Source organism: Kitasatospora sp. NPDC030952 (genome assembly GCF_055571335.1).
Genome location: NZ_JBVIFM010000008.1, coordinates 57,672 through 115,342 on the forward strand (window position 1 = coordinate 57,672; position 57,671 = coordinate 115,342).

Below are 57,671 nucleotides of genomic sequence, written 5' to 3' on the forward strand. Positions count from 1 at the left end.
CGAGCACCGGGTGCCCGAGGCGCCGCGCGTCCGAGAGCCGCTCCAGCACCAGGACACCCGCGCCCTCCGACCACCCCGTCCCGTCGGCGCCGTCGGCGAACGCCTTGCAGCGCCCGTCCGGGGCCAGCCCGCCCTGCCGGGTGAAACCGGGGAAGCCGAGCGAGGACGACATCACGGTGACGCCGCCCGCCAGGGCCAGCGTGCACTCACCGGTGCGCAGCGACTGGGCGGCCAGGTGCATCGCCACCAGCGACGAGGAGCACGCCGTGTCGACGGTGACCGCCGGGCCCTCCAAGCCGAAGGTGTAGGAGATCCGGCCGGAGACCACGCTCGCGGCCAGGCCGGTGCTCGCGTGGCCCTCGATGTCCTCCCGGGCGTTCATGACGAGCGTCAGGTAGTCCTGGCCGCCCGTGCCGACGAAGACGCCGGTCCGGCTGCCGCGCAGCGCCGTCGGGTCGATGCCCGCCCGCTCGACGGCCTCCCAGGAGGTCTCCAGCAGGAGCCGCTGCTGCGGGTCCATCGCGAGGGCCTCGCGCGGCGAGATCCCGAAGAAGGCCGCGTCGAAGTCGGCCACCCCGTGCAGGAAGCCGCCCTTCGCGGTGGCGCTGCGCCCCCGGTCGCCGGGGCCGCCGCCGAGCAGGGTGTCGAGGTCCCAGCCGCGGTCGGTCGGGAAGTCGGAGATGCCTTCGCGGCCCTCGGCGACCAGCGCCCACAGCTCCTCGGGCGTGCCGATCCCGCCGGGCAGGCGGCAGGCCATGCCGACGATCGCGATCGGGTCGTCGGTGGCGACGGCGTCCGCCGCGGCCGGGGCGATCGGCTCGTCGTACTGCCCGAGCACCTCCGCGAGCACGAGGTCGGCGATCGCGGCGGGGGTCGGGTGGTCGAAGACCAGGGTGGCCGGGAGGCGCAGGCCGGTGACGGCGGTCAGGCGGTTGCGCAGTTCCAGTGCCGTCAGGGAGTCGATGCCGAGGTCGTGGAAGTCCCGTTCGGCGGCGACGGCCTGCGGCGAGGCGTGGCCCAGGACGGCCGCCGCCTCAGCGCGGACCAGGTCGACCACGTGGCGCAGCCGGTCGGCCTCGCGCAACTGGTGCAGACGGGCGGCGAGGGCCGTCATGGTGGCGGCACCGGTGCCGGTGGCGGAGGCGGTGCGGCGCCCGGCGGGCAGCAGGGCCCGGAACATCGTCGGCACCTCGCCGCGCGGGCGGGCGCCGGCAGCCAGCCGGCCGGTCGCGACCAGGTACGGCTCGTCGACGGCCATGGCGGCGTCCAGCAGGGCGAGACCGTCCTCCTCGGCCAGCGGCGGGACACCGGAGGAGCGGATGCGGTGCAGGTCGGCTTCGGAGAGCGTCCCCGTCATACCGGCGGTCGGCACCCAGGCACCCCAGCCCAGCGACTGGGCGGGCAGGCCCCGCTGGCGGCGCCAGATCGCCAACGCGTCCAAGTAGACGTTCGCCGCCGCGTAGTTGCCCTGACCGGCGCTGCCCATCACACCCGAGATGGAGGAGAACAGGACGAAGGCCTTGAGGTCCTGGTCCTCGGTCAGCTCGTGCAGGTTCCACGCCGCGTCCACCTTCGGGCGCAGGACGGCCGACAGCCGCTCGGGCGTCAGCGCGCTCACCACGCCGTCGTCCAGCACACCGGCCGCGTGCACGACACCGCTGATCGCCCGGCCGTCCAACGCCTGGGCGAGCGCCTCGCGGTCGGCCGCGTCACACGCCACCACCTCGGCCCGGGCCCCCAGCCCGGCCAGCTCGTCCACCAGCTCGGACGCGCCCCCGCGACGGCTCAGCAACAACAGCTCACGCACACCATGCTCGGCCACCAGATGCCGAGCGACCACACGACCCAGACCACCGGTACCACCCGTGATCACCACCGTGCCCGCGCCCCAACCCTGCGAGGGTTCGTCGGCGAGGTCGGCGCGAAGCAGGCGACCCACCCGGACGACGCCGTCGCGGACCAGCACCTGCGGCTCGCCCACGGCCAGCACCGCACCCAACGGCAGGTCGGCATCCGCATCCACGAGCACGAACCGGCCCGGATTCTCCGACTCCGCCGCCCGCACCAGACCCCAGACCGCTCCACAGGCCAGGTCCGACACCCCGTCGACCGCGCCCCGGGTGACGAACACCAACCGCGCGTCGGCGAAGCGCGGCTCGGCCAGCCACTCCTGCACCAGACCCAGCACCCACGCCGTCACCTCGTGCACGGCCTCCGGCGCCGAACCACCCGCCACCGGAACCACCACCGCACCCGGAACCGACTCCGGCAACTCCGCCAGTGACGCCACATCCGTGCCCAGCGTCACCGCCGTCACCTGCCCACCCGCGCGCGACGGCGCGGGCACCCACTCCAGCCGCAGCAGCGACCCGTTCGCGGCCGCTCCCTGCGCCACGGCGGCCGGCTCGGCCATCGTCAGGGCCTCGGCCGACAGCACCGGCTCCCCGGCGGCGTCAACGAGGGCGAGCGTGAGCGTCTCCCCGCCGGTGCGCACGAGCCGGGCCCGCACCACGGACGCGCCCGAGGCGTGCAGCGACACCCCGGACCACGTCACCGGCACCAGCCCCCGGCCGTCCGCCCGCAGGACGGCGGCCAGCAGCGCCGGGTGCACGCCGAACGCCCCGGCGTCATCGGCCGCGTCGCCCGGCAGGACCGCCTCGACGAAGGTCTCCTCGCCGCGCCGCCACACCGACCGCAGCCCGTCGAAGGCCGGGCCGAGGTCCGCCTCCTCCTGGAGCCCGGTCAGCTCAGCCACGACCGCGCCCTTCGGCGGCCAGACCGAGGCATCGAACTCGGCCGTGCGCTCGCCGCGGACGAGCTCGCCCGAGGCGTGCTCCGTCCACGCGCCGTCGGCATCGGCGTCCGGGCGGGAGAAGATCCGCACCGGGCGGGCACCGGAGGCCGCCGGAGCGTCCACCTGGATCTGGACGAGGACCGCGCCGTCCTCGGGCAGCACCAGCGGCTCGGCGAGCGCCAGCCGCTCGACCCGGTCGCAGGCCACCTGGTCACCGGCGCGCACGGCCAGCTCCAGGAACCCGGTCGCCGGGAACACGGCCACGCCGCCCACCCGGTGGTCACCCAACCACGGCTGCGCCTTCAGCGACAGCCGGCCGGTCAGCAGCGTGCCCTCGGCGTTCGCGAGCGCGACGGTCGCGCCCAGCAGCGGGTGCTCGGCGGGCGACAGCCCGGCACCGGTCACGTCGCCGATGCGGCGGGCCGGGCGCGGCCAGTAGCGCTCGTGCTGGAACGGGTAGGTGGGCAGGTCGACGCGCCGGGCGCCGGTGCCGTCGAACAGCCGGGCCCAGTCGACCGGGACGCCGGTGACGTGCAGAGCGGCGAGGGCCGTGACGAGGGCCTGCTCCTCTGGCCGGTCGCGGCGCAGCAGCGGGACTGCGGGGGCGTCGGAGTCCGGGGCGTCCTGCTGGACGAGGGCGGCGAGCACGCCGTCCGGGCCGAGCTCCAGGAAGGCGGTGGCACCCGCCGCACGCAGCGCGCGGACGCCGTCGGCGAAGCGGACGGCCTCGCGGACGTGGCGCACCCAGTACTCGGGAGTGGTGACCTCTGCGCCGAGGGCGCCGGTGAGGTTGGAGACCAACGGGATCGAAGGGGCCCGGTACGTCAGCCCGTTGAGCACCTCACGGAAGTCCGCCAGCATCGGATCCATCAACGGCGAATGGAACGCGTGCGAGACCCGCAACCGCGTCGTCTTGCGGTCGGCGAAGTGCTGGTGAACCGCCTCGACGGCCTCCTCCGTACCCGAGACGACGATCGAGCGCGGGCCGTTGACGGCGGCGATCGATGCGAACTCGCCCAACAGCGGGAGGACTTCGTCCTCCGTCGCCTGCACGGCGAGCATCGCACCACCCGACGGCAGCGCCTGCATCAACCGACCACGAGCGGCGACCAGCGCGCAGGCGTCCTCCAACGAGAACACCCCCGCCACATGCGCCGCCGCGATCTCACCGATCGAGTGGCCCGCGACGAACTCGGCGCGGACGCCCAGCGATTCGACCAGCCGGAACAGCGCCACCTCGACCGCGAACAACCCCGCCTGCGCATACTCCGTACGATTCAGCAGCTCCGCATCCGAACCCCACACCACCTCCCGCAACGGCACGTCCATCGCGGCACACACAGCATCGAAGGCCTCCGCGAACACCGGGAACCGGGCATGCAACTCCCGCCCCATCCCCAGCCGTTGCGACCCCTGCCCCGAGAAGAGGAACGCCGTCGACCGCTCCCCCGCCACGCCCCGCGCAACCTCGGCACCATCCAACAGCACCGCCCGGTACCCGAGCCGCGCGCGACCCGCCAGCGCGAGGGCGACGTCCACGGGAGAACCGTCGACCTCGGCGAGCCGCTCCAGCTGCGCGTCCAGCGCCGCCTCCGACTTCGCCGAGACCACCCACGGCACCGCACCGGGTACGACAGACGGATCGGCCGCGGAATCCTCCTCCTCCACAGCCTCCTCGACGATCACGTGCGCGTTGGTGCCGCTGATCCCGAAGGCGGATACCCCCGCGCGGTGCGGCCGGTCCACCTCCGGCCAGGGCCGGGCCTCGGTGAGCAGCTCGACGGCCCCCTCCGACCAGTCCACCTCGGCCGACGGCGCGTCCACGTGCAGCGTCTTCGGCAGCACGCCGTGCCGCAACGCCATCACCGTCTTGATCACGCCGGCCGCACCGGCGGCGGCCTGGGTGTGGCCGATGTTGGACTTCAACGAGCCCAGCAGCAGCGGGCGTTCACGCTCCTGGCCGTAGGTGGCGAGCAGCGCCTGCGCCTCGATCGGGTCACCCAGCGGCGTGCCCGTCCCGTGGCCCTCGACGGCGTCGACCTCGGCGGCCGACAGCCCGGCGGCGGCCAGCGCCTGCCGGATCACCCGCTGCTGGGACGGCCCGTTGGGCGCCGTCAGCCCGTTGGACGCACCGTCCTGGTTGACGGCCGAGCCGCGCAGGACGGCCAACACCGGGTGCCCGAGACGCCGCGCGTCCGAGAGCCGCTCCAGCACCAGCACGCCCGCGCCCTCGGCCCAGCCCGTCCCGTCCGCCGCGTCCGCGAACGCCTTGCAGCGCCCGTCCGGGGCCAGCCCGCCCTGCCGGGAGAACCCGGAGAAACTCATCGGCGTCGACAGCACCGTGACGCCGCCCGCCAGGGCGAGCGTGCACTCGCCGGCCCGCAGGGCCTGCGACGCCAGGTGCATCGCCACCAGCGACGACGAGCACGCCGTGTCCACGGTGACCGCCGGGCCCTCCAGGCCGAAGGTGTACGACAGCCGGCCGGACAGCACGCTCGCCGTCAGGCCGGTGGTCGCGTGGCCCTCCATGTCCTCGTCGGAGTTCATCACCACGCCGACGTAGTCGACGCCCGCCGTACCGACGAACACGCCGGTGCGGGTGCCGCGCAGGCCGCTGGGGTCGATGCCCGCCCGCTCGAACGCCTCCCACGAGGTCTCCAGCAGCAGCCGCTGCTGGGGGTCCATCGCGAGGGCCTCGCGCGGCGAGATGCCGAAGAAGCCCGCGTCGAACTCGCCGGCCGCGACGAACCCGCCCTCGATCGAGGCGCTGCTGCCGCTGCCCTCGCCGAGCAATGCCGCGATGTCCCACCCGCGGTCGGCGGGGAACCCGGTGATGCCGTCCCGCCCGTCCGCGACCAGCCGCCAGAGCTCCTCGGGGCTGGTCACCCCGCCCGGGAGGCGGCAGGCCATGCCGACGATGGCGATCGGCTCGTGCCGGCCGGACTCGGCCTCCAGCAGTCGTTGGCGTGTCTGATGCAGGTCGGCCGTGACCCACTTGAGGTAGTCAACGAGCTTGCTGTCGTTCGACATGGGGGATGGTGCCTTCCTGTGATGAGGCGGGGTCGGTCAGCGGTCGCTCAGACGGCCGAGCTCGTTGTCGATGAAGGCCAGGACCTCGTCCGCGCTCGCTGCTTCGAGCCGCTCCGCAATGGCGTCCTCGGCATTCTGCGCGTCCTGGTTTCGCAATTTCTCCAGCATTCGGCGCAGCCGGAGCGAAACCGCGTTGCGGGTCGCCTCGTCGGTGTCCGGGTCGGCCAGCGCCGCGTCCAGCCGGTCGAGTTGGCCGAACAGCGCGGCACCGTCCGCGGCGTCCTGCTCGTCCAGGAGCACGCCCAGCAGGTGTGCGCCGAGGACGGCGGACGTCGGGTGGTCGAAGACCAGGGTGGCCGGGAGGCGCAGGCCGGTGACGGCGGTCAGGCGGTTGCGCAGTTCCAGTGCCGTCAGGGAGTCGATGCCGAGGTCGTGGAAGTCCCGTTCGGCGGCGACGGCCTGCGGCGAGGCGTGGCCCAGGACGGCCGCCGCCTCGGCTCGGACCAGGTCGACCACGTGGCGCAGCCGGTCGGCCTCGCGCAGCTCGCTGAGACGGGCGGCGAGCGCGGCCACCGCGCCGGTGCGGCCGCCGGTGGACTCGGCCGTGCGGCGGGCGCCCCGGACGAGGCCGCGCAGCAGCGCGGGTACGGTGCCGGGCATCCGGGCCGGGCCGGCGGCGCGGCCGATGGGGACGAGGTAGGGCTCGTCGAGGCCCATGGCGGCGTCCAGCAGGGCCAGGCCCTGTTCCTCGGTGAGGGGCGGGACGCCGGTGGAGTGGATGCGGTGCAGGTCGGCCTCGGAGAGGGTGCCGGTCATGCCGGCGGTGGGCATCCAGGCACCCCAGCCCAGCGACTGGGCGGGCAGGCCCTGCTGGTGGCGCCAGTGCGCGAGGGAGTCCAGGTAGACGTTGGCCGCGGCGTAGTTGCCCTGACCGGCGCTGCCCATCACACCCGAGATGGAGGAGAACAGGACGAAGGCCTTGAGGTCCTGATCCTCGGTCAGCTCGTGCAGGTTCCAGGCGGCATCGACCTTCGGGCGGAGGACAGCCGACAGCCGCTCCGGGGTGAGCGCCGTGACGACGCCGTCGTCCAGCACACCGGCCGCGTGCACGACACCGCTGATCGTCCGGCCGTCCAACGCCTGGGCGAGCGCCTCGCGGTCGGCCGCGTCACACGCCACCACCTCGGCCCGGGCCCCCAGCCCCGCCAGCTCGGTCACCAGCTCGGACGCGCCCCCGCGACGGCTCAGCAACAGCAGCTCACGCACACCGTGCTCGGCCACCAGATGCCGGGCGACCACACGACCCAGACCACCGGTACCACCCGTGATCACCACCGTGCCCGTGCCCCAGCCCTGCGAGGGTGAGCCGGGGGCCACTCGGGCCAGCCGGCCCACCCGGACGGCTCCGGCCCGGGCGGTGAACTGGAAGTCTCCGCCGTCCAGTTGCGTGGACAGCACGGGCAGCGCCGCCTTCACGTCCGACGCGCGCTCGACGTCCAGCAGGGCGAACCGGCCCGGGTTCTCCGCCTCGGCCGCCCGGACGAGACCCCAGACCGCACCGCCGACCAGGTCCGCGATCTCACTGCCCGGCACCGCGCCCCGGGTGACGAACACCAGGCGGGCGTCGGCGAAGCGCGGCTCGGCCAGCCACTCCTGCACCAGGCCCAGCACCCACGCCGTCACCTCGTGCACGGCCTCCGGCGTCGCACCGCCCGTCACCGGCACGAGCACCACCTCCGGCGCCTCGCCGGTCACCTCGGCGAGCGACGGCACGCCCTCGCCCAGGGTGACGGCCCGCACGGGCCCGGTGGCCCGCGCCGCGACGTCCACCCAGTCGAGCCGCAGCAGCGCCCCGCCCGGTCCGGTCCGCTCGGCCACCGCGGCCGGCTCGCCCAGCGTCAGCGATCCCGCCGACAGCACGGGACCGCCCTCCGCGTCCGCGACCTCGACGGACACCTGATCCGTGCCCGTCCTCGCGACCCGCAGCCGCACGACGGCCGCACCGCTCGCGTGCAGCGCCACATCACGCCAGTCCGTGGGCACCAGACGTACGGCGTCGTCCGCCCCGATGAGGGCCGCGAGCTGGACGGCCGCCTCCAGCAGCGCCGGGTGCAGCCCGTACGGCGCCGCGTCCTCGGCCCGGCCCGGCAGGACGGCCTCCGCGAACACCTCGTCGCCCCGCTGCCACACCGCCTGCAGCGTGCGGAACGCCGGGCCGTGGTCCAGCGGGTCGTGGCAGGACGCCGGATCCACGGCGACCGCGTCCGCCGGGGGCCAGGCGGAGGTGTCGAAGCCGCCTTCCCGGTCGCCGGTGGCGAGCGTGCCGGTGGTGAGCGTGCCGGTGGTGAGCGTGCCGGTGGCGTGGCAGGTCCAGGGACCGTCCACCGCGTCCTCCGACCGGGCGTAGCAGCTCAGCGGGCGCGTCCCGGCCCCGTCCGGCGCACCGGCCACCAACTGGACGACGACGGCGCCGTCCTCGGGCAGCACCAGCGGCTCGGCGAGCGTCAGCCGCTCGACCCGGTCGCAGGACACCTGGTCGGCGGCGCGCACGGCCAGCTCCAGGAACCCGGTCGCCGGGAAGACGGCCACACCACCCACCCGGTGGTCACCCAGCCACGGCTGCGCCTTCAGCGACAGCCGGCCGGTCAGCAGCACGCTGCCCGAGTCGGCCGGGGAGACCACCGCACCCAGCAGCGGGTGCTCGGCCGAACGCAGGCCCGCGCCCGTCACGTCGCCCGTGTGCACGGCCTGGGCGGGCCAGTACCGCTCGTGCTGGAAGGCGTAGGTCGGCAGGTCCACCCGCCGGGCGCCGGTGCCGTCGAAGACCCGGGCCCAGTCGACGGGCACGCCGACGACATGGAGACGGGCGAGCGCCGTCAGCAAGGTGCCCTCCTCCGGCCGGTCGGCGCGCAGCGCGGGAGCCGCGACGTGATCGGTGCCCTCGTCGGGGTGCTGCGCGGCGAGGTTCTGCTCGGCGAGGGCGGTGAGCACGCCGCCGGGGCCGAGCTCCAGGTAGTCCGTGGCACCGGCCGCGTCGAGGGCGCGCACGCCGTCGGCGAAGCGGACGGCCTCACGGACGTGGCGCACCCAGTAGTCGGGAGTGGTGACGTCTACGCCGCCGAGTTCACCGGTCAGGTTGGAGACCAACGGGAGCGAAGGGGCCTGGTACGTCAGCCCGTTGAGCACCTCACGGAAGTCCGCCAGCATCGGATCCATCAGCGGCGAATGGAACGCGTGCGAGACCCGCAACCTCGTCTTCCTGCGGTCGGCGAAGTGCGCCTCGATCGCCGAGACCGCCTCCTCCGCCCCCGAAACCACCACCGAAGTCGGACCGTTGACCGCCGCGATCGACACCAACTCGCCCAACAGCGGCAGGACTTCCTCCTCCGTCGCCTGCACGGCGAGCATCGCGCCACCGGACGGCAGCGCCTGCATCAACCGGCCGCGAGCAGCCACCAGCGCGCAGGCGTCCTCCAGCGAGAACACCCCCGCCACATGCGCCGCCGCCACCTCACCGATCGAGTGCCCGGCCACGAACTCGGCGCGGACGCCCAGCGATTCGACCAGCCGGAACAGCGCCACCTCGACCGCGAACAACCCCGCCTGCGCGAACTCCGTACGATTCAGCAGCTCCGCATCCGAACCCCACACCACCTCCCGCAGAACCGGGTCAAGCGCCCCGCACACCTCGTCGAAGGCCCGGGCGAACACCGGGAACCTGTCGTACAACTCCCGCCCCATGCTCAGACGTTGGGCACCCTGCCCGGAGAACAGCAGCGCCGTCCGGCGCTCGCCGTCGGCCACGCCCCGGGCCACCTCGGCGCCGTCCAGCAGCACCGCCCGGTGCCCGAACCGCGAGCGGCCCGCCAGCGACAGCCCGATGTCCACCGGCGAGCCGGTCGACGACCCGGCGAGCCCGGCCAGTTGCGCGTCCAGGGCGGCCTCCGACGCGCCCGAGACCACCCACGGCACCACACCCGGCGCGATGCCCGCCTCCCCGGCCCGCACAACCGCAGGCGCCTGCTCGACGATCACGTGGGCGTTCGTCCCGCTGATCCCGAACGACGAGACCCCGGCCCGGCGCGGGTGCCCGGCCTCGGGCCACTCGCGCGCCTCCGTCAGGAGCTGCACCGCGCCCGCCGACCAGTCGACGTGCGAGGACGGCGCGTCGACGTGCAGCGTCTTCGGGAGCACCCCCGCCCGCATCGCCTCCACCATCTTGATGACGCCCGCGACCCCGGCCGCCGCCTGGGTGTGCCCGAGGTTGGACTTCACCGAGCCGAGGAACAACGGGAGTTCGCGGTCCTGACCGTAGGTGGCGAGCAGCGCCTGCGCCTCGATCGGGTCGCCCAGCGTGGTTCCCGTGCCGTGCGCCTCGACGGCGTCGACCTCGGCGGCCGACAGCCCAGCGTTGGCCAGGGCCTGGCGGATCACCCGCTGCTGGGACGGCCCGTTGGGCGCCGTCAGCCCGTTCGACGCACCGTCCTGGTTGACGGCGCTGCCGCGCACGACCGCCAGCACCGGGTGCCCGTTGCGGCGCGCGTCCGAGAGCCGCTCCAGCACCAGCACGCCCGCGCCCTCCGACCAGCCCGTCCCGTCGGCGCCGTCGGCGAACGCCTTGCAGCGCCCGTCCGTCGCGAGCCCGCCCTGCCGGGTGAAGCCGAGGAAGCTCATCGGCGTGGACAGCACGGTCACACCACCGGCCAGGGCGAGGGTGCACTCGCCGCTGTTGAGGGACTGCGCGGCGAGGTGCATCGCCACCAGTGAGGAGGAGCAGGCCGTGTCGATCGTGAGCGCCGGGCCCTCCAGGCCGAAGCAGTACGAAATCCGGCCCGAGATCACGCTGTTGGCCAGCCCGGTGCTGGCGTGGCCCTCCACCTCCTCCCGGGAGTTCATCACCAGCGAGGCGTAGTCCTGGCCCGTCGTGCCGACGAAGACGCCCGTCCGGCTGCCGCGCAGCGCGGTCGGGTCGATGCCCGCCCGTTCGAAGGCCTCCCAGGAGGTCTCCAGCAGGAGCCGCTGCTGCGGGTCCATCGCGAGGGCCTCGCGCGGCGAGATGCCGAAGAAGCCGGCGTCGAAGTCCCCGAGGCCGGCCAGGAAGCCGCCCTGCCGGGTGGCGCTCACGCCGTGGCCGGTGCCGAAGAGCGCGTCGAGGTCCCAGCCGCGGTCGGTCGGGAAGCCGGTGATGCCGTCGCGGCCGTCGCTCAGGAGCCGCCAGAGGTCCTCGGGGGTCCGCACCCCGCCGGGCAGGCGGCAGGCCATGCCGACGATCGCGATCGGCTCGCCCGCGTCGGCGGCGGTGACGGCCGCCGGGGCCGCCGAGTCGTGCTCTTCGTCGAGGAGTTCCCCGAGGAGGTGTGCGGCGAGGGCATGCGGGGTCGGGTAGTCGAAGACCATGGTTGCCGGGAGTCGGAGCCCGGTGACGTCGGCGAGGCGGTTGCGCAGCTCGATCGCGGTGAGCGAGTCGAAGCCGAGCTCCCGGAACTCCCGCCCGGGGTCCACTGCTTGGCCCGAGGCGTGGCCGAGGACGCCGGCGGCCTCGGTGCGGACCAGGTCGACGAGGTGACGCGGGCGGTCGCTCTCGCGCAGCTCGTACAGGCGGGCGGCGAGCGCCGCACCCGTGCCCGTGCTGCTCGCGGCGGTGCGGCGCCCGGCGGGCAGCAGGGCGCGGAACATCGTCGGCACCTCGCCGCGCGGGCGGGCGCCGGCGGCCATCCGGCCAGTCGCGACCAGGTACGGCTCCTCGACGGCCATGGCGGCGTCGAGCAGGGCGAGACCGTCCTCCTCGGTCAACGGCGGGACGCCGGAGGAGCGGATGCGGTGCAGGTCGGCCTCGGAGAGCGTCCCCGTCATACCGGCGGTGGGCGTCCACGCGCCCCAGCCCAGCGACTGGGCGGGCAGACCCTGCTGGCGGCGCCACTGCGCGAGGGAGTCCAGGTAGACGTTGGCCGCGGCGTAGTTACCCTGACCGGCGCTGCCCATCACACCCGAGATGGAGGAGAACAGGACGAAGGCCTTGAGGTCCTGGCCCTTGGTCAACTCGTGCAGGTTCCAGGCGGCATCGACCTTCGGGCGCAGGACGGCCGACAGCCGCTCGGGCGTCAGCGCGCTCACCACGCCGTCGTCCAGCACACCGGCCGCATGCACGACACCGCTGATCGTCCGGCCGTCCAAGGCCTGGGCGAGCGCCTCGCGGTCGGCGGCGTCACACGCCACCACCTCGGCCCTGGCCCCCAGCCCGGCCAGCTCGTCCACCAGCTCGGACGCGCCCCCGCGACGGCTCAGCAACAGCAGCTCACGCACACCGTGCTCGGCCACCAGATGCCGGGCGACCACACGACCCAGACCACCGGTACCGCCCGTGATCACGACCGTGCCCGCGCCCCAGCCCTCGGACGAACCGCCACCCTCGGCTCGGGTCAGCCGGCCGACGCGCACCGCACCGTCGCGGACCACCACCTGCGGCTCGCCCACGGCCAGTACCGCGCCCAACGGCAGGTCGGCATCCGCATCCACGAGCACGAACCGACCCGGGTTCTCCGACTCGGCCGCCCGCACCAGGCCCCAGACCGCGGCGGCGGCCAGGTCCGTGACCTCACCCACCGCGCCCCGAGTGACGAACACCAGGCGCGCGTCGGCGAAGCGCGGCTCCGCGAGCCACTCCTGCACCAGACCCAGCACCCACGCCGTCACCTCGTGCACGGCCTCCGGCGTCGAACCACCCGCCACCGGGACCAACACCGCACCCGGAACCGACTCCGGCAACTCGGCGAGCGAGGCGACCTCCACGCCGAGCGTCACGGACCGGACGTCCACCGGCCGGGCGGGCGCAGCCTCGACCCACTCCAGCCGCAGCAGCGACCCGTTCGCCGTACGGAAGGCGACGGCCGGCTCGCCCAGCTCGACGGATTCCGCCGACAGCACGAGCTCGCCCGCCGCGTCGGCGAGGGCCAGCGACACCGTGTCCGCGCCCGTCCGCACCAGCCGGGCCCGCACCACCGTGGCACCCGTGGCATGCAGCGACACCCCGGACCAGGCCACCGGCACCAGCCCCCGGCCGTCCGCCCGCAGGACGGCGGCCAGCAGCGCCGGGTGCAGGCCGAACCCGGAGGCCGAGCCTGCCAGTTCGGCCTGGAGCTCCGCCTCGGCGAAGATCTCCTCGCCACGCCGCCAGACGCCCGCGCCGTCCTCGACGGCGCCGGTCGGCGGCCAGACCGCCGCGTCGAATCCGGCACCGCGCGCACCGGTGGTCAGCACCCCGGTGGTCAGCACTCCGGTGGTCAGCACTCCGGTGGCGTGCTCGGCCCAGGGCTCGTCGAGCCCGCCGTCGGGGCGCGAGAAGAACGTCACCGTCCGCGCGCCCGACTCGTCCGGCGCGCCCGCCCGGACCTGGACCATCGTGCCGCCGCCGGGGCCGAGGGCGAGCGGCCGGGTGACGGCGAGCCGCTCGACCCGGTCGCAGCCGACGTGGTCGCCGACCCTGATCGCCAGTTCCAGGAACCCGGCCGCCGGGAAGACGTCCCCGTCGCCGTCCCACGTCGCCGCGCCGGGCGAGAGCCGGCCGGTGAAGACGACACTGTCCGTGCCCGCGAGCGGCACGGCCGCCCCGAGGAGCGGGTGGTCCGCCGCCAGCAGACCGGCGGAGGCGACGTCGCCGACGCCGCTGCCCAGGGCGGGCCAGTAGTGCTCGTGCTGGAAGGCGTACGTCGGCAGGTCGACGCGCCGGGCGCCGGTGCCGTCGAACAGCCGGGCCCAGTCGACCGGGACGCCGGTGACGTGCAGACGGGCGAGGGCCGTGACGAGGGCCTGCTCCTCGGGCCGGTCCCGGCGCAGCAGCGGGAGTGCCGGGGCGTCCACGGTCTGCTGGACAAGGGCCGACAGCACGCCGTCGGGGCCCAGCTCCAGGAAGTCGGTGGCGCCCGCCGCACGCAGCGCCCGGACGCCGTCGGCGAAGCGGACGGCCTCGCGAACATGGCGCACCCAGTAGTCGGGGGTGGTGACGTCTACGCCGCCGAGTTCACCGGTCAGGTTGGAGACCAACGGGATCGAAGGGGCCTGGTACGTCAGCCCGTTGAGCACCTCACGGAAGTCCGCCAGCATCGGATCCATCAGCGGCGAATGGAACGCGTGCGAGACCCGCAACCGCGTCGTCTTGCGGTCGGCGAAGTGCGCCTCGATCGCCGAGACCGCCTCCTCCGCCCCCGAAACGACCACCGAAGTCGGACCGTTGACCGCCGCGATCGACACCAACTCACCCAACAGCGGCAGGACTTCGTCCTCCGTCGCCTGCACCGCCAGCATCGCACCACCCGACGGCAGCGCCTGCATCAACCGACCACGAGCACGCACCAGCGCGCAGGCGTCCTCCAACGAGAACACCCCCGCCACATGCGCCGCCGCCACCTCGCCGATCGAATGCCCGGCTACGAACTCCGGCTCCACGCCCAGCGATTCGACCAGCCGGAACAGCGCCACCTCGACCGCGAACAACCCCGCCTGCGCGAACTCCGTACGGTTCAGCAGCTCCGCGTCCGAACCCCACACCACCTCCCGCAGCACCGGGTCAAGCTCCCCGCACACCTCGTCGAAGGCCCGGGCGAACACCGGGAACCGGGCAGACAACTCCCGCCCCATCCCCAACCGCTGCGACCCCTGCCCCGAGAACAGGAATGCCGTCGACCGCTCCCCCGCCACGCCCCGCGCAACCTCGGCACCGTCCAACAGCACCGCCCGGTGCCGGAACCGCGACCGCCCGGCCAGCGACAGCCCGACGTCCATCGGCGAGCCGCCCGCCTCCGCGAGCCGCTCCAGCTGCGCGTCCAGCGCCGCCGCCGACTTCGCCGAGACCACCCACGGCACCACGCCCGGCGCCACTCCCGGCGCCCTGCCCAGTCCCTCCGGCTGGTCCACGACGGGCGCCTGCTCGACGATCACATGCGCGTTCGTCCCGCTGATCCCGAACGAGGACACCCCCGCCCGGCGCGGCCGCTCGTCCCCCGGCAGCTCGTTCCCCGGCCACGCGCGCGCCTCCGTCAACAGCCGCACCGCGCCCGCCGACCAGTCCACCCTCGTGGACGGCGTGTCCGCGTGCAGCGTCTTCGGCAGCACGCCCGCCCGCATCGCCTGCACCATCTTGATCACGCCCGCGACCCCGGCCGCCGCCTGGGCGTGGCCGAAGTTGGACTTGACCGAGCCCAGCCACAGCGGCCGGTCGTCCGCCCGCCCCTGCCCGTAGGTGGCGAGCAGTGCCTGCGCCTCGATCGGGTCGCCCAGCGGCGTGCCCGTCCCGTGGCCCTCGACGACGTCGACCTCACCGGCCGACAGCCCCGCGTTGGCGAGCGCCTGCCGGATCACCCGCTGCTGCGCGGGGCCGTTGGGCGCGGTGAAGCCGTTGGACGCACCGTCCTGGTTCACCGCCGAGCCCCGGACGACCGCGAGCACCCGGTGCCCGTTGCGGCGGGCGTCCGAGAGCCGCTCCAGCACCAGCACGCCGACGCCCTCGGCCCAGCCCGTCCCGTCGGCCCCGTCGGCGAACGCCTTGCAGCGCCCGTCCGAGGCCAGTCCGCCCTGCCGGGAGAACTCCATCAGCGAGCCGGGCGTCGCCATCACGTTGACGCCGCCCGCGACGGCGAGCGTGCACTCGCCGGCCCGCAGTGCCTGGACCGCCCAGTGCAGGGCGACCAGCGAGGACGAGCAGGCGGTGTCGACCGTCACCGCCGGGCCCTCCAGCCCGAGGGTGTAGGAGAGGCGGCCGGAGAGCGCCGAGGCGGCGATGCCGGTGCCGATGTCGCCGGTGGCGTCGGCCAGGGAGCGCACCAGCAGGTAGGCGTAGTCCTGGCCGTTGGTGCCGAGGAAGACGCCGGTGCGGCTACCGCGCAGCGCCGCCGGGTCGAGCCCGGCCCGCTCGAAGGCCTCCCAGGAGGTCTCCAGCAGCAGGCGCTGCTGGGGGTCGGTGGAGACGGCCTCGCGCGGCGAGATGCCGAAGAAGTCGGCGTCGAATCCGGACACCGAGTCGAGGAAGCCGCCGCGCCGGGAGACGCGGGTGCCGCGCTCGTCGACGCCGGCGTCCGCCAGGGCGCCGAGGTCCCAGCCGCGGTCGGCCGGGTAGCCGCCGGTGGCGTCGGTGCCGCTCGCCACGAGGTCCCAGAGGTCCTCGGGCGAGGCGACGCCGCCGGGGTAACGGCAGCCCATGCCGATGACGGCGACGGGTTCGGCGGCCGAGGCCAGCAGCTGCCGGTTCTCCTTGCGCAGCCGTTCGGTCTCCTTCATCGAGGACCGGAGAGCGGCGACTACCTTGTCGTGGGGCGTGGTCGGCGAGGTCATGAGCTGCTCCGTCAGTCCTGGGCGTGGTCGGGGTCGTTGCGCAGGGCGGCCTGCACCAGGTCGTCCAGGTCCATCCCGTCGATCACGTCGATCGGATCGATCGCGTCGGTGGACTCGGCGGCCCCGGCGGCCTGGGCGGGCCCGCCGTCGGCGAGCCTCAGCAGCACGTCCAGGACGCCGCTGCGTCGCAGCCGGTCCAGCGGGACGGACTCCACGAGGGCCCGCAGGCGGGCACGCTCGGGGTCGGCCGGCTCCGCGGCGCTCCCGTCACCGGCCAGCAGGCCGAGCAGGTGCTGGGCGAGCTCGGTCGGGCTCGGGTGGTCGAAGACCAGCGTCGGCGACAGGTCGAGCCCGGTCGCGGCGCCGAGCCGGTTGCGCAGCTCGATGGCGCCGAGGGAGTCGAACCCGAGGTCACGGAAGGCCTTCTCGGGGCCGACGGCCTCGATGCCGGGCAGTCCGAGCACCTCGGCCGCCCGCCCGCGCACCAGTCCGAGGAGGGTGGCGGAGCGGCGGGCCGGGCTGAGCGCGGCCAGTTCGGCGCGCAGCTCGCGGCCGTTCGCCGCGCCGCCGCCGGGGCCCTGCGGGTCGGCGTAGCCGGGGAGTTCGGCGAGCAGCCGGCTCGGGCGGACGGCGGTGAAGGCCCGCACGAAGCGCTCCGGGTCGACGTCGGCGACCAGGGTGGCCGGCGCGGTGTCCAGGACGGCCCGACGCAGCGCGGCGACCGCGACGGCCGGGTCGAGCGGCCGGATGCCGGTGCGGCGGGCGGCCTCGCCGGCCCGGGCGTCGGCGGCCATGCCGCCGCCGGCCCAGGCGCCCCAGGAGAGGGAGGTGGCGGCGAGTCCGTCGGCGCGGCGGCGTTCGGCGAGCGCGTCGAGGACGGCGTTGGCGGCCGCGTAGTTGCCCTGGCCGGGGTTGCCGACGGCCGCCGAGGCGGAGGAGAACAGGGCGAAGACGGCGAGGTCGTGGTCCCTGGTCAGCTCGTCGAGCAGGAGCGCCGAGGTGGCCTTGGCGCGGTAGACCTCCTCGAAGCGGTCGGGGGTGAGGCCGTCGATGACGCCGTCGTCGAGTACGCCGGCGGCGTGGACGACGGCGGTCAGCGGGTGCTCGGCGGGCACGGCGGCCAGGACGGCCGCGAGCGCCTCCCGGTCGGCCGCGTCGCAGGCCGCGAGAGTGACGGCGGCGCCGGTGGCGGCGAGCTCCGTGCGGAGCTCGGACGCCCCCGGGGCGTCCGGGCCCCGGCGGCTGAGCAGCACCAGGTGCCGGGCGCCCGCGGCGGCGAGGCCGCGGGCGACCTCGGCGCCGAGCGCGCCGGTGCCGCCGGTGATCAGGACGGTGCCGGTCGGCTCCCAGTCCGCCGGATCGCTCACGGACCCGCCCGGTGTGGCTGCCAGGCGCCGGCCGAGGACGCCGGTGGGCCGGACGGCCAGCTGGTCCTCCCCGTCCGGGTCGGCCATGACGCCGGCCAGCAGGGCGGCGGTGCGCCGGTCCAGGCTGGCGGGCAGGTCGATCAGGCCGCCCCAGCGCTGCGGGAGTTCGAGCGCGGCGACCCGGCCGAGGCCCCAGACGGCCGCCTGGGCCAGGCCGGTGACCCGGTCGCCGGGGGCGGCCGCGACGGCGTCCCGGGTGAGGCACCACAGGGGTGCGCCGATCCGGGCGTCGCCGAGGGCCTGCACCAGGGCGGCGGTGCGGGCGAGCCCGGCGGGGGCGCTGCGCTGTGCCGATTCACCGAGTGCCGATTCACCGAATGCCGAATCACCGGGTGCCGAATCACCGAGTGCCGAATCACCGGGTGCCGAATCACCGAGTGCGGACTCGTCGAGCGCCAGGAGGGACACCACACCGGTGATCTCCCCGGCCGGGCAAGGGAGTTCGGCGAGCCGCTTGGCGAGCCCGGCCCGGTCCGCGTCGGCGTCGACGGTGAGCCGGACGGCGTCCGCGCCGAGCGCGGCGAGCACGGCGTCCGTCCAGGCCGGGTCACCGTGACCGGCCGGGACGACGGCGAGCCGGGTGCCGGCCGGCGCCGCGACGCGCGGGCGGTCGAGCGGCTTCCAGACGATCCGCCGGCGGCGGGCGTCCACGGCTGCCTGCTCCTCGCGCCGGTCGTGCCAGTCGCGCAGCGCCGGGAGCACCTGGGCGAGGGCGTCGCCGTCGACGTCCAGGGTGCCGGCCAGCGCGTCGACGGACGCGGTGCGCAGCGCCGTCCAGAACTCGGCGTCCGGGGCGGCCGCCGGGGCCACCGACTGCTCCGGCCAGTAGCGCTGCCGCTGGAACGGGTAGGTGGGCAGGTCGACCCGGCGGGCGCCGGTGCCGGCGAAGACCGCCTCCCAGTCCGGCGCGAGCCCGTCGGCGTGCAGCCGGGCGACGGCGGCGAGCAGGGTCGTGCGCTCGTCGCGGCCGTGGCGCAGCGCGGTGGCGGTGACCACCGGCCGGGCCGGGTCGGCGTCCTCCCCGGTGTTGGCCTGGACGAGGGCGGAGAGCACGCCGTCCGGGCCGAGTTCGAGGTGGCGGCGCACGCCGCGGGCGGTGAGGGCGGCGACGCCGTCGGCGAAGCGGACGGCCTCGCGGACATGGCGCACCCAGTACCGTGCCCCGAAGTCGGCCCCGAACTCGGCCCCTGTGTCGCCGGCCCCGCTGTCCCCGGTGCCGACGTCACCGGTCAGGTTGGACACGAGCGGGATGCGCGGGGCGGCGTAGGCGATGCCCCGGGCGGTCCGCTCGAAGTCGTCGAGCATGGCGTCCATGTGTACGGAGTGAAACGCATGGCTCACCCGCAAACGCCTAGTCCTGCGTCCGTCCGCCGCGAATCGGGCGGCGACGCGTTCGACGGCGTCGGCGTCTCCGGAGAGGACGACGGCGCGCGGGCCGTTGACGGCGGCGATCGAGACGCCGTCGGTCAGCACCGCCAGCACCTCCGCCTCCGTCGCCTCCACCGACACCATCGCTCCCCCACCGGGGAGTTCCGACATCAACCGGGCCCGCGCCGCCACCAGCGCACAGGCGTCCTCCAACGAGAACACCCCCGCCACGTGCGCCGCCGCGATCTCACCGATCGAATGCCCCACCACGAAGTCCGGCCGCAGACCCCACGACTCCACCAACCGGAACAGCGCCACCTCCAACGCGAACAACGCCGGCTGCGCGTACCCCGTGTCATCCAGCAACGCGGCCTCCACCGACCCCTCCGCCGCGAACAGCACCGGGCGCAGCGGCCCGGCCAGCCGGCCCTCGAAGCCGGCGAGGACGGCGTCCAGCGCGTCGGCGAAGACCGGGTGGGCGGCGTACAGCTCCCGCCCGGCGCCGGGGCGCTGGGAGCCCTGGCCGGGGAAGAGGAAGGCGGTCCGGCCGCCCAGGGCCGAGCCCTGGACGAGCTGCGGCGCGGCCTGGCCGTCGACCAGGGCGTGCAGGCCCTGGGTCAGTTCGGCGCGGTCGGCGGCGAGCACGGCGGCCCGGTGGTCGAGCAGCGTGCGGGTGGTGGCGAGCGAGTGGCCGAGGTCGCGGACCGTCAGCTCCGGGTGCGCGGCGAGGTGGCCGAGCAGCAGGGCGGCCTGCTCGCGCAGCGCGGCGGGCGTCGCGGCGGAGAGCGGGACGGGCAGCGGCCGGTCGTCCGGGCGCTGGTCGGCGGGCTCGGCCGCGGCAGGCGCCTCGACGATGACGTGGGCGTTGGTGCCGCTCGCGCCGAAGGCCGAGACCCCGGCCCGGCGCGGGTGGCCGGTGCTCGGCCACGCGGTCTCCTCGGTGAGGAGCTCGGCGGCGCCGGCCGTCCAGTCGACGTGCGAGGACGGCGTACCGACGTGCAGCGTGCGCGGCAGCAGGCCGTGCTGCATGGCCAGCACCATCTTGATCACGCCGGCCACCCCGGAGGCCGCCTGGGTGTGCCCGAGGTTGGACTTCAGCGCGCCGATCAGGACGGGCCGTTCGCGGTCCTGGCCGTAGGTGGCCAGGAGCGCCTGGGCCTCGATCGGGTCGCCGAGCTTGGTGCCGGTGCCGTGCGCCTCGACCGCGTCGACCTCCGCGGCCGCCAGGCCCGCGTTGGCCAGAGCGCGCCGGATGACGCGCTGCTGGGACGGGCCGTTGGGCGCGGTGATGCCGTTCGAGGCGCCGTCCTGGTTGATCGCGGAGCCGCGCAGGACGGCCAGCACCCGGTGCCCGCGGCGCTCGGCGTCGGAGAGCCGCTCGACCACCAGGACGCCGACGCCCTCGGACCACGCGGTGCCCTCGGCGTCGTCGGAGAACGTACGGCAGCGCCCCTCCGCGGACAGCGCCCCCATCTCGCCGAACTCCACGAACCCGACCGGGCTCGACATCACCGTCACACCGCCCGCCAGGGCCAGCGAGCACTCGCCGGACCGCAGGGCCTGGGCGGCCAGGTGCAGGGCGACCAGCGAGGACGAGCAGGCGGTGTCCACGCTGACCGAGGGCCCCTCCAGCCCGAGGGTGTAGGAGAGCCGGCCGGACAGCAGGCTCGCGGACTGCGCGGTCTCGACGTGGCCGAGCTGGCCGATCGCCGGCCGGTAGTCGCCGCTGCCGCCGCCGATGAACACGCCGGTGTCGCCGCCGCGCAGGCCCGCCGGGTCGATCCCGGCGCGTTCCAGCGCCTCCCACGCGGTCTCCAGCACGAGCCGCTGCTGCGGGTCGACGACCATCGCCTCGCGCGGGGAGACGCCGAAGAAGGCGGCGTCGAACTCGGCCGCGTCGTACAGGAACCCGCCCTCCTGGGTGACGCTGCGCCCGCGCCCGTCCCGGTCGCCGTGGGCGAGCCGGTCGAGGTCCCAGCCGCGGTCCGCCGGGAACGGGCCGATCGCGTCGGTGCCCTCCCGGAGCAGCCGCCACAGGTCCTCGGGCGAACGGACGCCGCCCGGGTAGCGGCAGCCCATGCCGACGATCACGATCGGGTCGTCGGTGTCGGCCGCGACGGCGGAGTGCTCCACCTCCGGTGCTTCGTCGAAGAGTTCGCCGCGCAGGTGGGCGGCCAGGGCCGCCGGGGTCGGGTAGTCGAACACCAGCGTGGCGGGCAGCCGGAGGCCGGTCGCCGCGTTGAGCCGGTTGCGCAGGTCGACGGCGGTCAGCGAGTCGAAGCCGAGGTCCTTGAACGGGTGCCCGGACGGCACGTCCTGCGGGTCGGCGTGGCCGAGCACGGCGGCCGACTCGGCGCGGACGATCGCCAGCAGCGCCTCGGTGCGTTCGGCCGCCGACCGCTCCCGCAGATCGGCGCGCAGCGCGTCGGTGCGGCTCGCGGTCTCCGCCTCGGGACGCGCGGTGACGCGGCCCTCGGGCAGGTCGGCGAACAGCCGGGTCGGCCGGGCCTCGGCGAAGGCGGGCGCGAAGCGCTCCCAGGCGACCTCGGCGACGGTGACGGCGGGCCCGTCGAGGGCGGCGGCCAGGGCCGCCAGGGCGCGGTCGGGGGCGACCGGCGGCAGCCCGTTGGCCCGCAGGTGGGCGGCCAGCGAGTCGGGCGCGTGACCGGTCCAGGCGCCCCAGGCGACGGCGGTCCCGGCCTGCCCGGTGGCGCGGCGGCGCTGGGCGGCGGCGTCGAGCAGCGCGCCGGCGGCGGCCTCGTCGGCCCGGCCCTTCACCCCCCAGGTGCCGGCGATCGACCCGAACAGCACCTGGGCGTCGAGGTCCCGGCCCGCGAGCGCCCGGTCGAGCGCGTCGAGGTCGGCGAGCAGCCCGGCGAGGTCCTCGGCGGGCGCGGCGCCACGACCGGTGTAGAGGACGGCGGACAGATCGGACAGCTCGGGCAGCCCGAGCACGCCGGCCAGGGCCTCGGGGTCGCCGGGTGTGCCGGTGACGAGCGTCAGCTCGGTGCCGTGCTCGGCGAGTTCGGTCCGCAGGCTCTCATCCGTGCCGGCCGCGGCGGCATCGGCGGTATCGGCGGCCGTCGCCCCCGGGCCCGCCGTGGCACCGTCCGCGAGGATCACCACCCGTCGGGCGCCCGAGCGGGCGAGCCAGCGGGCCGTCGGGTCGGCGTGGCCGGCCGGGTCGCCGACCAGCAGGACGGTGCCGCGCGGGGTCCACGGGCGGGCGTCCTCGGGCGTGGTGGCGCGCACCAGGCGGCGGGCGAAGGCGCCGGTGGGGCGCAGGGCGAGCTGGTCCTCGCCGTCCTCGGCCGCCAGCAGGGCGCGCAGGCGGGCCGAGGTGCGGGCGTCGGGGGCCTCCGGCAGGTCGATCAACCCGCCCCAGCGCTCCGGGTGTTCGAGGGCGGCCACCCGGCCGATGCCCCAGACGGCCGCCTGCGCGGCGTCCTGCGGGGCCTCGGTGTCGGCGACCGCGACGGCGCCCCGGGTGAGGCACCACAGCGGGGCGTCGACGCCCGCCTCGCCGAGGGCGGCGAGCAGCGCGTCCGGCCGGGCGAGGCCGGTGGGCAGGCCACCGGGGGCGGCGAGCAGGGAGACCACACCGGTGAGCCGCTCGGCCAGGTCACCGCCGAGCGCGGTGAGCCGCTCGGCCAGGTCACCGCCGGCCGTGGGGGCGAGCCCCTCCCCGCCGGCCGTGACGGCGAGCACTCCGTCCCCGAGCGCGGCGAGCACCCCTGAGGTCCAGGGGTCCTCCCCATCGCCCGGGACCAGCGCCAGCCAGGTGCCCGGCAGGGCGTCCGGCAGGGCGGACGGCCCGGCGGACGTGGCGTACGGCTTCCAGACCGCGCGGTAGCGCAGCCGGTCGGCCTCGGTGCGCTCGGTGCGGCGGTGGCGCCACGCCGAGAGGGCGGGCAGCAGCGCGCCGAGCGAGGTGTCGTCGTCGAGGCCGAGGGTCGCGCCGAGGGCGGCGGCGTCGGCCCGCTCGACGGCGGACCAGAACGCGGCGTCCGCCGGGTCGCCGGTGACGGGCTCCGGTGCGCGCTCGGGCCAGTACAGCTCGCGCTGGAACGGGTAGGTGGGCAGGTCGACCCGGCGGGCGCCGGTGCCGGCGAGCAGCGCGGTCCAGTCGACCGGCACGCCCACGACGTGCAGCCGGGCGAAGGCGGTGACCAGGGCGGGTTCCTCCGGCCGGTCCCGGCGCAGGGCGGCGGCGGTCACGCTCTCCTCGCCGAGCCCGCGCTCGGCGAGCGCGGCGAGCACGCCGTCCGGCCCCAGCTCCAGGAAGGCGGTCGCGCCCGCGTCCTCGAGTGCCCGGACGCCGTCGGCGAAGCGGACGGCCTCGCGGACGTGGCGCACCCAGTAGTCCGGGGTGCGGAGGTCGTCCTCGCCGAGGCCGCCGGTCAGGTTGGAGCCGATCGGGATCGAGGGAGCGTGGTACGTCAGCCCGTCGAGGACGGTGCGGAAGTCCGCCAGCATCGGGTCCATCAGCGGCGAGTGGAAGGCGTGCGACACCCGCAGCCGGCTCGTCCGCCGGTCCGCGAAGTGCGCCTCGACGGCCGCGACGGCCTCGGCGGCGCCCGAGACCACCACCGATGTCGGGCCGTTCACCGCCGCGATCGCCGCGGACTCGCCCAGCAGCGGCAGGACTTCGCTCTCCCGGGCCTCCACCGCGAGCATCGCGCCGCCCTCCGGCAGCGCCTGCATCAGCCGTCCGCGCGCGGCCACCAGGGTGCACGCGTCGTCCAGCGAGAACACCCCGGCGACGTACGCCGCGGTCACCTCACCGATCGAGTGCCCGGCCACGAACTCCGGCTGCACGCCGAGCGATCCGACGAGCCGGTGGAGCGCCACCCCGACCGCGAACAGCCCGGCCTGGGCGTACGCCGTCCGGTTCAGCAGCTCCTCGTCGGAGCCCCAGACGACGTCCCGCAAAGGCCGGTCCAGCAACTGGTCGAACCGCGCGCAGACACCGTCGAAAGCCTCGGCGAACACCGGGAAGCGTTCGTACAACTCCCGGCCCATGCCGATCCGTTGCGAGCCCTGTCCGGAGAACAGGAAGGCCGTCGAGCGCTCGGCCGCGACTCCGCGGGCGACCTCGACGCCGTCCAGCAGCACCGCCCGGTGCCCGAGCGCGGCCCGGCCGGCGGCGAGCGAGTGGGCGACGTCCAGCGCGGACGCGTCCTCGACCGAGGCGAGGCGCCCGAGCGAGGCGTCCAGCGCGGCCTCGGACTTGGCCGAGACCACCCAGGGTGCGGCAGCCACGGCCGGCACCGGGCCGGCCGGGTCGGGATCCGCGGGCGCCTGCTCCAGCAGCACGTGGGCGTTGGTGCCGCTGACGCCGAACGCGGAGACGCCGGCCCGGCGGGGGCGGCCGGTCACCGGCCAGTCCCGGGCCTCGGTGAGCAGCTCGACGGCACCGGCCGTCCAGTCGACGTGCCGGGAGGGCGAGTCGAGGTGCAGCGACTTCGGTAGCTCCCCGTGCCGCATCGCGAGCACCGTCTTGATCACCCCGGCGGCGCCGGCGGCGGCCTGGGTGTGGCCGAGGTTGGACTTCACCGAGCCGAGCAGCAGCGGCAGTTCGCGCTCCCGCCCGTAGGCGGCCAGCAGCGCGTGCGCCTCGATCGGGTCGCCGAGGGCGGTGCCGGTGCCGTGCGCCTCGACGGCGTCCACCTCACCGGGCGTCAGGCCCGCGTCGGCGAGGGCCGCGCGGATCACCCGCTGCTGGGCGCGCCCGTTGGGGGCGGTCAGGCCGTTGGAGGCGCCGTCCTGGTTGACGGCGCTGCCGCGCACGACCGCGAGGACGGGGTGCCCGAGCCGGCGGGCGTCGGAGAGCCGTTCCAGGACCAGGACGCCCGCGCCCTCGGACCACGCGGTGCCGTCGGCGGCGTCGGCGAAGGGCTTGCAGCGGCCGTCGGCGGCGAGGCCGCCCTGCGCGGTGAACTCGACGAAGGCGTCCGGGCTGGACATCACCGAGGCGCCGCCGGCCAGGGCCAGCGAGCACTCCCCGGCGCGCAGCGCGCGGGCGGCCAGGTGGAGCGAGACGAGCGCGGAGGAGCACGCGGTGTCGACGGTGACGGCCGGACCCTCCAGCCCGAGGGTGTAGGAGAGTCGGCCGGACAGCACGCTCGCGGTGTTGCCGGTGGCGGCGTGGCCGCGGACGTCGGCGGTGCCTCGGCGCAGCACGGTCAGGTAGTCCTGGCCGTTGGTGCCGACGAAGACGCCGGTGTCGCTGCCGCGCAGGCGGTCGGGGGCGATGCCGGAGCGTTCCAGGGCCTCCCAGGCGGTCTCCAGGAGCAGGCGCTGCTGGGGGTCCATGGCGAGCGCCTCGCGCGGCGAGATGCCGAAGAAGCGGGCGTCGAAGCGGCCGACGCCGTCCAGGAAGCCGCCGTGCAGGGTGGCGGAGCCGCCCCGGCCGAGGGCGTCGAGGTCCCAGCCGCGGTCGGTGGGGAACGGCCGGACGGCGTCGGCGCCGGCGCCGAGCAGCCGCCAGAGGTCCTCCGGGGTCTCGATGCCGCCGGGGAAGCGGCAGGCCATGCCGACGATCACGACGGCGTCGTCCGGGTCGTCCGCGACGGCCCGCCGGGCCGGTGCCCGGTCGGCTTCGGGCAGGGTGCCGAGGAGTTCGGCGAGGAGGTGGGCGGCCAGCTCGGCCGGGGTCGGGTGGTCGTAGACCAGGGTGGCGGGCAGGGTCAGGCCGGTGGCGGCGGTGAGGGTGTTGCGCAGTTCGACGGTGGTGAGGGAGTCCATGCCGAGGTCGGTGAAGGGCTGGTCGGCGCCGACCCGCTCGCCGCCCGCGTGGCCGAGGACGGCCGCGACCCGGGTGCGCACGAAGTCGAGCACGAACCGCGCCCTGGCCTGCTCGGACAGCTCGGCGAGGCGCTGCCGCAGCCCGGACTCCGGCGCGGCGGCCGCCGGCCGGCCGGCCGGTCCGGCCAGCGCGGTGATCAGCGGGACGGGCCGCTGGGCGGTGAAGACGGCGGCGTAGCGCTGCCAGTCGATGTCGGCGACGGTGAGCGCGGTGTCCTGGTGGTCGAGGGCGTGCCCGAGCGCGGCCAGGGCGCGCCGCGGCGCCATCGGGGTGTAGCCGCCCCGGCGGACCCGCTGTTCGACGCCGGCCCCGGCCATGCCGTCGCCGGCCCACGGGCCCCAGGCGATCGCGGTGGCCGGGCGGCCCTCGGCGCGCCGCTGTTCGGCGAGGGCGTCGAGGTACGCGTTGGCGGCGGCGTAGTTGGCCTGCCCGGCGGCGCCGAGGGTGCCGGCGGTGGAGGTGAACAGGACGAAGGCGGCGAGGTCGGTGTCGCGGGTCAGCTCGTCGAGGTGGCGGGCGGCCTCGGCCTTGGGGCGGAACACCTCGGCGAACTGCTCGGCGGTCAGGGTGTCCAGGGTGCCGTCGGCGACCACTCCGGCGGCGTGGAACACGGCGGTGAGCGGCCGGTCTGCCGGGACGGCGGCGAGGAGGGCCGCGAGGGCGTCCCGATCGGCGGCGTCGCAGGCGGCCAGGGTGGCCTCGGCGCCGAGGGCGGCGAGGTCGGCGCGCAGCTGTTCGGCGCCGGGGGCCGCCGCGCCGCTCCGGCTGACCAGCAGCAGGTGTCGGGCGCCCTGTTCGGCCAGGTGGCGGGCGAGCTGCCCGCCGAGGCCGCCGGTGCCGCCGGTGATCAGGACGGTGCCGGTCGGCGCGTACGGCCTGGCGGCCGGGCGGTCGCCCCCCGGGTGAGGCAGCGGCTGACGCAGCGGGTGGCGCACCAGGCGCCGGGCGAAGGTGCCGGAGGCGCGGACGGCGAGCTGGTCCTCGCCGTCGGTGCGGGCGAGCGCGGCGGCCAGGCGGCGCAGCGCGGTGTCGTCGAGCTGGTCCGGCAGGTCGATCAGCCCGCCCCAGCGGGTGGGCAGTTCGAGGGCGGCGGAGCGGCCGAGGCCCCAGACGGCGGCCTGCCGGGGGTCGGCGGGGCGGTCGGAGCGGCCGGCGGCGACGGCGCCGCGGGTGAGGCACCACAGCGGGGCGGTGAGGCCGGCGTCGCCGAGGGCCTGGACGGCGGTGACGGTGGCGGCGAGCGGGTCGTCGCCGAGGGCGAGCAGCGACAGGACGCCGGTGAACTCCCCCGCGTCCCGGAGCTGCTCGGCGAGCGCGGCCCGGTCGCCGGAGACCCGCAGGGTCACCCCGTCGACGAGCCCGTCCGCCCAGGGCGCGTCGTCCGCCGCGAGGATCAGCCAGCGGCCGGCGGGCCGGGTCGCGGCGCCGCCCGTCGCGTCGAGCGGCGTCCAGGAGGCGCGGTAGCGCCAGGCGTCCACGGTGGTGCGCTCGCGGCGGGCCCGGCGCCAGCTGGACAGGGCGGTCACGGTGTCGTGGTCGAGGTCCAGGCCGGTGCCGAGCGCGGCCAGGTCGCCACGGTCGACGGCGGCCCAGAACTCGGCGTCCACCGGGTCGGATCCCGCCGCCGGGGCGGACCGGCCGTCGGGCCAGTAGCGCTCCCGCTGGAACGGGTAGGTGGGCAGGTCGGCGCGGCGGGCGCCGGTGCCGGCGAAGACGGCCGCCCAGTCCGGTCGCAGGCCGCCGACGGCCAGCCGGGCGAGCGCGGCGGTGAGGGCCGGGACTCCGGGCCGACCGCGCCGCAGCGCGGGCACGCCGGTGAGGCGGGCGCCGTCGCCCAGGGTGTCGCGGGCGGCGGCGGTGAGGACGCCGTCCGGGCCGAGTTCGAGGAAGGCGGCGGCGCCGTGGCCGGCCAGGGCCTGGACGGCGTCGGCGAAACGGACGGTACCGCGCACCTGGCGCGCCCAGTACTCGGGCGCGGCGAGCTCGTCGGCGGTGGCGATCGCGCCGGTGACGGTGGAGATCAGCGGGATCGCCGGGGCGGCGTAGCCGAGCGTGGCGGCGACGCGGGTGTAGGCGTCGAGCATCGGCTCCATGTGCGGCGAGTGGAAGGCGTGCGAGACCCGCAGGCGCTTGGTCCTCCGGTCGGTGAACTCCGCGGCGATGCGGAGGACTTCGTCCTCGTCGCCCGAGATCACCACGGACCTGGGCCCGTTGACGGCGGCGATCGAGACGCCGTCGGTCAGCACCGCCAGCACCTCCGCCTCCGTCGCCTCCACCGACACCATCGCTCCCCCACCGGGGAGTTCCGACATCAACCGGGCCCGCGCCGCCACCAGCGCACAGGCGTCCTCCAACGAGAACACCCCCGCCACGTGCGCCGCCGCGATCTCACCGATCGAATGCCCCACCACGAAGTCCGGCCGCAGACCCCACGACTCCACCAACCGGAACAGCGCCACCTCCAGCGCGAACAACGCCGGCTGCGCGTACCCCGTGTCATCCAACAACGCGGCCTCCACCGACCCCTCCGCCGCGAACAGCGCGTCCCGGACGGGCCGTTCGTAGCCGAGGTCGAAGTGGGCGAGGGCGGCGTCCAGCGCCTCCGCGTACACCGGGTACCGGTCGTACAGCTCCCGGCCCATGGCCGGGTACTGGCTGCCCTGGCCGGTGAACAGGAACGCCAGGCCGCCGCCGGCCGCGCGGCCGGTGACGAGGGCGGCGTCCGGCAGGCCGTCGCGCAGGGCGGCGAGGGCGCGCCTCAGCTCGGCGCGGTCGCCGGTGGTGACGGCGGCGCGGCGGTCGAGCGCGGCCCGGGTGGTGGCGAGCGAGAACGCGACGTCGGCGAGCGGGAGTTCGGGCTGCTCGTCGAGCACGGTGAGCAGCCGGCCGGCCTGCGCGCGCAGGGCCTCTTCGGTCCGGGCGGACAGCGCGAAGGGCACGGTGTCGCCGTCCGTCGGCGCGGCGGCCACCGCGGCGGCCCCGGCGGCGACCGGCGGCTCTTCGAGGATCACGTGCGCGTTGGTGCCGCTCAGCCCGAACGAGGAGACGGCGGCGCGGCGCGGCCGCCCCGTCTCGGGCCAGTCCCGGGCCTCGGCGAGGAGCTCGATGGCGCCTTCGGTCCAGTCGACGTGGCTGGACGGCCGGTCGATGTGCAGGCTGGCCGGGAGCACCCCGCTGCGCAGCGCGAGCACGGTCTTGATCACGCCGGCCACGCCGGAGGCCATCTGGGTGTGCCCGAGGTTGGACTTCACCGAGCCGAGCAGCAGCGGTCGTTCGCGGTCCTGGCCGTAGGTGGCGAGCAGCGCCTGGGCCTCGATCGGGTCGCCGAGCTTGGTGCCGGTGCCGTGGCCCTCGACCGCGTCGACCTCGCCCGGGGCGAGCCGGGCGTTGGCGAGCGCGGCGCGGATCACCCGCTGCTGGGCGGGCCCGTTGGGGGCGGTGAGGCCGTTGGAGGCACCGTCCTGGTTGACGGCGGAGCCGCGCAGCACGGCGAGCACCGGGTGGCCGAGCCGCTCGGCGTCGGAGAGGCGCTCGACCAGCAGGAGGCCGACGCCCTCGGCCAGGCTCATGCCGTCGGCGGCCTCGGCGTAGGCCTTGCAGCGGCCGTCGACGGCCATCGCGCGCTGGCGGCTGAAGCCGACGAACGCGTTGGGCGTGGCCATCACGCTGACGCCACCGGCCAGGGCGAGCGAGCTCTCGCCGTTGCGCAGCGACTGGCAGGCCAGGTGCAGGGCGACCAGCGAGGACGAGCACGCGGTGTCGAGCGTGACGGCCGGGCCCTCGAAGCCGAAGGTGTAGGAGAGCCGGCCGGACAGCACGCTCGGGATGGTGCCGGTGACGAGGTGTCCCTCGGCGCCGTCCTGGGCGGAGTCGCCGGGGCTGTAGTCCTGGTAGCTGGCGCCGATGAACGTGCCGGTGGTGCTGCCGCGCAGGGCGGCCGGGTCGAGTCCGGCGCGTTCCATGGCCTCCCAGGCGGTCTCCAGCAGGAGCCGCTGCTGCGGGTCCATGGCGAGGGCCTCGCGCGGGGAGATGCCGAAGAAGGCGGCGTCGAAGTCGGCGACGTCCTCCAGGAAACCGCCGCGCACCGAGTAGGTGCGGCCGGGCGCGTCCGGGTCCGGGTCGTAGAGCCCCTCGGTGTCCCAGCCGCGGTCGGCCGGGAACTCGGTGATGGCGTCGCCGCCCGAGGTGACGAGCCGCCACAGGTCCTCGGGGGAGGCGATCCCGCCGGGGTAGCGGCAGCTCATGCCGATGACGGCGATCGGCTCGTCGAACGCGACGGCGGCCTGCGAGGGCGCCGGGCCGCCGGTGACGGCCGGGCCGGCGACCTTCTCGCGCAGGAAGCGCACCAGGGCGAGCGGGTTCGGGTGGTCGAACACCAGGGTGCTGGGCAGCGTGAGGCCGGTCGCGGCGGCCAGCCGGTTGCGCAGGTCGACGGCGGTCAGCGAGTCGAAGCCGACGTCGCGGAAGGCCCGCTGCTCGGACAGCACGTCGGGCGAGGCGTGGCCGAGCGTGGTGGCCGCCTCGGCGCGGACCAGGTCCAGCAGCCGGCGCTGCTGCTCGGCGGCCGGCAGGGCGCGCAGCCGGGCGGCGAACTCGCCGTCCCCGGCCGGGCGTTCGGCGGCCTCGGCGAGCCGGCGCACCTCGGGGACGTCCTCGAACAGGGCGCTCGGGCGGCCGGAGGTGAAGACCGGGTGGTAGCGCTCCCAGTCGACGTCCGCGATCGCGAGCACCTGCTCGTCTGCGTCCAGGGCCTGGCGCAGCCCGTCCAGGGCGAGCGAGGGGTCCATGAAGACCAGGCCGCTGCGCCGGATCTGGCCGGGGTCGACCCGGCCGAGCTTCAGGTCGTCGGCCCAGATGCCCCAGGAGATCGCGGTGGCCTTGCCGCCGCGGGCGCGGCGGTGCTCGGCGAGCGCGTTGAGGTAGGCGTTGCCGGCGACGTAGGCGGCGTGCCGGCCGCTGCCCCACATTCCGGCGGTGGAGGAGTACAGCACGAAGGCGTCGAGCTGGTCGTCGGGCAGCAGCTCGTCGAGGTGGCGGGCGCCGGCCGTCTTGGCGTGCAGCACCTTGGCGAAGGCCTCGTGGCTGGTCTCCTCGACGGACAGCAGCTCGATGACGGCGGCGGTGTGCACGACGGTGCGCACCTGGTGGCCGGCGGCGGCGAGGTCGGCGAGCATCGTCGCGACGGCGTCGCGGTCGGTGAGGTCACAGGCCGCCATCTCGGCCGCGCAGCCCGCGGCGGCGAGCTCGGCGAGCAGTTCGGCGGCGCCCGGCGCGGTGGCGCCGCGGCGGCTGGTGAGCACGATCCGCTCGGCGCCCTCGGCGGCGAGGCGGCGGGCCAGGTGCGGGGCGAGGGTGCCGGTGCCGCCGGTGATCAGGACGGTCCCGCGCGGCGGCCGGGCCTCCCGGCGGGCGGCGGCCTCGGCGCGCACGATGCGGCGGGCGTAGGCGCCGGAGGGGCGGATCGCCACCTGGTCCTCGTCGCGGGCGGCCAGTACGGCGGCCAGCCGCTCGCCGCCGCGCCGGTCGAGCGCCTCGGGCAGGTCGACGACGCCGCCGAAGCGCTGGGGGTGCTCCAGGGCGGCCGTCCAGCCGAGGCCGTGGACCTGCGCCTGCACCGGGTTGGCGACCCGGTCGGTGCGCCCGGCGGCGACGGCGCCGCGGGTGAGGCACCACAGCGGAGCTTCCTGCCCGGTGTCGCCGAGGGCCTGGATCAGCGCGAGGGTGAGCGCGACGCCCTCGGGCAGGGCGGGGTGGCGCCCGCTCGGGTGCTCGGCGGTGGCGAGCAGCGAGACGATGCCGCTCGGTTCGCCCAGGTCGAGCAGGGCGGCGAGCCGCTGCCGGTCGGTGCAGCCGTCGTCCAGGACGAGCCGCTCGACGGTGGCGCCGTGGGCGGTGAGCGCCTCGGCGACGTCCTCCCCCTCGCCGTCCTCGGCGGTGACCAGCAGCCAGCTGCCGTCCAGCCGGGCCGGGGCGGTGGCGAGCGGCTTCCAGGTCGCCCGGTAGCGCCAGGAGTCGAGCGTCGAGCGCTCGCGCCGCCGCCGGTGCCAGTCGGACAGCGCGGGCAGCACCGGGGCGAGCGCGCCGCTGTCGATCCGCAGCCGGGCGGCCAGCGCCTCGACGTCGGCCTCCTCGACGGCGCTCCAGAACTCGCCGTCCTCCGGCGCCCCGCCGGGGCGTGGTGCGACGGCCCACAGGTGCTCGTGCTGGAAGGCGTAGGTGGGCAGCGGCACCCGGTGCCCACCGGTCAGCCGGGCGGACCAGTCGGCCCGGCCGCCCCGGACGAAGGCCTCGGCGAGCGAGAGCAGGAAGCGGTCGGTGCCGCCCTTGTCCCGGCGCAGGGTGCCGACGGCGCCGGCCCGGCCGCCGCAGTCCTCGGTGGTGGCCTCGATCGCCATGGTGAGCACGGTGTGCGGGCTGACCTCGACGAACAGGCCGTGGCCCTGGGCGATCAGCTCCCGTACGGCCGGGTCGAAGCGCACCGGGTTGCGGAGGTTGCGGTACCAGTAGTCGGCGTCCATGGCGGTGGTGTCCAGCCACTCGCCGGTGACGGTGGAGAAGAACGGCACCTCGGCGGCGCGCGGGCGCACCGGGGCGAGGGCGGTGAGCAGCTCGTCCCGGAGCAGTTCGACCTGGGCGGAGTGCGAGCCGTAGTCCACCGCGATCCGCCGGGCGCGTACCTCCTCGGCCTCGAACTCGGCCATCAGCTCGTCGAGTTCACCGGCCGGACCGGCGAGGACGACGGTCCGCGGCCCGTTCACGGCGGCCACCGCCAGCCCGCCGCCGCGGGTGCGCAGCCGCTCCTCGGCGTCCTCGGCCGACAGCGGCACCGAGATCATCCCGCCGGAGCCCGCGAGCACCCGGCCGATCAGCCGGCTGCGCAGCGCGGCCACCCGGGCGCCGTCCGCCAGGGAGAGCGCCCCGGCGACGACGGCGGCGGCGATCTCGCCCTGGGAGTGGCCGACCACGGCGTCCGGGTGGATGCCGTGGGCGCGCCACAGGTCGGCGAGGGCGACCATGACGGCGAAGGTCGCGGGCTGGACGACGTCGACGCGGTCCAGCGCGGGCGCGCCCTCGGCCTGGCGCAGCACGTCGGGCAGCGACCAGTCGACGTACGCGGACAGCGCCTCCGCGCACTCGGCGATCCGCTCGGCGAACACCGGCGACTCGTCGAGCAGCCGGGCGCCCATGCCGGCCCACTGGGAGCCCTGGCCGGGGAAGACGAAGACGGTGCGCCCGCCGTCCTCGGCGAGGCCGTGGACGGCGTTCGGCGCGGAGGCTCCGGCGGCGACCGCGGCGAGGCCCTCGCGCAGTTCGTCGGCGTCGGCGCCGAGCACCACGGCCCGGTGCTCGAACAGGGCGCGAGTGGTCAGCAGGGTGTGCCCGACGTCGCGCGGGCGCGGGCCCGGCTCGGCGTCGAGGTGGTCGGCCAGGCGCGCGGCCTGGGCGCGCAGCGCGGCCGGGGTGCGGGCGGAGAGCACCCACGGCACGACGCCGTCGGGCTCCTCGGCGGTCTCCGTCGGCGCGGCGGCGGACGCCTCGGCGCTCTCGGCAGGGGCGGCGGCGGGCGCCTCCTCCAGCACCACGTGCGCGTTGGTGCCGCTGATGCCGAAGGAGGAGACCGCGCAGCGGCGGGTCCGCTCGCCGGCCGGCCACGGGGTGGCCTCGTGGAGCAGGGTGACGGTGCCCGGCGTCCAGTCGATGTGCGAGGACGGCTCGGCGGCGTGCAGGGTGGCCGGGAGCACGCCGTGGCGCAGCGCCTGGACCATCTTGATCACGCCGGCGACGCCCGCCGCCGACTGGGTGTGGCCGATGTTGGACTTGACCGAGCCGAGCAGCAGCGGGCGCCGCGGGTCGCGGTCGCGCCCGTACGCGGCCTGGAGGGCCTGGGCCTCGATCGGGTCGCCGAGGGCGGTGCCGGTGCCGTGCGCCTCGATGGCGTCGACGTCGTCGGGGGTGAGGCCGGCGTTGTGCAGGGCCTGGCGGATGACGCGCTGCTGGGACGGCCCGTTGGGCGCGGTGAGCCCGTTGGAGGCGCCGTCCTGGTTGATCGCGGAGCCGCGGACGACGGCGAGCACCTGGTGGCCGTTGCGCTCGGCGTCGGAGAGCCGTTCCAGGACGACGACGCCGACACCCTCGGCGAGGGTCATGCCGTCGGCGGCCTCCGAGAAGGCCTTGCAGCGGCCGTCCTGGGCCAGTGCGCGCTGGCGGCTGAAGGCGATGAAGGCGTTCGGGTTGGTCATCACGGTGGCGCCGCCGGCGAGCGCGAGCGAGCTCTCGCCGCCGCGCAGCGACTGGCAGGCCAGGTGCAGCGCGACCAGCGAGGAGGAGCACGCGGTGTCGACGGTGACGGCCGGGCCCTCCAGTCCGAACAGGTAGGCGAGGCGCCCGGAGAGCACGCTCGGGCTGGTGCCGGTGACGGCGTGGCCGGCCGAGCTGTCGTCCATGCCGAGCCCGTACTCCTGGTACGTGGACCCGATGAAGGTGCCGGTCGCGCTGCCGTGCACGGAGGTCGGGTCGATGCCCGCGGATTCGAGGGCCTCCCAGGTGGTCTCCAGCAGCAGGCGCTGCTGCGGGTCCATGGCGAGGGCCTCGCGCGGGGAGATGCCGAAGAACGCGGCGTCGAACTCGCCGGCCTCGTGCAGGAACCCGCCCTGGGTGGAGTAGGTGCGGCCGGGGGTGTCCGGGTCCGGGTCGTAGAGGCCGGTGTCCCAGCCGCGGTTCTCCGGGAACTCGGAGATCGCGTCGGCGCCCTCGGCGACGAGCCGCCACAGCTGGTCGGGGCCGGCCGCGCCGCCGGGGAAGCGGCAGCCCATGCCGACGATGGCGATCGGCTCGTCCGGGTCGGCGGTGGTGACCGGGCCCGCCGTCACGTCCCGCGGTCCGTCGAGCAGTTCGCCGCGCAGGAAGGCGGCCAGGGCGACCGGCGTCGGGTGGTCGAAGGCCATGGTGCTGGGCAGCGGCAGGCCGGTCAGGGCGGCCAGGCGCTTGCGCAGTTCGACCGCGGTGAGCGAGTCGAAGCCGGCGTCGCGGAAGGCGCGCTTCTCGGGCACGCCGTCGACGGAGCCGTGGCCCAGCACGGCGGCGGCCTCGCGGCGCACCAGGTCGACCAGCAGCCGGTCCCGCTCGGCCTCGGACAGCCCGCGCAGTCGGCGGACCAGGTCGGAGGCGGCCCCGGCGTCGGCCGCGGCGCCGCGGGCGAGGGCGCGGACCTCGGGCAGCTCGTCGAACAGCACGCTCGGTCGCGCGGCGGTGAAGACCGGGGCGTAGCGCTCCCAGTCGACGTCCGCGACGGTCACCGCGACGTCCTCGTGGACGATCGCCCGGCGCAGCTCGGTGAGCGCGGTGTCCGGGGCGAGGAAGCGCAGGCCCTGGCGCCGCAGGCCGTCGGAGACGGCCTCGTGGGCGGCCATGCCGGCGCCGGCCCACGGGCCCCAGGCGATCGAGACGGCGGTCAGGCCGCGGGCGCGGCGGTTCTCGGCGAGGGCGTCGAGGTAGGCGTTGGCGGCGGCGTAGGCGCTCTGGCCCGCGCTGCCCCAGACGCCGGCGACGGAGGAGAAGAGGACGAAGAAGTCCAGGTCGTGGTCGGCGAGGAGGGCGTCGAGGTGGGCGGCGCCGTGGAGCTTGGCGGCGGTGAGGGCGGCGACCTCGGAGAGCGGGGTGTCCGCGAGCGGGGCGGCCTGGCCGACGCCGGCGGCGTGCACCACGCCGGTCAGCGGGTGCTCGGCCGGGATCGCGGCGAGGACGGCGGCGAGGGCGTCGCGGTCGGCGACGTCGCAGGCCACCAGGGCGGCGGTGGCGCCGTGTTCGGCGAGTTCGGCGACGAGTTCGGCGGCGCCGGGGGCGTCCGGGCCGCGGCGGCCGGTGAGCACGAGGTGCCGGGCACCGCTGCGGGCCAGCCAGCGGGCGACCTCGGCGCCGAGTGCGCCGGTGCCGCCGGTGACCAGGACGGTGCCGTCGGCGCTGAACTCCTCGGCGCGGGGCAGCTCGTCGACGGTGTGCCGCACCAGGCGGCGGCCGTAGGCGGCGCTGCCGCGCAGCGCGACCTGGTCCTCTCCTCCGCGCCCTCCGGAAGCGAGGACGCCGACCAGGCCCTGGACGGTCGGCGCGTCCAGCACCGGCGGCAGGTCGACCAGCCCGCCCGGCGCCTGCGGGCGCTCCAGGGCGGCGACCCGGCCGAGGCCCCACGCGGCGGCCTGGACGGGGTTGGTGAGCGGGTCGGCGGGCCCGGTGGAGACGGCGCCCCGGGTGACGGTCCACAGCGGCGCGGCGGAGCGCAGGTCGCCGAGGGCCTGGGCGAGCAGGACACCGAGCGCGACGCCCTCCGGCAGGCCGGGCCCGGGGGTGGGCCGGTCGGCCAGCGGGGCGAGCGACAGGATTCCGCTGAGTTCGCCGAACTCGGCGATGCGGCGGGCGAGTTCGGCGCGGTCCCGGTCGGCTTCGGCGAGCACCAGCCGCTCCAGCCGGGCGCCGTGGCCGCGCAGCGCGTCGAGCAGCTCGGCGTCGTCGACGGCGTCGGTGGTGACGACCAGCCAGGTGCCGTCCAGCACCGGCGCGGCCGCCGGACGGACGGGCCGCCAGTGGACGCGGTAGCGGGCGGCGTCGAGCCGGGCCTTCTCGTGCCGGGTGCGGCGCCAGTCGGCGAGGGCGGGCAGCAGGGCGTAGAGGCCGGCGTGCTGTTCGTCGCGCAGGCCGAGCAGGCCGGCGAGTTCGGCGGCGCTGCCGCGCTCGACGGCGCCCCACAGGGCGGTGTCGGCGGGATCGGCGGCCGGGGCGGCGGCGTCGGCGTCGGGCTCGGCCTCGGGCCAGTAGCGCTCGTGCTGGAACGCGTAGGTGGGCAGGTCGGTGCGGCGGGCGCCGGTGCCCGCGTACAGCGCGGTCCAGTCGAGGGCGTGGCCGCGCACGTGCAGCGCGGCCAGGGCGAGGGCGACGGTCCGCTCCTCGGGCCGCCCGGCGCGCAGCAGCGGGACGGCCGTCACGGCGCCGTGGTCGTCCGGCGCGGTGGCGGAGAGGGCGTCCTCGGTGAGCGCGGACAGCACGCCGTCCGGGCCGAGTTCGAGGAAGGTGGCGGCGCCGGCCGCGCGGGCGGCGCCGACGCCGTCGGCGAAGCGGACGGCCCGGCGGACGTGCTCGACCCAGTACTCGGGCGAGCACAGCTCGGCCCCGGTGGCGAGCTCGCCGGTGGTGTCGGAGACCAGCGGGATGGCCGGCGCGCGGAACTCCAGCTCCGCGACGGTGCGCCGGAACTCCTCCAGCATCGGCTCCATCAGCGGCGAGTGGAAGGCGTGCGAGACGCGCAGTCGCTTGGTCCGGCGGCCCTCGGCCGCGAACTCCCCGGTGATCCGCAGGACTTCGTCCTCCAGGCCGGAGACCACCACGGCCCGCGGGCCGTTGACGGCCGCGACGGACACCCCGGGCACCAGGCGTGCCAGCACCTCGTCCTCGGCGGCCTCGACGGAGACCATGGCGCCGCCCTCGGGCAGCGCGTCCATCAGCCGGGCCCGGGCGGCCACCAGCGCGCAGGCGTCGGCGAGCGACAGCACCCCGGCGCAGTGCGCGGCGGCGATCCCGCCGACGGAGTGGCCGAGCAGCACGTCGGCGCGCACGCCGAGCGAGGCGAGCAGGCGGAACAGGGCGACCTCGACGGCGAAGATCGCGGGCTGCGCCCAGCCGGTGCGGTTCAGCTCCTCCTCGTCCTCGCCCCACAGCACGTCGCGCAGCGGGCGCTCCAGCCGGGGGCCGAACTCGCGCAGCACCTCGTCCAGCGCCTCGGCGAACACCGGGTGGCGGGCGGCGAGTTCGCGTCCGGCGCCGAGGCGCTGGGCACCCTGGCCGGCGAACAGCAGGGCGAGCTTCCCGGCGCCGGTCTCGCCCGCGACGAGCCCGGCGGCGGACTCGCCCGCGGCGAGGGCGGTCAGGGCGGCGAGCAGTTCGTCGCGGTCGCCGCCGACGGCCACGGCGCGGTGGTCGAAGCCGGAGCGGGTGGTGGCCAGCGAGAGGCCGAGGTCGGCCGGGCTCGCCGTCGGGTCCGCGGTGGCGAACGCGCGCAGCCGGGCGGCCTGGTCGCGCAGCGCGGCCGGGCCGCGGCCGGCCAGCGGCCAGAGCAGGACGGGCTCCGTGACGGCCGGAGCGGCGGCCGGCGCGACGTCCCGTGCGACGACGGCGGGGGCCTGTTCGAGGATGACGTGGGCGTTGGTGCCGCTGAAGCCGAACGAGGAGACGCCGGCCCGGCGCGGGCGGCCGGTCTCCGGCCAGGCCGCCTCCTCGGTCACCAGCTCCACCGCGCCCTCGTCCCAGTCCACGTGGGAGGACGGCTCGGCCGCGTGCAGGGTGCGGGGCACGATGCCGTGCCGCATCGCCAGCACCATCTTGATCACGCCCGCGACGCCCGCGGCGGCCTGGGTGTGCCCGAGGTTGGACTTCAGCGAGCCGAGCAGCAGCGGGAGTTCGCGGTCCTGGCCGTAGCTGGCAAGGAGCGCCTGGGCCTCGATCGGGTCGCCCAGGGAGGTGCCGGTACCGTGTGCCTCGACCACGTCGACGTCGGCCGTGGTGAGCCCGGCGGCGGCCAGGGCCTGGCGGATGACGCGCTGCTGGGACGGCCCGTTGGGCGCGGTGAGCCCGTTGGAGGCCCCGTCCTGGTTGACGGCGGAGCCGCGCACGACGGCCAGCACCGGGTGCCCGTTGCGGCGCGCGTCGGAGAGCCGCTCCAGGGCGATCACACCGACGCCCTCGGACCAGCCGACACCGTCGGCCCGGTCGGAGAACGCCTTGCAGCGCCCGTCCGGGGCCAGGCCGCGCTGGCGGGAGAACTCGATCAGCGAGGTCGGGGTGGACATCACGGTGACGCCGCCGGCCAGCGCGAGCGTGCACTCGCCGGCCCGCAGGGCCTGCATGGCCCAGTGCATGGCGACCAGCGAGGACGAGCACGCGGTGTCGACGGTGACGGCCGGCCCCTCCAGCCCGAGCGTGTAGGAGACCCGGCCGGAGGCGATGCTCGGCGAGGTGCCGCTGCCCTGGTGGCCCTCGAAGCGGCCGCCCGCGAGCAGCGCGGAGTAGTCGTTGTACATCACGCCGGCGAAGACGCCGGTGCGGCTGCCGCGCAGCGAGACCGGGTCGATCCCGGCCCGCTCGACCGCCTCCCAGCAGGCCTCCAGCAGCAGGCGCTGCTGCGCGTCGGTGGCCAGCGCCTCGCGCGGGCTCATGCCGAAGAAGGCGGGGTCGAAGTCGGCGGCCCGGTGCAGGAAGCCGCCGAAGCGGGTGTAGCTGGTGCCGAGGTGGTCCGGGTCCGGGTGGTAGAGCGACTCGACGTCCCAGCCGCGGTCGGTGGGCAGGCCGGAGATGGCGTCGGTGCCCTCGCGCAGCAGGCGCCACAGGTCCTCGGGGGAGGCGACGTCGCCGGGGTAGCGGCAGCTCATGCCGACGATGACGATCGGGTCGTCCTCGGCCGCCGCCCGGACCGGCGCGACGGCGGCGGGCGCCTGGGCGCCCGTCAGGCCGTCCAGGACGTGCCCGGCCAGGGCGGTGACGGTCGGGTAGTCGAAGACGACGGTCGCCGAGGTGCGCAGCCCCGTGACGGCGCTCAGCCGGTTGCGCAGTTCGACGGCGGTGAGCGAGTCGAAGCCGAGGTCCTGGAAGGGCCGGTGCGGGTCGACCTCGGACGCGTCGGCGTGCCGCAGGACGGCGGCCACCTGGGCTCGGACCAGCTCGACGACGGCCTCGGTGCGGGCGCGCCCGTCCAGCCCGGCGAGCCGGCGGGTGAGGGCGCCGGCCGCCTCGGTGGCGGTCACGGCGGCGCGCCGGGCCGGGGTGCGGATCAGGCCGCGCAGCAGCGGCGGCACCTCGCCGCGGGCGCGCAGCGCCGGCAGGTCGAGGCGGACGGGCAGCAGGACGGCCTCGGGGCGGGCGAGGGCGGCGTCGAACAGCGCGGTGCCGTCGGCCTCGGGGAGCGCCGGGGTGCCGAGCCGGGCGAGCCGGTCGAGGTCGGCCTCGGTGAGCCCGCCGGCCATCCCGCCGGCCGGGCCGACGACGGGGGCCCAGGGGCCCCAGCCGAGCGAGAGTCCGGGCAGTCCGGCGGCCCGGCGGGTGCGCACGAGCGCGTCCGCGAAGGCGTTGCCCGCCGCGTAGTTGGCCTGGCCGGCCGCGCCGGCGGTGCCGGAGAAGGACGAGAAGACGACGAACGCGGCGAGGTCGAGGGCGCGGGTGGCCTGGTGGAGGTGCCACAGCGCGTCGGTCTTGGGCCGCAGGACGGCGGCCAGCCGCTCGGGGGTGAGCTGCTCGACGACACCGTCGTCGAGCACTCCCGCGGCGTGCACCACCGCGGTCAGCGGGTGTTCGGCCGGGACGGCGGCGATCAGGCGCCCGACGGCTTCGGGGTCGGTCAGGTCGCAGGCCTCGACGGCCACTTCGGCACCCGACTCGCCGAGCCGGGCGGCCAGTTCGGCCGCGCCCTCGGCCGCTGTGCCGCGCCGGCTCACCAGCAGCAGGCGACGGACCCCGTGCTCGGCGACCAGGTGCCGGGCGAGGACGGCGCCGAGGCCGCCGGTGCCGCCGGTGATCAGGACGGTGCCGTCCGGATTCCACTGCGTGCCGGTCCCGACCGCCGCGCCCGCGCGGGCCAGCCGGGCCGCGAGCACGGCGCCGCCGCGCACGGCCAGCTGCGGCTCGTCGCCGCCGAGGGCGGGCTCGGGCAGCGGGCCGCCGGCCGGGTCCAGGTCGACCAGGCCGAACCGGCCCGGGTGCTCGGCCTGGGCGGAGCGCACCAGGCCCCAGACGGCGGCCGCGGCCGGGTCGGTGAGCTCGTCGTCGGCCGTGGTGGCGACGGCGCCGCGGGTCACGAAGACCAGCCGGCCGTCGGTGTCCCCGGCGAGCCACTCCTGGATCCGCGCCAGGGCCCGGGCGGTCAGCGCGTGGGCCGAGCCGACCGGGTCGGCCGGATCGCCCGCGAGCGGCACCAGCACCACCTCCGCCGCGCCCCCGCCCGCCGTCGGCAGCGCGCCGAGTCCGACCGGGTCCCGGTCCGGGACGGCCACCGCGGCGGGCAGCCGGGCACCGCCGCGCGGCCGGGCCCACCGCAGCTCGAACATCGCGTCCCGCACCGGCCCGGCGCCCGCGCCGGCCTGCGCCGGGAGCGCCCGCAGCAGCAGCGAGCCGACCGAGACGACCGGGCCTCCGGCCGCGTCGGCGACCTCGACCGCGACCGAGTCGTCCCCGGTCGCGGACAGCCGGACCCGCAGCACCGACGCGCCCGCGGCGTGCAGGCTGACGTCCTGCCAGCAGAACGGCACCCCGCCGAGCCCGAGGAACGCCGTCGCGTGCAGCGCCGCGTCCAGCAGCGCCGGGTGGATGCCGAACGCGCCCGCCTCGCCGCTGGCGCCCTCGTCCAGCGCGACCTCGGCGAACACGTCCGCGCCGCGCCGCCAGGCCGCGCGCAGCCCGCGGAACGCCGGACCGTAGCGGAAGCCCGCGCCGGCCAGGCGCTGGTCCAGGCCGTCCAGGTCCAGCGCCTCGGCGCCGGCCGGCGGCCACTCCGTGAACTCCCGGTCGGCGAGGCGGTGTTCACCCGGCGTCTCGCCCGGCGTGAGGATGCCGTCGGCGTGCTGGGTCCATGGGGCGTCCTCGTCTCCCTCGGGCCGGGCGTAGACGCCGACGGTGCGCCGCCCGCTCGCGTCGGCCCGTCCGGCCCACACCTGCACCTGCACGCCGCCCTGCTCGGGCAGCGGCAGCGGCGCGGTGAGCGTCAGCTCCTCGACGCGCTCGCAGCCGACCTCGTCGCCCGCGCGCACGGCGAGCTCCAGGAAGGCCGTGCCGGGCAGCAGGACGGTGCCGTCGACGGCATGGTCGGCCAGCCACGGGTGGGTGTGCAGCGAGAGCCGGCCGGTCAGCAGCAGGCCGTCGGTGTTGGCGAGCGAGACGGCGGCGGCGAGCAGCGGGTGGTTGGCCGAGCCGAGGCCGGCGGCGCGGACGTCGCCGGTGCGCGAGAGCGCGCTCTTCGGCCAGTAGCGCTTGTGCTGGAAGGCGTAGGTGGGCAGGTCGGCGCGGCGGTCGCCGGTGCCCTCGAAGTAGGCGTCCCAGCGCACCGGGACGCCGCGCACGTGCAGTCCGGCGAGGGCCTCGGTGAGGGCCTCGGTCTCGTCGCGGCCTGGGCGCAGCGCGGCGAGGGCGCTGCGGCCTTCGCCGGTCGGCTCGTCGAGGGCGCCCTGGGCGAGCGCGGCGAGGGCGCCGTCCGGGCCGAGTTCGAGGAAGAGGGTGGCGCCGTGGCCGGCGAGCCAGCCGGCGGCGTCGGCGAAGCGGACGGCCTGGCGGGCCTGGTCGGCCCAGTAGTCGGCGGAGGTGAGCTGCTCGACGGTGGCGAGCGTGCCGGTGAGGGTGGAGACGACCGGGATGGCGGGCGCCTGCGGGTCGAGCCCGGCGACGACGGCTCGGAACTCGTCGAGCATCGGGTCCATCAGCGGCGAGTGGAAGGCGTGCGAGACCCGCAGCCGCCGGACCTTGCGGCCGAGTGCGGCGAAGTGGGCGCCGACGGCCTCGGCCGCGGCGCTCTCGCCCGCGACGACGACGGCCTGCGGGCCGTTGACGGCGGCGAGCGACACGCCGTCGGCGAGCAGCGGGAGGACTTCGTCCTCGCTCGCCTGGACCGCGACCATCGCGCCGCCGGCCGGGAGGGCCTGCATCAGGCGGGCCCGCGCGGCGACCAGGGCGCACGCGTCGGCGAGGGTGAACACCCCGGCGGCGTGCGCGGCGGCGATCTCGCCGATCGAGTGGCCGGCCAGGAAGTCCGGCCGTACGCCCCAGGACTCCAGCAGTCGGTACAGCGCGACCTCGACGGCGAACAGCGCGGGCTGGGCGTGGCCGGTGCGGTTCAACGCCTCCTCGTCGGCGCCCCAGATCACCTCGCGCAGCGGCCCGTCGGGCCGGCCGTCGAGCTGGGCCAGCACCTCGTCCAGCGCGGCGGCGAACACCGGGAAGCGGGCGGCCAGTTCGCGGCCCATGCCGAGGCGCTGCGAGCCCTGGCCGGCGAACAGGAAGGCGAGCTTGCCACGGCCCTGGGTGGTGCCCTGGACGGCCCGGCCGTCGCCCTGCCCGTCCGCCAGCGCGGCCAGCGCCGCGGCGGCCTCGGCGCGGCCCGGGGCGGTGACGACGGCACGGTGCTCCAGGGCGGCCCGGGTGGTCGCGAGCGCGTGGGCGAGGCCGGCGTCGGAGCCGGCGGCGCCCGCCGCCAGGAACCCGGCGAGCCGCCGGGCCTGGGCCCGCAGCGCCTCGGGGGTGCGGCCGGAGACCAGCCAGGGCAGCGTCCCGGCGGCCACGGTCGCGGACGCCGGGGCCTCCTCCGCCGCCGGGGCCTCCTCGATGATGGCGTGCGCGTTGGTGCCGCTCAGGCCGAAGGACGAGACGCCGGCCCGGCGCGGTTCGGCGCCCTGCGGCCACGGCGTCGCCTCGGTCAGCAGCCGGACGGCGCCGGACTCCCAGTCGACGTGCGTGGACGGCTCGTCCACGTGCAGGGTGCGCGGCAGCAGCTCGTGCCGCAGCGCCAGGACCGTCTTGATCACTCCGGCCATGCCGGCCGCGGCCTGGGTGTGGCTCAGGTTCGACTTCACCGAGCCGAGCAGCAGCGGGCGCCGCGGGTCCCGCCCGCGCCCGTACGTGGCGAGCAGTGCCTGGGCCTCGACCGGGTCGCCGAGGACGGTGCCGGTGCCGTGCGCCTCGACCGCGTCGACCTGGTCGGCGGAGAGCCGAGCGTTGTGCAGCGCCTGCTCGATGACGCGCTGCTGGGACGGCCCGTTGGGCGCGGTGAGCCCGTTGGAGGCGCCGTCCTGGTTGACGGCGGTGCCGCGCACGACGGCCAGTACCCGGTGCCCGTTGCGCCGGGCCACCGACAGCCGCTCCAGCACGAGCACGCCGACGCCCTCGGCCCACCCGGTGCCGTCCGCGGAGTCGGCGAAGGAGCGGCAGCGGCCGTCGGAGGCCAGGCCGCCCTGGCGGGCGAACTCGACGAAGGTGGTGGGGGTCGACATGACGGTGACGCCGGCGGCGAGCGCCATGCCGCACTCCCCCGCGCGCAGCGACTGCGCGGCCAGGTGCAGCGCCACCAGCGAGGACGAGCAGGCGGTGTCGACGGTGACGGCCGGGCCGACCGCGCCGAGGACGTAGGACAGCCGGCCGGAGATCACACTGGTGGCGTTGCCGGTCAGCACGAAGCCCTGGACGTCGTCGTCCGGCCCGGTGCGGTAGTCCTGCGGCATCGCGCCGACGAACACGCCGGTACGGGTGCCGCGGACGCTGCTCGGGTCGATGCCCGCGCGCTCGATCGCCTCCCAGGACGCCTCCAGCAGGACGCGCTGCTGCGGGTCCATGGACAGCGCCTCGCGCGGCGAGATGCCGAAGAAGCCCGGGTCGAAGTCGGCGGCGCCCTGGAGGAACCCGCCCCGGACGTCGACCGGCCCGTCCGCCGGGTCGAGCTCCCAGCCGCGGTCGGCGGGCAGGCCGGTGATGCCGTCCTCGCCGGCGACCAGCATCGCCCAGAGGTCCTCGGGAGCCGCGACCCCGCCGGGGAAGCGGCAGCTCATCCCCACGATGGCGATCGGCTCCCGGGCGGCCGCCTCCAGCTCGTCCACCCGCTGCCGGGAGCGCTGGAGGTCCGCGCTGGCCCGCTTGAGGTAGTCCCGGAGCTTCTGTTCCTTGTCCATCATCGACGCAACCCATCTGGAAGACCGGCGAACGGCAGGGATCCGCTTGTCGACGGCCCGCGTGTCCGGCACGCGCGGCGCTCGCATTCCCGCACTCCAGCGCCCAGTCTCGATCGGGGCCGCGCCGAATTTCCCTAGGGTCTGTCGATCTTCGGCGAACGGCGCGCGGACTGTAGGGAATTGCGGGTCCGTTCCGCTGGATCGTCAGTTGCGCAAGCCATGGGTGCGGCCCGACCGGGCGCGGCGCCCCGATGCCGACGAGGATCACCGCCATGCCCGAAACCCTCCCGCACGGCGACGCGCCGAGAGTGCCGCGGCCCTCCACCGAGATCGCCGCGGATCCGGCGGCGGTCGAGCTCAGCGAACTCAGCGAGCTCGACGAGCAGTTGATCGCCCAGCTGGTCCACCGCATCCGGCTGGCCCGCGGCCACCAACTCCGCCGCCGCGCCGCCGGACTGCCGACCACGAGCCTCGCCCAGGAGAACGCGATGCTGCGGCGCTACGCCGCCCGGCTCGGCGACCAGGGCGCCGGGATCGCGCTGGCGATCCTGGAGCTCTCCCGGCCGCCCAGCGGGCCGACCGTCGAACAACGCTAGTCGAACAACGCCAGGGCGGTGGGGACTTCGCGTCCCCACCGCCCTTTTGCCGTTCCCGGCGGGTGTCACCAGCGGGCGCCGGCCAGCACCTCGCCGTAGTCGCGGGCGACCCGCGCCTGCTCCAGGTCGGACTCCACCATCATCCGCATGAGTTCGGGGAAGTCGACCTTCGGCTCCCAGCCCAGCTTCTCCCGCGCGTTCCCGGCGTCCGCGCAGAGCGTCTCCACCTCGGCGGGCCGCACGAGCCCCGGGTCCACCTCGACGTACTGCTCCCAGTCGAGCCCCACGCACTCGAAGGCGATCCGGGCCGCGTCCCGCACCGAGTGCATCCGCCCGGTGCCGATGACGTAGTCCCCCGGCTCGTCCTGCTGGAGCATCAGGTGCATCGCCCGGACGTAGTCCCCGGCGAAGCCCCAGTCGCGCACGGCGTCGAGGTTGCCGAGCAGCAGCCGGTCCTGCAGGCCGAGCTTGATCTGCGCGACCGCGAGGGAGATCTTCCGGGTCACGAACTCGGCCCCGCGGCGCGGCGACTCGTGGTTGAACAGGATCCCCGAGACGCCGTACATCCCGTAGGACTCGCGGTAGTTGCGGGTGATGTAGTGCCCGTAGGTCTTCACCACGCCGTACGGGCTGCGCGGGTGGAAGGTGGTCCGCTCGTTCTGCGGGGTCTCCGCCACCATGCCGAACATCTCGGAGCTGGAGGCCTGGTAGAACCGGATCCGGCCGGGACCGCCGACGGCCCCGGCCGGCTTGTTGATCCCGCTCACCATCCGGATCGCCTCCAGCACCCGCAGCACGCCGGTGCCGTTGACCTCGGTGACGAGTTCCGGCTGGCGCCAGGACATCGGCACGAACGAGATCGCCCCGAGGTTGTAGACCTCGTCGGGCTGGATCGAGTCGACGGCGGTGACCAGGCTGCCCTGGTCCATCAGGTCGCCGTCGACGAAGCGCAGGTCCGGGATGAGCCTGCTGACCCGGTCCTTCCGCGGATTCGCCTGTCCCCGGGTGAGGCCCCAGACCTCGTAGCCCAGGGAGATGAGGTGTTCGGCCAGGTACGACCCGTCCTGGCCGGTCACCCCCGTGATCAGTGCTCGCTTGGACATCCGTTCCCCTTCAGCCACTGCTCGGCGGGCCGTTCTCGGCACAGCCAGCGAACCAGAGGCAGCGCTAAGGAATTTGCGAGACTTCCGACCCGATGTGCCCCCGCCGGGGCTGGTGTCCGGCGCATCTTGCCGGACAGGACCTACACCTCGGCGAGGCGGGCGGCCAGGGCGTCCAGGCCCAGCGAGCCGTGGGCGAGGACCCGGGTGTGCCAGGCGCGGAGGTCGAAGGCGGCGCCCTGGCGACGGCGGGCGGCCTCCCGTCCGTCCAGCCAGACGCGTTCGCCGAGCTTGTAGCCGATGGCCTGCCCGGGCCAACCCAGGTAGCGGTCGATCTCGCTGCTGCGGCGCGGGAGCTGGCTGCCGTGGTGGGCGGCCATGAACTCGTCGGCGAGGGCCGGGGTCCAGCGTTCGCCGGGGTGGCCGCTCCATTCGCCGGTGGCGGCGCCGGTCGGGACGGCGAGTTCCAGGTGCATGCCGAGGTCGACGATCACCCGGATGATCCGCAGCATCTGCTTGTCCAGGTAGCCGAGGCGCCGGGCCGGGTCGGTCAGGAAGCCGAGTTCGTCCATCAGGCGCTCGGCGTACAGCGCCCAGCCCTCCTTGTCGGCGCTGACCGCGCCGAGGGTGATCTGGTAGGTGCTGAGCCGGTCGGCGGAGGCGGTCCAGCGGGCGGTCTGCAGGTGGTGGCCGGGGACGCCCTCGTGGTACCAGGTGCTGACGAGCTGCCAGGTGGGGAAGGTCCGCCGGCCCAGGGTGGGCAGGTAGGTGCGGCCGGGCCGGCTGAAGTCGAGGCTGGGGCCGTTGTAGTACGGCGCGCCCGAGCTGCCGGGCGGCGCGATCCTGGTCTCGACCCGGCGCAGCGGGCCGGCGATGTCGAAGTGGGTGCCGTCGAGGGCGTCGATCGCCTCGTCCATGACCTGCTGGAGCCAGGCGCGGACGTTCTGCTCGCCCTCGACGGCGTGGCCGTGCCGGTTGAGGTGGTCCATGGTGGCCCGGAGGCCGGCACCGGGGAGGATCTGCTCCGCGACGGCCCGCATCTCGGCGACCGTGCGGTGGAACTCCTCCCAGGCCCACGCGTACGCCTCGGCCGGGTCGATGTCGGCGCCGTTGGCCCACCGGGCGGAGCGCAGGTAGCGCTCGCGGCCGACGGCGTCCGGGGTGCCGTCGGCGGCGGGCAGGTAGGTGTCGTGCAGCCAGTCCCGGAAGGCGGCCGTGGCCGCGGTGGCGCGTTCGGCGGCGGCGTCCAGTTCGGGGCGCAGCGCGGCGGGGCCGGGCGCCACGAAGCCGGCGAACCAGCTCGCGCCGCCGTCGGCCCGGCCGGTCCAGGCGTCGAGTTGGGCGATGGCCGCGCGGGCCTGCCGGGGTGCGCTGAGCAGCCCGCGGGTGATGCCCTCGGTGAGGGTGGCCCGGTAGCCGTCGAGCGCGCCGGGCACGTTGCGCAGCCGTCCGGCGACGGCCGCCCACTGCTCCTCGGTGTCGGTGGGCATCATGGTGAAGACGCCACGGACCTTGTGCAGCGGGGAGTTGACGTTGCGCAGCTGGCGGTAGTGGTCCCCGGCCTCGTGGACGGCGAGTTCGGCGGTGAGCCGTTCCCGCAGCAGCCCGGCGCAGTCCCGCTCGACCGGGTCTCCCCCGTGGCGGTCGGCGGGCAGTGCCCGGTCCAGTTCGCCGAGCGTGCGCCGGGCCAGTTCGGCGAGTGCCTCGTGGCCCTCCGGGGACAGGTCCGGCTGCCGGTCGTCCTCCGGGTGCAGTCCGAGTCTGGCGGCGGTCGCCGGGTCGAGGGCCGCGACCCGGGCGACGTGGTCGTCGGCGATCCTGCGGGCGGACTTCGGCGTCTCGGACATGCCCTCCATGCTGAACCAGCGGCCGACCGCCGTCCAGGGCGCACCTCGCCCCGGACGGCGGGCCGGTGCCGGCCTCAGCGCCCGGCGTTCAGCACGTCGACGTACCCGGCCTGGTCGAGTTCGGTCAGCAGGTCGCGGTGGCGGCGCAGTTCCTCACCCTCGTCCTCGACCGGCTCGGTGACGAACCGCACCCGGGCCGCCAGCGAACGGGCGAGCGCGCCCGCCGCCTCGCCGGTCTCGGCGGTGACCGTCAGGAAGCCGGCCCGGTCCGGCGACCAGCGCACCGGCGGGAGCACCTTGCCGACCTCGAACTGCAGGTGGAACTCGACGACGGCGGGGTGGTTGCGGACCTCCTCGGCGCCCTCGATGGCCAGCAGCCGGCCCGGCTCGGCCTCGAAGAAGGCGACCGCCGCCCCGCGCTCGGCGGCGGGCCGCTCGGTGACCGGCTCGCGCACGCCGGCCGCGACGGCCAGGCCGGTGCCCTCCAGGTCGATGCCGTAGACCAGTTCGGCCATGGTGTTGATCCGGTCGCCGCCGCGCCGGTTGTGGCCCTCGACCACCTTCGGCCCGTTCGGCGTGAGCTTCATCTCGGTGTGCGAGAGGCCGTCCCGCAGGCCGACGGCGTCCAGGAACTCGCCGGCGGTGCGGGCGATCTCGTCCTCCAGCCCGGCGTCCAGCGCGGCCGGGATGGAGTGGCCGTACTCCATGAACCCGGCGCCGGTGATCTTGTCCGCGATGGCGATCAGCACGTGCCGGCCGTCGTGGGAGATCATGTCGACGCTGATCTCCGGGCCCTCCAGGTACTCCTCCAGCAGGAAGCGGTCCAGGCCGAGTTCGACGAGCGCGGCGTGCACCCGCCCGGCCTCCTCCGGGCCGTCGATCCGGTGGATGCCCAGGCTGGCCGAGCCGCCGACCGGCTTGGCGATCAGCGGGTAGCCGACGGTGGCGCCGAAGCCGGTGATGTCGGCGAGGCTCGTGCCGACGGCGGCCCGCACCGCGCTGACGCCCCGTTCGGCGGTGTGCTGCCGCATCCGCCACTTGTCGGTCAGCAGCGCCACCGTGTCCGGGTGGGCGCCGTCCAGTCCGAGCGCCTCGTTGAGCAGGGCGGCCGGGATGACGGCCTCCTCCTGGACGGTGAACACGGCGCTGAACGGGGCCTGCGCGTGCAGGGCCCGGACCGCCGCCACCATCGCCGGCGGGTCCTCCCGGTGCCGCAGCACCAGGCAGGTCTCGCCCTCGATGGCGGTCACCGGTACGGTGCGGAACTCCTCCGGGGTGAAGACGCAGACCACGTCGAGTTCCAGCTGCCTGGCCCGCTGGATGATCGGCGGCTTCGGAGAGACCAGGCAGACGCGCTTCGTCATAGTGCTTCCTTCATGTGATCGTTCTGCGGACGGCGGCGCACGAGGGCGACGACGTCCTGGGCCAACGCCGTGGTGGGGTCGAACACCGGGAGGTCACCGGCGCGGTGGCCGAGGACCAGGGGCAGTTCGGTGCACGCGGCGACGATGATCTGGGCACCGGCTTCGGCGACGTTGCGCACGGCCGGCCCGAGGCTCTCCCCGGCGGCCTCCAGCCGTCCCGCCTTGACCAGCCGGACGGCCCGCATGACGCACCGCTGCTGGAGCAGCGGCGCCGGCACGACCGCCGCGATGCCGTGCTCGCGCAGCGCCTCCTGGTAGAGCCCGGCGACCAGGGTGCCGGTGGTGGCCAGCAGTCCGACGCTGGTGACGGCCGGATCCGCCCGGTGCAGCCGCCGCACGGTGGCGTCGATCATGCTGAGCACGGGCACCCCGGCCTCGCGCCGCAGCTCCGGCAGGAAGGCGTGGGCGGTGTTGCAGGGCATGGCGATCAGGGTGGCCCCGGCGGACTCCAGCAGCCGCACCCCCTCGCGCAGGTGGGGCAGCGGGCTGGGGCCGTCGGAGAGGATCGCCGCGGTGCGGTCGGGGACGGTGGAGTCGGACCACACCAGGGTGCGCAGGTGCTCCTGGTCCCTGGCGGCGGGCGTCTCCTGCACCAGCTTGGCGAAGAAGTCCGCGGTGGCGGCCGGCCCCATCCCGCCGAGCACGCCGACGATGTCGGAGCCGGGGGAGCCCCCGGCCCCGGCGGACGCCTCGGCCCCCGGGGCCCCCGCCGGGCGCCGGGCGCGGGCGGCGCCCGACGGCTCCCCGGGGCCCGACGGCTCCCGGGTGGCCGGCTGCCCCGGGGCGACGGCGCTCACGGCGCTCATCCCGCGGCCTCCTCGACCGCGGCCGGGGCCGCGCCCGTGGCGAGGTGGTGCCGCCCCAGCACCGCCCGCGGCACCAGTCCGGCCGCCAGCACCAGCGCGCCGATCAGCAGCCAGAGCGGGGTGCCGTGCTTGACCAGCGGCGCCACGATCAGCGCGGGCCCCACCAGGTCCTGGCCGACCCGCCCCAGGTTGTAGAAGGACAGGTACTGCGCCAGCGACTCCTTCGGCGCCAGTTCGTACGACAGCGGCGTGCTGGCGGTGAAGAGGCACTCCCCCGCCGTGTGCGCGACCATCGCGACCACCAGGATCGCCAGCGCCGCCCACCCCTGGGAGACCGTCCCGGAGGCGGCGTAGGCGGCACAGGCCAGGAAGACCGCCACCCCGCCGAACACCGGGGCGCGCAGCGCGGCAGCGAAGTCGGCGAAGCGGCGGTTCACCGGCACCTGGGCGGCCATCGCCAGCGCGCCGTTCAGCGCGAGCAGCGTGGTCAGGCCCCAACTGGGCGCGTCGGTCGCCTGGGTGACCCACAGCGGCAGCACCAGCGCCAGGATGGTGTTGTGCGTCATGGCGACGCCGTTGACCACGGTGATCGCCAGGTACCGCCGGTCACGCAGCGGGGACGCGCCCTTGCCGCCGGCCCGCTTCCCGCCGCCGGCCGTCGCGGTGGCGGGCTCGGGCACCTCCAGCCGGGACATCAGCACCGCCGCGGCGATGAACGAGCCCGCGTTGACGGCGACACCGACCATGTAGAGCGCGGTGGAGCCGGTGACGACCGGGAGAGTGGCGGCCAGCGAGCCCAGCACGACCGCGCCGTTGCGCGCGGTGTACATGGTGCCCAGGATGGTCGCCCGCTCCTTGGCCTCGAACAGCCGGCCCATCACGGTCATGTTGATCGCCGGGCTGGACCGGTCCGCGGTGGTGACCACGCAGGCGAGCACCGCGAACAGCCAGTACCGGTCGGCCAGCAGGTACAGCGCGTAGCCGACGGCCCGGATCAGGAAGAGCGTGATGAGGCTCTTCTTGACCCCGACCCGGTCCGCCAGTCTGCCGATCCGCGGGCTGAGCACGAAGGCGCACAGGCTGCCGAGGGAGATGGCGAGGCCGACCGAGGTGACGTCGAAGCCGCGCACCTGGGTGAAGAACAGCACCGAGGTGGCCGTGAAGATGCCGGTGCCGAAGGAGTCGGCGGTGGCACTGGCCAGCAGCAGCCTGGTCTCCCGCCGCTCCAGCATCAGCGTGGTGCTGAGCCTCGCCCACAGGCCCGGTCGGGCGCTCACCGGGCGCCGACAGACCCGACCGGGCGGACCGACCAGTCGTGGACGTGGCCGTGCACCGGGTGGCACGGGACGGTCTCCGCGCACTCCAGCCGGGCGCCGGCGTCGAGCAGCACGCCGTCGAGGCCGTCGCCGGTGAGCGGCCAGTGGATCTCGACGGTGTTGCTTCCGCGCCGCAGCAGCTCCGGCCGGACGGTGAAGGCGTCCGAGCGCCAGTGGGCGCCGAGTTCGGCCGCGCCGACCTCCTGGCCGTTGACGGTGAGCCGGACGCCGGCCGGTGCCGTCCCGCCGGGCAGCCGCCAGGTGACCTCGACGGTCAGCTCGGCCGGCTCGGCCAGCACGAGGGTCGAGCGGGTCAGCGGGGCGTGGGCGCGCAGGTAGGCGACCCGCCGGGCGAAGGCGGTGCCGCGCCGCTCGTTGAAGGTGGCGGCCAGCGCCGGGTCCGCCAACAGGTCGGTGGCGGCGCCGTGTTCGGCGATCAGCAGCTCCTGGTGGCGCTCGCGCCCCGGGCGGCCGTGCCGCTCCAGCTCGTCCAGCATGACCTCGCGCAGTCCGTGGTCGGCGAGCTTGCCGTTCAGCCGGCCGTCGCCGACCACCAGGTAGCGGGCCACCGACGGGTCCTGGGCGGAGCGCTCGTAGGAGGAGCACATCCAGTTGGGGGCGCGCCGGGTCTGGTAGTCGAGGTACTCCTCGATCCGCTCGGCGACGGCGGGGTCGGTGTCCAGCGCCCGGGCGACGTGGTGGCGCAGGACCTCCTCGCCCTGCCCGTAGTGGGCGTTGTGCACCGCGGCGAGGAAGTGCGCCAGGGCGAGCCGGTCGGCGGCGGGTTCGACGGCCGCGGCGGCCTCGACGGTCAGGCCCAGCGCCTCGGCGAGGGCGTCCGCGACGGCGTCGGCGGTGCGCCGCAGGCCGTCGAAGCTCAGGTGGCAGTAGTCGAGGAAGAACTCCCGCCCGGGCAGGGCCTCCTGGCCGGCCCGACCGGCCCGACCGGCCCGACCGGCCCGACCGACCTGGCTGTCCTGGCCGTCCTGGAAGAGCTCCCGCTGGTCGACCACCCGGAAGCCGTACTTCTCGCCGCGCTCGCGCAGCAGGTCCTGGACGGCGGTCAGGGTCCGCGGGGAGTGCACCGCGAAGGGGCTGACCACCGAGTCCCGGGCCGCGCCGAGGGCCGCGCGCACCGCGTCGGGGGTCTCGGCGCAGCGGGCGGCCAGCCGGTGGGTGACCGGCGAGCTGCCGCCGTCCAGCCGCAGCAGTTCCGCGACCAGCGTCCGGGCCAGCGACAACTCGACGTCCTGGACGGCCTGTTCGGCCTCGCGGCGGAGCTCCAGCCAGCGCGGCAGCCGGCCCTCGGGGAGCGCCGGGCAGTCGAGCATCGGCTCGTCCACCCAGTCGGCGAGGTTGAACTCGGGGACGACCAGGACGACGGGGGTCTGCCCGGCCAGTTCCCGCAGCAGGTCGAGTGCGCTCGCGGCGACGTCGGCGACCAGCGTACGGAAGGCCGCGGTGGCGGCCGGGAAGCCGCCCGCGGCGATCAGGCCCGCCAGCTCGTGGCGCTCGGTGGGCGTCGGGTCGACGTTGTTCCAGTTGTTCCCGGCGTGCACCACCAGCGCGTCCATGCCGAGCGCGCAGGCCTCGGCGGCTGTGCGCAGCAGTTCGGGGAGCGAGCAGTTGGTGCGGGCCAGGTCGAGGACGTCGGCCTGGCCGGCGCTGAGCCGGGCGTCGATCAGGCTCGCCAGGGAGTACGCCGGGTCGAAGAAGTAGCCGCGGGTGGCGGACTCGCCGAGGACGGCCACCCGGCGGTGCCCGGCGCTCAGGGGCAGCTCGGGCCGGTCGGCCCAGTAGCGCCACTCCTCGCGGCGTCCGGCGTCGCGCCGCAGCCGCCCGTCCTCCCGGCGCCAGACGCCGACGGTCTCGCCGGTGGGCACGGGGACGGTCAACTCGGTGGAGCGAGTGGTGGGTTGGCCCAGGGTCTGGATCCGGGCGAGGGCGAGCGTGCCGTCCGGTCCGGACAGGAAGTCGCTGAGGCCTTCGGTGAGGCTCTGGGTCGGGTCGCTGTGCTGCATCGGGTTCCCTCGGCGTTGTGGTCCGGGTGGGGTGCTGTGCGGCGCCGGGTCGGCGCGGTCGTCAGGCGGTGTGCGCCGGAAGGTCGTACAGGTCGACGAGCATGTTGAAGGTGATGACCGTCATCAGCAGGTCCGTCTCGAACGGGACGTTGATCCGGAAGCCCGGGGTCGAGTACTGCCGGACGAGCTGCTCCACCCGGTCCGGGTCGAAGTAGCCGTCGGCCTCGATCCGTTCGCGGGAGAGCAGCGCCTCGATGGCGGGGTCGTCCTGGCGGAGCAGGTGCGGGCTGCCCGGGGCGGTGAAGCCGAACTTCTCGCGGTCGACGATCCGGCTCGGGATCCAGTTCCGGGCGACCTGCTTGAGCAGGTACTTCTCCTCCAGGCCCTTGAGCTTGAGCTCGGGCGGCACGGTGGCCAGGAACTCGACCAACTCGCGGTCCAGGAAGGGATGGCGGCCCTCCACCGAGTGGGCGAAGGTCATCCGGTCACCGTGGTCGGCGAGCAGGTGGTCGCCGAGCCGGAGCTTGAGGTCCAGGTAGGAGCGGCGGTGCAGGTCATGCAGGCCGGCCAGCCGCTCCGGGTCGACCAGCGGGTGCTCCAGGCAGTCGACGGCCAGTCCGCGTTCGCGCACCGCGGCCGAGTACAGGCCCGATTTGACGGACCGGAACTCGACGTCGTTGCGCTCGTAGAAGAAGCTCTCGTCGCCCCAGAGCCGGGCCCGCAGCCGGGCCTCGGCCAGGTCGGTGGAGACCACCGCGCCCGGCTGGGCCCGGCGGAGGTGGTCGAAGCGGTAGCCGATGTAGCCGCCGAAGAACTCGTCGGCGCCCTGGCCGGTGAGGATCACCTTGACGCCGGACTCCTGGACGGCCTCGGAGAGGGCGTGCGCGGCGGAGTCGTAGGACTCCTTGAGCGGGCACTCGGCGTGCCAGACCACGTCGCGCAGCCGCGCGCCGATCTCCTCGTCGTGGACGAGGCGCTCGCGGTGCGTGGTGTCGAGCACGTCGCTCATCAGCCGCTGGTATTCGCTCTCGGAGAGCTCCCGCTCCGGGAACGCGGCTGCGAAGGAGCGGAGTTCGGCGTCCGGCAGCAGGTGCCGCATGATGCCGCCGATCAGCGAGGAGTCCAGTCCGCCGCTGAGGTAGAAGCCCACCTCGACGTCGGACTGCAGCCGTTTCTCGACCGAGCGGATCAGCAGCTCCTCGACCCGGTCGACGTAGTAGGACTCGTCGTGGCGCTCCAACTCGGCGTCGGCGCGCGGGTAGACGAGGTCCCAGTACGTCCAGGTCTTGGGCTGCTCGCCCGGGCGGAACTCCACGGCGGTGCCGGGCGGAATGCTGTGGACGCCCTCGAACATGGTCCGCGGGCTGACCAGTCCGGGCAGGGTGAGGACCTGGTCGAGTCCGATCAGGTCGACCCGGCGTTCCACGGCCGGGTGTTCCAGCATGGCCTTGATTTCGGACCCGAAAACGAGCCCGCCGGCCTGCTGGGCATAGAAGAGCGGGGTCACACCGAAATGGTCACGGGCAGCTAAAAAGGTCCTCTCGCGATAGTCGAACAGCACGATCGCGAATTGTCCGTCGAGCTTGCCGAGGAAATCCCGGCCGAACTCCTCGTAAAGGTGCGGAATGACCTCGGTGTCACACTTCGTATGCAGAGTGTGGCCACGCGCCAGGAGCAGTTCACGCAACTGTCGGTAGTTGTAGATCTCGCCCGTCGTCATGGCGACGATCTCACGAGTCTCGTTGTACATCGGCTGGTTGCCGGAGGCCAGGTCCCTGATGGCGAGGCGACTGAAGCCGAAGGCGACGGTCTCGTCGACATGGAAGCCCCGTGAGTCCGGGCCCCGGTGTCCGATCGTCGCGGTCATCGCCTCGAGTCGCTCTCGCGCCCATCGCGGATCGTGCCGCAAGCCTACAAAGCCCGCGAGTCCACACACGCCAACTCCCCCTATTCCGTGGCGTTTGGATGGTGCCGATCCTATCGGCTGCGACCGGCGAGCTTAGCAGCGGTCATGTCATTCGACTGTGACCCACCTCACATCCTGGCCGACCTTCCGAACTTCCTTTCGACGTGCGATTGTTCGGGGAGCATTGGAAGCGTTCCGAGCCGATTCCGCGACAACTGTCCGAACCGCTCGATGAGCTGATGCACAATCAATCAACGGGGAAGAGGGATTCACCGTGCCTGGTTCCCGGTCGGGGCCGATTCAGCACCCACACCCATCCGCCACCACCCTGGTGTCCCTGCTGGTCGAGCAGTTCCGGCGGACACCCGACCGCCCCGCGGTGTCGGACCGCCGAGAGGTGCTCGACTACCGCGAACTCGACCACCGCTCGACAGCGTTGGCGCAGCGACTGGCCCGCGCCGGGGCCGCGTCCGGCCGCATCGTCGCGCTCCACCTGGAGCGATCGGTGGACCTCGCCGTCGCCATCGTCGCCGTCCTGCGGGCCGGCGCCGCCTGGCTGCCGCTCGCCACCACCGACCCGGACGGCCGCATCCAGGACCTGCTGCGGGACGCCGATCCCGCCGCGATCATCACCGGCGACCCCGCCCGGATCCGCCGACTCGCCCCCGCCGCACCATGTCTGACCACGAGGGACGCCTGGGACGACGGCCCGGACGACACCGCGGCCGGGCCCGCCGCCCCGGTCCTGCTCGACGCCGCCGCACCCACCGACCTGGCGTACGTCATCTACACCTCGGGATCCACCGGCCGCCCCAAGGGCGTGCTGACCGAGCACGCGGCGATCGTCAACCGGCTACGCTGGATGCAGGACCGCTTCGGCCTCGGCCCCGCCGACGTCGTCGCCCAGAAGACCCCGTACACCTTCGACGTCTCGGTGTGGGAGTTCCTCTGGCCGCTGCTGACCGGCGCCCAGCTCACCTTCGCCGAACCGGACGGCCACCGCGACCCCGACTACCTGGCCGATTTCCTGGCCGAACGCCGGGTCACCGTCACCCACTTCGTCCCCAGCATGCTCCGCGAGTTCCTCCGTCGGCTGCCCGTCGGCGCCTGCCCCGAGCTGCGCGCCGTGACGGTCAGCGGCGAGGCCCTCGGCCAGGACCTCGCCCAGCGCTTCTTCGAGCGGCTCCCGCACGTCGAACTCCACAACCTCTACGGCCCCACCGAGGCCGCCGTGGACGTCACCCACTGGCAGTGCGAGCCCGGCCGCCCGCTCGACGAGCCGGTGCCGATCGGCCGGCCGATCACCGGCATCGAACTGCTGGTGGTGGACGAGCACGGCGCCGAACTGCCCGCCGGCGCGACCGGCGAGCTCTGCATCGCCGGCGTCGGGGTCGCCCGCGGCTACCTCAACCGGCCCGAGCTCACCGCCGAGCGCTTCGTCCCGCACCCGGCCGACCCTCGGCAGCGGATGTACCGCACCGGCGACCTGGCCTCCCGCCGCCCGGACGGCGCCTACCTCTACCACGGCCGCAACGACCGCCAGGTGAAGATCGGCGGCGTACGGATCGAACTCGGCGAGGTGGAGGCGGCCCTGCTGGCCCTGCCGTACCTGGACGAGTGCGTCGTCCTGCCCCTCACCGACCCGTCCGGCACCACCCGGCTCGCCGCCGTCGCGGTCCCGGCCGCCGATGCCGGCTCCGAAGCCGACACCGCCGGCTGGCGCGCCGACCTGGCCCGGGTGCTGCCCGCCGCCTCGATCCCGGCCACCCTCACCACCGTCGCAGCCATCCCCAGGACCGCCCACGGCAAGGCCGACACGGCGGCGCTGCGCCCGCTGGTGGAGCCCGCGCCCGGGGCCACCCCACCGGACGCCGAACAAGCCGAACAAGCCGAGCGAACCGAACACCCGGACGCCGAGCGCCTGGAGCCGGTGGAGCGGGCCTGGGCCACCGTGCTCGGCAGTCGGCTGCCGCACTTCTTCGAGGCCGGCGGCACGTCCCTGCACGCCGTCCGGCTGCTCGGCGACCTCGCCGAACAGCTGGGCGTACGGCTGCCGATCGCCGAGTTCCTCGCCCGGCCCACCCTGGACGGCCTGCGCGAGCTGGTCGCCGGCGCGGCCCGGCGCCCGGCGGAGCTGCCGGAGCCCGCCCCCCGGAGCGGCCCGCTGCGGCCCAACCACGCCCAGGAGCGCCTCTGGTTCCTCCAGGAGCTGGAGCCCGACAGCA

12 protein-coding genes (2 of these 12 cut by a window edge) are annotated in these 57,671 nt (G+C 75.7%); 2 read left to right on the top strand and 10 right to left on the bottom strand.

Annotated elements, in window-relative coordinates:
- The 3 genes in view from ACZ47G_RS16510 to ACZ47G_RS16520 are tightly spaced (at most 36 nt apart) and all read right to left on the bottom strand, a layout consistent with a single transcriptional unit that may run on beyond the window.
- Nucleotides 1–5,824, bottom strand: partial view of a type I polyketide synthase gene (locus ACZ47G_RS16510; protein WP_465743186.1) — the 5' end (the start) only. 10,280 nt of this gene lie to the left of the window's left edge; 5,824 of the gene's 16,104 nt are visible here — the first part of the coding sequence; it begins with the start codon at nt 5,822–5,824; its stop codon lies beyond the left edge, outside the window.
- 36 nt (nt 5,825–5,860) lie between these two features.
- Complete coding sequence (locus ACZ47G_RS16515; protein WP_465743188.1) at nt 5,861–16,147, bottom strand: SDR family NAD(P)-dependent oxidoreductase; 10,287 nt, start codon at nt 16,145–16,147, stop codon at nt 5,861–5,863.
- A gap of 11 nt (nt 16,148–16,158) precedes the next feature.
- Entirely contained in the window at nt 16,159–44,430 is a 28,272-nt protein-coding gene (locus tag ACZ47G_RS16520; protein WP_465743509.1) for a type I polyketide synthase, read from the bottom strand.
- A 272-nt stretch (nt 44,431–44,702) separates the two neighbouring features.
- Between ACZ47G_RS16520 and ACZ47G_RS16525 the strand changes: the two genes are divergently transcribed.
- Entirely contained in the window at nt 44,703–45,026 is a 324-nt protein-coding gene (locus ACZ47G_RS16525; RefSeq protein ID WP_465743190.1) for a chorismate mutase family protein, read from the top strand.
- 65 nt (nt 45,027–45,091) lie between these two features.
- Here the strand turns inward: ACZ47G_RS16525 and ACZ47G_RS16530 are convergent, their stop codons facing one another.
- From ACZ47G_RS16530 to asnB, 7 genes are all read right to left on the bottom strand, one after another.
- Nucleotides 45,092–46,129 (bottom strand): GDP-mannose 4,6-dehydratase, encoded by a 1,038-nt coding sequence (locus ACZ47G_RS16530; RefSeq protein WP_465743192.1) that lies wholly within the window; start codon nt 46,127–46,129, stop codon nt 45,092–45,094.
- A 140-nt stretch (nt 46,130–46,269) separates the two neighbouring features.
- On the bottom strand, nt 46,270–47,973 hold the full coding sequence (locus ACZ47G_RS16535; RefSeq protein WP_465743194.1) for a DUF885 domain-containing protein: 1,704 nt from the start codon (nt 47,971–47,973) through the stop codon (nt 46,270–46,272).
- Between the two features lie 74 nt (nt 47,974–48,047).
- On the bottom strand, nt 48,048–49,337 hold the full coding sequence (locus ACZ47G_RS16540; RefSeq protein WP_465743196.1) for an ATP-grasp domain-containing protein: 1,290 nt from the start codon (nt 49,335–49,337) through the stop codon (nt 48,048–48,050).
- Nucleotides 49,334–50,203, bottom strand: coding sequence for a cysteate racemase (gene cuyB, locus ACZ47G_RS16545; protein ID WP_465743198.1), 870 nt, complete (start codon nt 50,201–50,203; stop codon nt 49,334–49,336). Before cuyB ends, ACZ47G_RS16540 begins: the two co-directional genes overlap by 4 nt.
- Nucleotides 50,200–51,480: an MFS transporter gene (locus ACZ47G_RS16550; protein WP_465743200.1), complete on the bottom strand. Its 1,281-nt coding sequence runs from the start codon at nt 51,478–51,480 to the stop codon at nt 50,200–50,202. Before ACZ47G_RS16550 ends, cuyB begins: the two co-directional genes overlap by 4 nt.
- Nucleotides 51,477–53,540, bottom strand: a complete 2,064-nt coding sequence (locus ACZ47G_RS16555) for a hypothetical protein (protein WP_465743202.1) — start codon at nt 53,538–53,540, stop codon at nt 51,477–51,479. The genes ACZ47G_RS16550 and ACZ47G_RS16555 overlap by 4 nt, the downstream gene beginning before the upstream one ends.
- A gap of 61 nt (nt 53,541–53,601) precedes the next feature.
- Entirely contained in the window at nt 53,602–55,476 is a 1,875-nt protein-coding gene (asnB, locus tag ACZ47G_RS16560; protein WP_465743204.1) for an asparagine synthase (glutamine-hydrolyzing), read from the bottom strand.
- 301 nt (nt 55,477–55,777) lie between these two features.
- Here asnB and ACZ47G_RS16565 point away from each other — a divergent pair, with 301 nt between their 5' ends.
- A protein-coding gene (locus tag ACZ47G_RS16565) for an amino acid adenylation domain-containing protein (protein ID WP_465743206.1) crosses the window boundary here: on the top strand, nt 55,778–57,671 show its 5' portion. 1,235 nt of this gene lie beyond the right edge of the window; only the first 1,894 of its 3,129 coding nucleotides appear in the window; the start codon lies at nt 55,778–55,780; the stop codon falls past the right edge of the window.

What these genes read in the sequence shown, in the direction of transcription:
- ACZ47G_RS16515 (WP_465743188.1), bottom strand. Translation starts at nt 16,147, where the DNA reads ATGACCTCGCCGACCACGCCCCACGACAAGGTAGTCGCCGCTCTCCGG.
- ACZ47G_RS16520 (WP_465743509.1), bottom strand. Translation starts at nt 44,430, where the DNA reads ATGGACAAGGAACAGAAGCTCCGGGACTACCTCAAGCGGGCCAGCGCG.
- ACZ47G_RS16525 (WP_465743190.1), top strand. Translation starts at nt 44,703, where the DNA reads ATGCCCGAAACCCTCCCGCACGGCGACGCGCCGAGAGTGCCGCGGCCC.
- ACZ47G_RS16530 (WP_465743192.1), bottom strand. Translation starts at nt 46,129, where the DNA reads ATGTCCAAGCGAGCACTGATCACGGGGGTGACCGGCCAGGACGGGTCG.
- ACZ47G_RS16535 (WP_465743194.1), bottom strand. Translation starts at nt 47,973, where the DNA reads ATGTCCGAGACGCCGAAGTCCGCCCGCAGGATCGCCGACGACCACGTC.
- ACZ47G_RS16540 (WP_465743196.1), bottom strand. Translation starts at nt 49,337, where the DNA reads ATGACGAAGCGCGTCTGCCTGGTCTCTCCGAAGCCGCCGATCATCCAG.
- cuyB (WP_465743198.1), bottom strand. Translation starts at nt 50,203, where the DNA reads ATGAGCGCCGTGAGCGCCGTCGCCCCGGGGCAGCCGGCCACCCGGGAG.
- ACZ47G_RS16555 (WP_465743202.1), bottom strand. Translation starts at nt 53,540, where the DNA reads ATGCAGCACAGCGACCCGACCCAGAGCCTCACCGAAGGCCTCAGCGAC.